52 protein-coding genes and 1 riboswitch (2 of these 53 cut by a window edge) are annotated in these 57,671 nt (G+C 44.3%); of the genes, 34 read left to right on the top strand and 18 right to left on the bottom strand.

Translation table 11 applies throughout. From position 1 onward, the window contains the following. A protein-coding gene (locus tag Q0230_RS07685; RefSeq protein WP_298609307.1) for a Crp/Fnr family transcriptional regulator crosses the window boundary here: on the bottom strand, positions 1 to 37 show its start. The gene continues 665 nt to the left of window position 1, outside the view; only the first 37 of its 702 coding nucleotides appear in the window; the start codon lies at positions 35 to 37; the stop codon falls past the left edge of the window. Between the two features lie 219 nt (positions 38 to 256). Here Q0230_RS07685 and Q0230_RS07680 point away from each other — a divergent pair, with 219 nt between their 5' ends. The 10 genes from Q0230_RS07680 to Q0230_RS07635 all read left to right on the top strand — a co-directional run bounded on the left by Q0230_RS07680 (position 257) and on the right by Q0230_RS07635 (position 10,351). Next, positions 257 to 568 carry a hypothetical protein gene (locus Q0230_RS07680; protein ID WP_298609306.1) on the top strand — a complete coding sequence of 104 codons (312 nt, stop codon included), beginning with the start codon at positions 257 to 259 and terminating at the stop codon, positions 566 to 568. Between the two features lie 357 nt (positions 569 to 925). After that, entirely contained in the window at positions 926 to 1,285 is a 360-nt protein-coding gene (locus Q0230_RS07675; protein WP_298609305.1) for a diacylglycerol kinase, read from the top strand. Positions 1,286 to 1,443: 158 nt separating this feature from the next. Then, positions 1,444 to 2,889 carry a cytochrome-c oxidase, cbb3-type subunit I gene (gene ccoN, locus Q0230_RS07670; protein ID WP_298609304.1) on the top strand — a complete coding sequence of 482 codons (1,446 nt, stop codon included), beginning with the start codon at positions 1,444 to 1,446 and terminating at the stop codon, positions 2,887 to 2,889. Between the two features lie 12 nt (positions 2,890 to 2,901). Then, the gene (gene ccoO, locus Q0230_RS07665) at positions 2,902 to 3,693 is read left to right on the top strand and encodes a cytochrome-c oxidase, cbb3-type subunit II (protein ID WP_298609303.1); all 792 of its coding nucleotides are present in this window, start codon (positions 2,902 to 2,904) and stop codon (positions 3,691 to 3,693) included. Between the two features lie 45 nt (positions 3,694 to 3,738). Continuing rightward, positions 3,739 to 3,954: a cbb3-type cytochrome c oxidase subunit 3 gene (locus Q0230_RS07660; protein WP_298609302.1), complete on the top strand. Its 216-nt coding sequence runs from the start codon at positions 3,739 to 3,741 to the stop codon at positions 3,952 to 3,954. A 3-nt stretch (positions 3,955 to 3,957) separates the two neighbouring features. After that, positions 3,958 to 4,890, top strand: coding sequence for a cytochrome-c oxidase, cbb3-type subunit III (gene ccoP, locus Q0230_RS07655; protein ID WP_298609301.1), 933 nt, complete (start codon positions 3,958 to 3,960; stop codon positions 4,888 to 4,890). Between the two features lie 117 nt (positions 4,891 to 5,007). Then, a riboswitch (TPP riboswitch) is annotated at positions 5,008 to 5,109 on the top strand. Positions 5,110 to 5,160: 51 nt separating this feature from the next. Further along, entirely contained in the window at positions 5,161 to 6,150 is a 990-nt protein-coding gene (gene thiB / locus Q0230_RS07650) for a thiamine ABC transporter substrate binding subunit (RefSeq protein ID WP_298609300.1), read from the top strand. Next, entirely contained in the window at positions 6,126 to 7,685 is a 1,560-nt protein-coding gene (locus Q0230_RS07645) for a thiamine/thiamine pyrophosphate ABC transporter permease ThiP (protein ID WP_298609299.1), read from the top strand. Before thiB ends, Q0230_RS07645 begins: the two co-directional genes overlap by 25 nt. 107 nt (positions 7,686 to 7,792) lie before the next feature. Further along, positions 7,793 to 9,739 carry a beta-propeller domain-containing protein gene (locus Q0230_RS07640; RefSeq protein ID WP_298609298.1) on the top strand — a complete coding sequence of 649 codons (1,947 nt, stop codon included), beginning with the start codon at positions 7,793 to 7,795 and terminating at the stop codon, positions 9,737 to 9,739. Between the two features lie 3 nt (positions 9,740 to 9,742). Further along, complete coding sequence (locus Q0230_RS07635; protein WP_298609297.1) at positions 9,743 to 10,351, top strand: ATP-binding cassette domain-containing protein; 609 nt, start codon at positions 9,743 to 9,745, stop codon at positions 10,349 to 10,351. Here Q0230_RS07635 and Q0230_RS07630 read toward each other — a convergent pair. Both Q0230_RS07630 and Q0230_RS07625 read right to left on the bottom strand, forming a co-directional pair. After that, the gene (locus tag Q0230_RS07630; RefSeq protein WP_298609296.1) at positions 10,338 to 11,582 is read right to left on the bottom strand and encodes a TIGR03862 family flavoprotein; all 1,245 of its coding nucleotides are present in this window, start codon (positions 11,580 to 11,582) and stop codon (positions 10,338 to 10,340) included. The two genes, Q0230_RS07635 and Q0230_RS07630, sit on opposite strands and share 14 nt — an antisense overlap. Continuing rightward, complete coding sequence (locus Q0230_RS07625; protein ID WP_298609295.1) at positions 11,579 to 12,550, bottom strand: hydrolase; 972 nt, start codon at positions 12,548 to 12,550, stop codon at positions 11,579 to 11,581. Before Q0230_RS07625 ends, Q0230_RS07630 begins: the two co-directional genes overlap by 4 nt. 82 nt (positions 12,551 to 12,632) lie before the next feature. Here Q0230_RS07625 and holA point away from each other — a divergent pair, with 82 nt between their 5' ends. Beyond that, on the top strand, positions 12,633 to 13,661 hold the full coding sequence (holA, locus tag Q0230_RS07620; RefSeq protein ID WP_298609294.1) for a DNA polymerase III subunit delta: 1,029 nt from the start codon (positions 12,633 to 12,635) through the stop codon (positions 13,659 to 13,661). Between the two features lie 54 nt (positions 13,662 to 13,715). Here holA and Q0230_RS07615 read toward each other — a convergent pair whose 3' ends face one another. Continuing rightward, positions 13,716 to 14,180: a GNAT family N-acetyltransferase gene (locus tag Q0230_RS07615; RefSeq protein ID WP_298609293.1), complete on the bottom strand. Its 465-nt coding sequence runs from the start codon at positions 14,178 to 14,180 to the stop codon at positions 13,716 to 13,718. A 209-nt stretch (positions 14,181 to 14,389) separates the two neighbouring features. Between Q0230_RS07615 and Q0230_RS07610 the strand changes: the two genes are divergently transcribed. The 5 genes from Q0230_RS07610 (at position 14,390) to Q0230_RS07590 (ending at position 19,003) form a co-directional block, all read left to right on the top strand. Then, positions 14,390 to 16,174, top strand: a complete 1,785-nt coding sequence (locus Q0230_RS07610) for a SulP family inorganic anion transporter (protein ID WP_298609292.1) — start codon at positions 14,390 to 14,392, stop codon at positions 16,172 to 16,174. Between the two features lie 77 nt (positions 16,175 to 16,251). Beyond that, entirely contained in the window at positions 16,252 to 16,740 is a 489-nt protein-coding gene (locus Q0230_RS07605) for an asparaginase (RefSeq protein WP_298609291.1), read from the top strand. Between the two features lie 59 nt (positions 16,741 to 16,799). Continuing rightward, positions 16,800 to 17,438 (top strand): CDP-alcohol phosphatidyltransferase family protein, encoded by a 639-nt coding sequence (locus tag Q0230_RS07600; protein ID WP_298609290.1) that lies wholly within the window; start codon positions 16,800 to 16,802, stop codon positions 17,436 to 17,438. Then, positions 17,439 to 18,371, top strand: coding sequence for a phosphatidate cytidylyltransferase (locus tag Q0230_RS07595; RefSeq protein ID WP_298609289.1), 933 nt, complete (start codon positions 17,439 to 17,441; stop codon positions 18,369 to 18,371). A gap of 5 nt (positions 18,372 to 18,376) precedes the next feature. After that, a complete protein-coding gene (locus Q0230_RS07590) occupies positions 18,377 to 19,003 on the top strand; it encodes a lysophospholipid acyltransferase family protein (protein WP_298609287.1) in 627 nt (208 codons plus the stop codon). Between the two features lie 7 nt (positions 19,004 to 19,010). On the opposite strand, the gene Q0230_RS07585 is transcribed toward Q0230_RS07590, so the two are convergent. Next, positions 19,011 to 21,485 (bottom strand): prolyl oligopeptidase family serine peptidase, encoded by a 2,475-nt coding sequence (locus tag Q0230_RS07585; RefSeq protein ID WP_298609285.1) that lies wholly within the window; start codon positions 21,483 to 21,485, stop codon positions 19,011 to 19,013. A 191-nt stretch (positions 21,486 to 21,676) separates the two neighbouring features. On the opposite strand from Q0230_RS07585, the gene Q0230_RS07580 reads away from it, so the two are divergent. Continuing rightward, on the top strand, positions 21,677 to 24,100 hold the full coding sequence (locus Q0230_RS07580; RefSeq protein WP_298609283.1) for a sugar-binding protein: 2,424 nt from the start codon (positions 21,677 to 21,679) through the stop codon (positions 24,098 to 24,100). Here the strand turns inward: Q0230_RS07580 and Q0230_RS07575 are convergent. Then, positions 24,083 to 25,108, bottom strand: a complete 1,026-nt coding sequence (locus Q0230_RS07575) for an aldo/keto reductase (protein WP_298609282.1) — start codon at positions 25,106 to 25,108, stop codon at positions 24,083 to 24,085. The two genes, Q0230_RS07580 and Q0230_RS07575, sit on opposite strands and share 18 nt — an antisense overlap. 111 nt (positions 25,109 to 25,219) lie before the next feature. Here Q0230_RS07575 and Q0230_RS07570 point away from each other — a divergent pair, with 111 nt between their 5' ends. Further along, positions 25,220 to 26,257, top strand: a complete 1,038-nt coding sequence (locus Q0230_RS07570) for a nitronate monooxygenase family protein (protein WP_298609280.1) — start codon at positions 25,220 to 25,222, stop codon at positions 26,255 to 26,257. 20 nt (positions 26,258 to 26,277) lie between these two features. Here Q0230_RS07570 and Q0230_RS07565 read toward each other — a convergent pair whose 3' ends face one another. From Q0230_RS07565 to Q0230_RS07545, 5 genes are read right to left on the bottom strand one after another with little or no spacing between them, the layout of a single operon-like run. Then, positions 26,278 to 27,243: a DUF523 and DUF1722 domain-containing protein gene (locus Q0230_RS07565; protein WP_298609279.1), complete on the bottom strand. Its 966-nt coding sequence runs from the start codon at positions 27,241 to 27,243 to the stop codon at positions 26,278 to 26,280. Positions 27,244 to 27,258: 15 nt separating this feature from the next. Then, the gene (gene rarD, locus Q0230_RS07560) at positions 27,259 to 28,164 is read right to left on the bottom strand and encodes an EamA family transporter RarD (RefSeq protein WP_298609278.1); all 906 of its coding nucleotides are present in this window, start codon (positions 28,162 to 28,164) and stop codon (positions 27,259 to 27,261) included. Between the two features lie 21 nt (positions 28,165 to 28,185). After that, complete coding sequence (moaB, locus tag Q0230_RS07555) at positions 28,186 to 28,704, bottom strand: molybdenum cofactor biosynthesis protein B (protein WP_298609277.1); 519 nt, start codon at positions 28,702 to 28,704, stop codon at positions 28,186 to 28,188. 56 nt (positions 28,705 to 28,760) lie between these two features. Further along, complete coding sequence (locus tag Q0230_RS07550) at positions 28,761 to 29,735, bottom strand: magnesium transporter CorA family protein (protein WP_298609276.1); 975 nt, start codon at positions 29,733 to 29,735, stop codon at positions 28,761 to 28,763. Positions 29,736 to 29,789: 54 nt separating this feature from the next. Beyond that, positions 29,790 to 31,583: an ABC transporter ATP-binding protein gene (locus tag Q0230_RS07545; protein WP_298609275.1), complete on the bottom strand. Its 1,794-nt coding sequence runs from the start codon at positions 31,581 to 31,583 to the stop codon at positions 29,790 to 29,792. Positions 31,584 to 31,772: 189 nt separating this feature from the next. Here Q0230_RS07545 and Q0230_RS07540 point away from each other — a divergent pair, with 189 nt between their 5' ends. The 11 genes from Q0230_RS07540 (at position 31,773) to Q0230_RS07490 (ending at position 46,231) form a co-directional block, all read left to right on the top strand. Further along, on the top strand, positions 31,773 to 33,488 hold the full coding sequence (locus tag Q0230_RS07540) for a fibronectin type III domain-containing protein (RefSeq protein ID WP_298609274.1): 1,716 nt from the start codon (positions 31,773 to 31,775) through the stop codon (positions 33,486 to 33,488). Between the two features lie 154 nt (positions 33,489 to 33,642). Then, positions 33,643 to 34,317 carry a leucine efflux protein LeuE gene (gene leuE, locus Q0230_RS07535; protein WP_298609273.1) on the top strand — a complete coding sequence of 225 codons (675 nt, stop codon included), beginning with the start codon at positions 33,643 to 33,645 and terminating at the stop codon, positions 34,315 to 34,317. Between the two features lie 329 nt (positions 34,318 to 34,646). Beyond that, positions 34,647 to 35,324 (top strand): GntR family transcriptional regulator, encoded by a 678-nt coding sequence (locus tag Q0230_RS07530; RefSeq protein ID WP_298609272.1) that lies wholly within the window; start codon positions 34,647 to 34,649, stop codon positions 35,322 to 35,324. Beyond that, positions 35,321 to 36,211, top strand: coding sequence for a methylisocitrate lyase (prpB, locus tag Q0230_RS07525; protein WP_298609271.1), 891 nt, complete (start codon positions 35,321 to 35,323; stop codon positions 36,209 to 36,211). Before Q0230_RS07530 ends, prpB begins: the two co-directional genes overlap by 4 nt. 13 nt (positions 36,212 to 36,224) lie before the next feature. After that, positions 36,225 to 37,373, top strand: a complete 1,149-nt coding sequence (gene prpC / locus Q0230_RS07520; protein WP_298609269.1) for a 2-methylcitrate synthase — start codon at positions 36,225 to 36,227, stop codon at positions 37,371 to 37,373. A gap of 131 nt (positions 37,374 to 37,504) precedes the next feature. Beyond that, entirely contained in the window at positions 37,505 to 40,111 is a 2,607-nt protein-coding gene (acnD, locus tag Q0230_RS07515) for a Fe/S-dependent 2-methylisocitrate dehydratase AcnD (protein ID WP_298609268.1), read from the top strand. A gap of 52 nt (positions 40,112 to 40,163) precedes the next feature. Beyond that, complete coding sequence (locus Q0230_RS07510) at positions 40,164 to 40,589, top strand: SRPBCC family protein (protein ID WP_298609267.1); 426 nt, start codon at positions 40,164 to 40,166, stop codon at positions 40,587 to 40,589. 3 nt (positions 40,590 to 40,592) lie between these two features. Further along, the gene (gene prpF, locus Q0230_RS07505; protein ID WP_298609266.1) at positions 40,593 to 41,780 is read left to right on the top strand and encodes a 2-methylaconitate cis-trans isomerase PrpF; all 1,188 of its coding nucleotides are present in this window, start codon (positions 40,593 to 40,595) and stop codon (positions 41,778 to 41,780) included. A gap of 24 nt (positions 41,781 to 41,804) precedes the next feature. After that, positions 41,805 to 43,697 (top strand): propionyl-CoA synthetase, encoded by a 1,893-nt coding sequence (locus Q0230_RS07500; protein ID WP_298609265.1) that lies wholly within the window; start codon positions 41,805 to 41,807, stop codon positions 43,695 to 43,697. Between the two features lie 206 nt (positions 43,698 to 43,903). Beyond that, complete coding sequence (locus Q0230_RS07495; RefSeq protein ID WP_298609264.1) at positions 43,904 to 45,484, top strand: S1C family serine protease; 1,581 nt, start codon at positions 43,904 to 43,906, stop codon at positions 45,482 to 45,484. Between the two features lie 111 nt (positions 45,485 to 45,595). Continuing rightward, the gene (locus Q0230_RS07490) at positions 45,596 to 46,231 is read left to right on the top strand and encodes a DUF4124 domain-containing protein (RefSeq protein WP_298609262.1); all 636 of its coding nucleotides are present in this window, start codon (positions 45,596 to 45,598) and stop codon (positions 46,229 to 46,231) included. Here Q0230_RS07490 and Q0230_RS07485 read toward each other — a convergent pair. Beyond that, the gene (locus Q0230_RS07485; protein WP_298609261.1) at positions 46,228 to 46,866 is read right to left on the bottom strand and encodes a DsbA family protein; all 639 of its coding nucleotides are present in this window, start codon (positions 46,864 to 46,866) and stop codon (positions 46,228 to 46,230) included. The genes Q0230_RS07490 and Q0230_RS07485 overlap by 4 nt on opposite strands. 57 nt (positions 46,867 to 46,923) lie before the next feature. Here Q0230_RS07485 and Q0230_RS07480 point away from each other — a divergent pair, with 57 nt between their 5' ends. Further along, positions 46,924 to 47,385 (top strand): isoprenylcysteine carboxylmethyltransferase family protein, encoded by a 462-nt coding sequence (locus tag Q0230_RS07480; RefSeq protein ID WP_298609260.1) that lies wholly within the window; start codon positions 46,924 to 46,926, stop codon positions 47,383 to 47,385. On the opposite strand, the gene Q0230_RS07475 is transcribed toward Q0230_RS07480, so the two are convergent. Further along, positions 47,374 to 48,795, bottom strand: a complete 1,422-nt coding sequence (locus tag Q0230_RS07475) for a PLP-dependent aminotransferase family protein (protein ID WP_298609259.1) — start codon at positions 48,793 to 48,795, stop codon at positions 47,374 to 47,376. The genes Q0230_RS07480 and Q0230_RS07475 overlap by 12 nt on opposite strands. A gap of 162 nt (positions 48,796 to 48,957) precedes the next feature. Between Q0230_RS07475 and Q0230_RS07470 the strand changes: the two genes are divergently transcribed. From Q0230_RS07470 to Q0230_RS07460, 3 genes are all read left to right on the top strand, one after another. Next, complete coding sequence (locus Q0230_RS07470; protein WP_298609258.1) at positions 48,958 to 49,578, top strand: LysE family translocator; 621 nt, start codon at positions 48,958 to 48,960, stop codon at positions 49,576 to 49,578. A 22-nt stretch (positions 49,579 to 49,600) separates the two neighbouring features. Beyond that, positions 49,601 to 50,470 (top strand): branched-chain-amino-acid transaminase, encoded by an 870-nt coding sequence (ilvE, locus tag Q0230_RS07465; RefSeq protein ID WP_298609257.1) that lies wholly within the window; start codon positions 49,601 to 49,603, stop codon positions 50,468 to 50,470. A gap of 171 nt (positions 50,471 to 50,641) precedes the next feature. Continuing rightward, positions 50,642 to 51,820 carry a helix-turn-helix domain-containing protein gene (locus Q0230_RS07460; RefSeq protein ID WP_298609256.1) on the top strand — a complete coding sequence of 393 codons (1,179 nt, stop codon included), beginning with the start codon at positions 50,642 to 50,644 and terminating at the stop codon, positions 51,818 to 51,820. Here Q0230_RS07460 and Q0230_RS07455 read toward each other — a convergent pair. The 5 genes from Q0230_RS07455 to Q0230_RS07435 all read right to left on the bottom strand — a co-directional run bounded on the left by Q0230_RS07455 (position 51,809) and on the right by Q0230_RS07435 (position 56,832). Continuing rightward, the gene (locus Q0230_RS07455; protein WP_298609255.1) at positions 51,809 to 52,816 is read right to left on the bottom strand and encodes a protein adenylyltransferase SelO family protein; all 1,008 of its coding nucleotides are present in this window, start codon (positions 52,814 to 52,816) and stop codon (positions 51,809 to 51,811) included. The genes Q0230_RS07460 and Q0230_RS07455 overlap by 12 nt on opposite strands. Before the next feature lie 49 nt (positions 52,817 to 52,865). Beyond that, a complete protein-coding gene (locus Q0230_RS07450; protein WP_298609254.1) occupies positions 52,866 to 54,386 on the bottom strand; it encodes an aldehyde dehydrogenase family protein in 1,521 nt (506 codons plus the stop codon). 115 nt (positions 54,387 to 54,501) lie between these two features. Next, positions 54,502 to 54,789 carry a hypothetical protein gene (locus Q0230_RS07445; protein WP_298609253.1) on the bottom strand — a complete coding sequence of 96 codons (288 nt, stop codon included), beginning with the start codon at positions 54,787 to 54,789 and terminating at the stop codon, positions 54,502 to 54,504. Between the two features lie 43 nt (positions 54,790 to 54,832). Then, complete coding sequence (locus Q0230_RS07440) at positions 54,833 to 55,663, bottom strand: methyltransferase domain-containing protein (RefSeq protein ID WP_298609252.1); 831 nt, start codon at positions 55,661 to 55,663, stop codon at positions 54,833 to 54,835. A 2-nt stretch (positions 55,664 to 55,665) separates the two neighbouring features. Continuing rightward, complete coding sequence (locus Q0230_RS07435; protein ID WP_298609251.1) at positions 55,666 to 56,832, bottom strand: MltA domain-containing protein; 1,167 nt, start codon at positions 56,830 to 56,832, stop codon at positions 55,666 to 55,668. A 236-nt stretch (positions 56,833 to 57,068) separates the two neighbouring features. On the opposite strand from Q0230_RS07435, the gene Q0230_RS07430 reads away from it, so the two are divergent. After that, positions 57,069 to 57,671 carry the 5' portion of a polysaccharide lyase gene (locus Q0230_RS07430; protein ID WP_298609250.1) on the top strand. The gene runs 528 nt beyond the window's last position, so the window shows 603 of its 1,131 coding nt (coding positions 1–603); it begins with the start codon at positions 57,069 to 57,071; its stop codon lies off the right edge, out of view.

The raw sequence follows: 57,671 nt of genomic DNA, 5'->3' as shown, positions 1-57,671 counted from the left end.
AAGTTGAACAATGGCCTTTACCTTTAATGCTAGACATAGTAGTTCCTAACGCTGTGTAGTGCTGTAAACGAACAATAAGCATAGATCTATAAGGAAAGTCTAACATACTAAAACAGATAGTTTAAAAAACTATAGCTTTTGCCAGTAGCTGCTGCGCCACTAGTCGCTTAAGTTGAAGGCTTACTACTAATGTTTAGCAAGTGAATAGCCTTGTTTATGACAGTATTCCAGTTCGGTTTGTTGTTGAGAGAAGTCTATGTTAAAGCTTATTGTGAGTATTAGTTGTGGGCTAGTGCTAAGTGCTCAGGTACAAGCAGAGATGCGTGTGTCTAGTGTGAAGGCTAATTCAGGGCAAGCAACTAGTGTATCGGCATCTATTGTGATTCGAGTGCATATTCCAGTACGTGCCACACTTAAACTGAGTAGTGATGCTCAGAAGGTTACTAGTGAAACTAATTTACAGCAGAATCAGGGCTTAATCCTTAGTTGCAATAATCAGCAAGGCTTGCCTTTAACTCATTGCTCTACTCGGCAAACAGGACAGGTTTATACCTTAACAACACTCTAGCTTGATTAGTTTTGAGAAAAAACCTACAAGTAGTTGTGGATTCGCAAATTGCTGAGTAGCTTGCCGAAGTCGTTTCACTCTTAAAAAATTAAATTGAAAGTAGAGTGAAAAGGACTGTTTTCAGCTAACTAGGTAGCTACCTCACCTCTCTTCAGAGCTTTCGCAATATAATACCTGGCTGCAGTGCTTCAGAGCTTGACAATTCCAGTAACTGCTGAATGGCTTTAGGCAAATGGAGAGTAAGGTCTAATACCATACTTAACTCTACGTGCATTGCACCAATTTACTGCTGTTTTGAATTGCTGGAACAGACAAAAAGAGGCACAATATCGCAAATTAACATAGGGATTGCAGGGAATGGCAGCCAGTGGCAACACAGGTTTAAAACGGATCATTAAGGCAGGACAATACTCATGGCAGGGCATCCGGGCTGCTTACCAACATGAAGAAGCCTTTCGCCAAGAAGTCTGGATTCTACTGATCGCTATCCCGCTTGCTTTATGGTTTGGAGCTGATGGTTTAGAGAGGGCATTACTGATTGGTAGTATTTTTTTGCTACTAATTGTTGAGCTGTTGAATTCAGCTGTTGAAGCAGTAGTTGATCGAATCGGTGTTGAGCGTCATGAATTGGCCGGTCGAGCTAAGGATATGGGTTCAGCAGCAGTCACAATTGCCATTATAAATGCAATTGTACTCTGGCTAGTTGTGCTTTTTTGATAAACATCATGTTGAGAGGTTTCCGAAAAGTGCATTCTGGCACACACTCCCAGCGGAATATTACAGTTTTCTTAAATAGACACTTGGTATATTCTTGCGCGCTTAGTAAGAGTTTTGTTGGTTTTGGTTTTTTTTAAATTTAGTGTTGAGGGCAAGTGATGGCTCATAGTGCAGTAGTCTCTTCGGAGCAATATAACTATGAAATCGTGAAGAAATTCGCGATTGCCGCTATTGTCTGGGGTATCGCTGGCATGACAGCCGGGGTGTATATCGCGTCAGAATTGGCTTGGCCATTTTTGAATTTCGATATCGCTCAGATCACCTTTGGACGGTTGCGGCCGGTGCATACAAGCGGTGTTATCTTCGGCTTCGGCGGTAATGCTTTGTTTGCAACGTCCTATTACATTGTACAGCGTACCTGTCAAACTCGTTTAGCAGGCGGAACCTTTTGGCCGAATTTCACCTTCTGGGGTTGGAATTTATGTATAGCTATTGCTGGTACAGGCTATTTATTTGGTATTTCACAAGGCCGTGAGTATGCTGAGCCAGAGTGGTATATTGATCTTGCTATCGCAGTAGTCTGGGTAGTTTACTTCCTGATTTATACTGTCACTTTAGTCCGTCGGAACCAGCCACATATTTATGTTGCTAACTGGTTCTTCATGTCCTTTATTTTAGCGACGGCTTTACTGCACATCTTCAATAACTTGGCGATGCCAGTTAGCTTATTGGGTGTTAAATCGTATAGCTTATTCTCAGGCGTACAAGACGCAATGACCCAGTGGTGGTATGGACATAATGCAGTTGGCTTCTTCTTAACAGCGGCCTTCTTAGGCATGATGTACTACTTCGTACCTAAGCAAGCAGGTCGTCCGGTTTATTCATATCGTTTATCGATCGTACACTTCTGGGCATTGAGTTTCATGTACATGTGGGTAGGTACTCACCATTTACACTGGACTGCAATCCCTGATTGGACTTCTTCTTTAGCAGCAGTGTTCTCTATTCTGTTATTGATGCCATCTTGGGGTGGGATGATCAATGGCATTATGACTCTGTCAGGTGCTTGGGACAAACTGCGTACTGACCCCATCATGATGTTCTTGATCACTTCATTATCTTTCTACGGTATGTCTACCTTTGAAGGTCCAATGATGTCACTGAAGAGTGTAAACGCACTTTCTCACTATACTGACTGGACTGTTGGTCATGTGCATTCAGGTGCTTTAGGTTGGGTTGCGATGGTATCGATTGGTTCGTTCTATCACATGATTCCACGTCTATGGAACACCACTATTTATAGTAGCAAGTTGATTTATACTCACTTCTTCTTAGCCACTATCGGTGTCATTCTCTATATCACTGCTTTGTGGGTATCCGGTATCGGTCAAGGTTTAATGTTACGTGCTTTCGATGAGTACGGTAACTTAGCTTATACCTTCGTAGAAACCGTAACCTTCATGCATGGCCCTCTGGTTGCACGTGCTATCGGTGGTATGTTCTTCGTGTCTGGTATGTTAGTCATGGCTTATAACGTCTATATGACTATTACACGTGCTAAACAAGAAGAGAAAACACCAGTCATTGCTGTTGCACAGGCCTAAGGAGAGGGAAGGATGTTAAAACACGAAAGTATTGAAACCAACTCGGGCTTGTTGATCGTTCTCACTTTAGTGGCGATTGGTATCGGTGGTTTGGTTGAAATCGTACCTTTGCATTACATTGATAGTACGATTGAAGATGTAAAAGACCCGCAAACTGGCGTGGAAATGGTTCGCCCCTACTCACCGTTAGAATTGCGTGGTCGGGACATTTATATTCGTGAGGGCTGCTACACTTGCCACTCACAAATGATTCGTCCTTTCCGTGATGAGGATTTACGCTATGGTCACTATTCTCTGGCAGCAGAGTCTAAATATGATCATCCCTTCCAATGGGGTTCTAAGCGGACAGGTCCAGACTTAGCGCGCGTTGGTGGCAAATACTCAAATGCATGGCATACCCAGCATTTAACAGCGCCACGTTCAGTAGTGCCTGAGTCAATCATGCCTAATTATCCTTGGTTAATGCAAACTGAGTTGGACTACTCGGATGTAGGCGCTCGGATGGCAGCGCTGAAAAAAGTAGGTGTACCTTATACTCTAACTAAAGATGAGTATGCAGGTTGGACAGATGAGAAAGGTCAAAAGCATCCAGGTACAGTAGAGCGTTTTGGTGAGAAAGTTGCCAATACCTTAGACATCAATCGTGCTGAAGATAACTTATTAGCCCAAGCTAAGGCTGGTAACTACGATGGCGATCCCTCTTCTATTAGTGAGATGGATGCTTTAGTCGCTTACTTACAAGTTTTAGGGACAATGGTTGATTTCAGTAAGTTTGACGAAGACTACTTTATCCAGTTCCGTTGATCTGGCCCATAGAGATTGTGTGATACTGACTGGTTAGGAGAACTAATGATGCTAGCAGATTTGTGGATGTGGATTACCGATTTAGGTAATAGCAAAATGGTGGCTTTAGTGATTTTCTTCACCACATTTGTTGGTATTGTGCTGTATGTCTATTCGAATAAAGCCCGTAGCGAGCGCCTTGAGTCGTATCGCTATGTGCCTTTCTTGGATGATGATGAGCATAAACCACAAGCAGGATCACCAAAGCAAGGTGAGAAATAAATTATGGCAACTCCTGTAAAAGATCCTTTGACTGGGGCCGAAACCACCGGACACGTGTGGGATGAAACCCTACAAGAATTTAATAACCCCTTACCTCGTTGGTGGTTATGGACTTTCTATGCAACGATAATATTTGCGTTGGTGTATTGGTTCACTTATCCATCTTGGCCGATTGGTAGCACTTATACCAAGGGTTTCAGCAGTATCACTTATAAAACGGATGCTGGCGAAACGAAAACTACGCATTGGAATATGCGTGCGCTTCTTGCACAAGATATGCAAACAGGCGAGCAAGCACTGAAGCAAAAGGCTTATTTAGAGAAAGTTTCAGCAGCTTCTTATGAGCAAATTGCCCAAGACCCTGACATGAGTGCCTTCGTGCGTTCTTATGGCAATGGTATTTTCGGTGATAAATGCGCTGCTTGTCACCAAGCAGGCGGCCAAGGCGTTGCAGGTTTATTCCCAACCCTAGTTGATGATGACTGGTTATGGGGTGGTAATGTTGAGCAAATCCACCAAACAATCGTAGGCGGTCGTAATGGTTATATGCCTGCTTTCAATACCACTTTAAATCCAGAGCAAGTTGATGAAGTGGCTAACTATGTTCTGAGTTTATCAGGTATTGAGCACAATGCTGATGCGGCTGCTAAAGGCCAGAAGATTTTCAACGGTTATGCAGGTGGTTGCTATCAATGCCACACTACTGCGGGTAAAGGTTTAACTTCACAAGGTTCTGCTAATTTAACCGATAAAATCTGGACAGTTGCTGATACCACTGCTGAGGAAACACCAGCTGAGCGTTTGAAGTTAGTGAAAAACGTAATCACTAATGGGATTCAACGTCAAATGCCAGTGTTTGGTGCGAAATTAAGCGAAACTGAAATTAAAGTTTTAGTTGCGTACTTAAAGCAAATGTCTACTACTCAACAGCAGTAAACTCTTGTTGTCCTCCTCTACTCAATGTAGAGGAGGATCTCTCTACAACCCTCATTCGTTTTTCCTAAGTATCTTCCAAGTTTATTGTCAAGCTCTTCAAAGCTTTGCTACACTCTTTCCGCGCTCTCGGGGTGTCCAGTTGGACTGAGATGCTGTTACAGCGAACCCGTAGAACCTGATCCGGCTCATACCGGCGTAGGGAAGAGAAGTGTCTTCTACCATATCCCCTGTGCCGTTGTGTTCCTTAGTAACTGACTAAAGGTACTCAACATGAAAAAGTCCTACTTTCTATCCCTGTTAACCCTGCTAAGTCTAGGCTCTGTTCAAGCAGCCGATAAACCTGTCCTAACCGTTTATACCTATGATTCGTTTGTAACTGAATGGGGGTCTGGCCCTAAACTTGAAGCTGCTTTTGAGAAAATTTGCAATTGTGATTTAAAACTCGTTGCAGTTGAGGATGGGGTGAGCATCCTTAATCGCTTGAAGGTAGAAGGTGATAAGGCTAAAGCTGATGTGATTTTGGGGATTGATGATGGTTTGATGGAGGAAGCACGGGCTACTAAGCTAATTGCTGAACATGGTCAAACCTTAGATAAATTATCAGCTAACCTGAAATGGGAAGACAAAGACTTTCTACCTTATGATTACGGCTATTTCGCTTTTATTTATGACAGCAGCAAAATTGCTAAACCGGTTAGCTCTTTAAAAGAGTTAGTTGAATCGGATGCAAAGATTATCTACCAAGACCCACGCACGAGCACACCTGGGCAAGGTTTGATGCTATGGATGAAAGCCGTTTATGGTGAGCAAACAACGCCCGCTTGGCAACAATTAGCTAAGCATACCGTGACAGTAACTAAAGGCTGGTGGGAAGCTTACAGCATGTTTTTAGAGGGTGGCGCAGATTATGTACTCAGCTATAACACTTCACCTGCTTATCATGTGATTTCTGATCAGAAAGAGCAGTATAAAGCTGCACTGTTTAGTGAGGGCCATGTCGCTCAAGTTGAATTAGCCGCTCTACTCAAAGCTAGCCAGCAACCTGAGCTAGGCAAACAGTTTTTAAGTTTCCTGATCTCTCCAGAGGCTCAAGGCATTATTCCTGTTACGAATTGGATGTTGCCAGTGGTGGATGGCGTTGAATTGCCACCGGTATTTAGTCAGTTGATCCAGCCGCAGCGGATCGGTTTTACACCAACTGAAATTGCCGAAAAACGCGCCGATTGGATCAAAGAGTGGCGCAGCGCAGCGTCCAAATAATTGGCTATCTAGCGCTGAGTTGCTTGATGCTAGTGACTGCTTGGGCTTTTTATGGCCTAGGCAGTCTTGCCGAAGGGCGTTTATCTTGGACGGTTTTCACTGATCCTTATATCCATCGTATTTTAGGATTTTCCCTCAAACAAGCGGCTTTAAGTGCAACTATCGCGGTTTTATTAGCCTTGCCAGTGGCGCGTGCCCTTTATTATTTACCTGAGTTAGTAGGTAAATCTACCTTCCTAGCTTTGTGTTTGCTCTGTTTTGTCCTGCCTACCTTGGTTCTTATTACAGGCTTAGTCGCCTTGCTGGGCAGCTCCGGTTGGTTGACACCCTATCTAGGTAAATCATGGAGTCTGTATGGAATGCAAGGTATTTTACTAGCGCATTTATTCTTAAATTCGCCTTTTGCGATTCGTGCCTTTTACCTACAGTTGCAAGCTTTGCCGGCGAGTTCATGGCTATTAGCGCGCCAATTAAAGCTAAGTAGTTGGCAACAATGGACTTTACTAGAATGGCCACAATTACGTGCACGCTTACTCACAGTCTGGGTCTTTATCTTTGTGCTGTGTTTTAATAGCTTTGCAGTGGTTTTATCTTTGGGGGGCGGGCCACAAGCTACAACGTTGGAAGTCGCCATTTATCAAGCGCTTAAATATGATTTTAATATTCCGGAAGCTTTGAGTTTAGCGTGGTTGCAACTGTTGATTGCAGGTAGTTTATATCTGCTAATGACTCGTTTTGGTTCTAGCGGGTGGTTGTCAGCTGATACGGCAAAACTACAGTTTTTACCTATTCCGCCGCGCTGGCAGGCGCGTTTACATCAGTTAAGCTATTACTTAGCTTGGGTCGTTTTATTATTGCCGTTACTGGCTTTGATCCCTAACTTATTGCAGATTAATGCTGAGCGCTTCAGTAAGCTTACTATCATGAAACCTTTATTGACGACGCTCAGCTTAGGGGTGACGGCTGCGGGTTTAGCAGTTTTACTTGCCCTTTTAATCCTCAGCCCCATTCGTAAAGCACGGCTTGAATATCAGACCCGTAAGCAATGGTTATTAGATGGGCTAGCGAATCATCATTTAGTAATGCCCGCAATGGTGCTATCAGTGGGTTTATATGTTTGGTGTTTAAAGCATCTAAATTTAGAAACTTGGGGTATGGCTTTCGTCGTTCTCGTAAATACTCTCGGGTTAGTACCTTTTGCGATTCAGCAACTAAAACCTCGGTTATTTCAATTTGATGATCAATACCAGCACTTAGCTCAGCAATTAAAACTTAATACCTTAATCTATTGGCACGTGTTATTACCTTGGCTAGCACGGGATTTACAAGCTGCTTTTTTATTATGCTTATTATTAGCTATGGGGGATGTGGCAATATTTTCGATCTTTGCGAATGATAGTTGGATCAGTCTACCTTGGTTAATCTATAGTTATGCGGGTAGTTATCGAATTGTAGAAGCTTCTGTTTTATCTTTTCTATTTTTATTGATTTGTGCTGTCTTAGTTTTTTGGTTAGAAAAAATAAAAAATCAATAAAAAACTATGAACTCTTTTTTAGACTCAGCGTCTATGCTGATAGCTAAGTCAATAACAAGGTTAAAATCATGCAACGTATTTGCTTACTAATAATTTGCTGTTTTCTCATGCCCAGTAGTTTATTTGCCCAAGCTTTAGATGATAAACAAGGGCTATTAAAGCCCATCTCCTTTGAACAACTCGAACAACAACTAAAAACAGAATTAAAGTCACGTATCATTGTGAATGATTATCGACCTATGCCCACGATTCAACCTCCCTCGGTGATGGCTCAGGCTAGCCCAGAGCCCAGAGCGGCTCAAGCTAGACCGAGTATGAGAGCGCGAGCTTCTGCAGGTCAGGTATCTAGTACCAATCTACAAGAACAAGGTGTAGATGAAGCCGATATGGTGAAAACGGATGGTCGTTACTTATATGGTGCTAATCAACAGGGTGGCGGAATTCGCGTGTTTGATACGCAAGCAATCTCAGGTTCGACGCTCAAACAAATTACCACCATTGGCATGCCAGCCAATTCACAATTGCACGGTTTGTATTTAATCCCTAGCAAAAAGCAGTTGGTTGCAGTTACCAGTTCCTATCAAAGCATGCGTCCAATGGGGATGCGATCTAGATATCATGCTTATATGGGTGTTGGGCAAATACAAGTCTTAATTTTTAATACGAGCAATGCAGTTAAGCCGCAATTAATTCGCCAACTCGACATCGAGGGTGGTTTTTTTCAAACTAGAAGAATCAACAATCGCCTGTATTTATTTTTGAATCATTATCTTTCAGGTATGCCTGGGACTTATAAAAGTATTGAAACCAAGCAGCCTTTAACTGAAGCGCAAAAAGAAGTTGAAAAACAGAAAATTAGTGCTGCTATTGATCAATGGAGCGTGAAGGAGTTTTTGCCAAATTATTTTGAAAAGGGCAATAAAGAGGCTAAGCCTTTATTTAAAAATAATTCACTTTATGCAGTTAATCAAAAAGCGGAAGCAGTTTATCAGTTAAGCTCACTGATTAGCTTAGATCTAGATAATCCTAGTCAAGCACCTGAGGCAATTGCATATTTCGGTAATGTTGGCAATTTCTATATGTCAGATAAAGCTGCGTATTTAGTTTCACCGTATGATGCTTTAGTAAAAGTACCGATCAGTTCTATGCAAGGCAATCTGGTGCATAAATTTGCAGTGAGTGGTAAAAGCTTTAATTATCGGGGTTCGGGTGCTTTCTTTGGCACACTCAATTGGAATGAGCTGAGTAGTTTTCAATTTGATGAAGACCAGCGCGGCAATTTACGGGTGGTGACTTACAATATGGCGCAGACTAATAAACATCCTGATCCTATTACGCGCTCTCCGGTGATTTTAACAGTATTAGCTGAAGCGCCTAAGGCTAAACAGCTAGTAACGGTCGGTCGCTTGCCGAATGCTAAATATCCACAAGCAATTGGCAAACCCGGTGAACGCTTGTATGGCGCACGTTTGTTTAACAATTATGCTTATTTTGTCACTTTCCGTAACACCGACCCACTTTATGTGGTGGATTTACGTGATCCACGGGATCCTAAAGTGACAGGTGAATTAGTCATACCCGGCTTTTCAGATTATTTGCATCCCGTCACTCCTAACCTACTTTTAGGTGTAGGCAAAGTGGCTGATGCTCAAGCTGGTGGTGCTCAACAAGGCTGGAAACTATCGTTGTTTGATATTAGTAATCCTAATCGCCCGCAAGAAGTCGATAAACTGGAGTTGGGTGGTTCTGGTTCCAATAGCCCCGCCAATCGTAATCATCATGCGATTACTTCCCTAGCGATCAATAACAATACGCTCACTCGTGTAGCCTTGCCAGTTATGGTTTCTGACCCAAATACTGCGACCATCAAAAATGGTTTACATCGTTTTGAAGTCACTCATGCGCAGCGCAAACTGAAGCATTTGGGTGGATTTTCAGTGAATCCGGCTAAAGATTGGTATTGGGATGAGAATGATCGCAGCATTCTGATTGATAATACCGTGTATTATTTCCACAATGGTAATTTCTATGCGAGTGCTTGGGCTGCAAAATAATTCATGTTAGTGATTCAAAATCTGTTATTGCGTCGCGGCTCTTGGCAGCGGCGTTATGACTTACAAGTAGAACCCAGTTCTATTGTCACCATTCAAGGCCGCAGCGGAGCAGGGAAGTCAGCCCTATTGGCTGCGATTGCTGGTTTTGAATCAGTCGTTGACGGTGACATTCAATGGCAAGGTCAATCTTTGTTACCCTTGGCGATTGAGCAGCGTCCAGTCAGTATGTTGTTTCAAGAGCATAATCTATTTGAGCATTTGAGCATCGCACAGAATTTAAAATTAGGTTTAAAGTTTAGCTCTGAGGCAGCCAGACAAACCGCCATTCAAGCTGCTGCAGAACGCCTAGAAATCTCAGCTTATTTACGCAAAAGACCCAGTGAGTTATCGGGTGGTCAACGCCAACGAGTCGCTTTACTCCGTACTCTATTACGTCCAGAACCCATTATTTTACTCGATGAGCCTTTTGCTGAATTAGATGCGTATACCCGTGAACTGGCGGCTTGGTGGGTGAGAGAGACGGCTAAAGCTGTGCAAAAAACCGTGCTGTTGGTGACTCATCAACATGAAGATGTCGAGCGTTTAGCCGATCAGAATCTTATTTTTGAGTAGCTCCTAAGTTTTGCAAATAGCGCACAGCACCTAAACCCGCTTGCTTACCCGTTGCCAAACAAGCGGTGAGTAAATAGCCACCTGTAGGGGCTTCCCAATCGAGCATTTCGCCTGCACAGAACACGCCCGCTAAGCCTTTAAGCATTAAATCGGGGGTAAGTGCTGCAAACTCGATCCCGCCAGCGGTACTAATCGCTTCATCTAAAGGTGTTATCCCACTGATGGAAATAGGTAGATTTTTTAAGAGCTGAGCGAGGTAATCTGCGGTTGGAGCTTGGGTTCTATCGAGTTTCTCAAAAACTAAAGCTGTTTTAATCGTATCGAGTTTCAGTTGGGTTTTTAAAAAACTGCCAAGGGTTTTTTTCGATGAGCGTTTTGCTAGGATGCCTGCTAATTGAACTTGGGTTTGATGCGGGCACAAATCTAAATAAAAACTAGCACTGCCGCGTTGTTCTAGGCAATCACGCAAACGAGCAGCGAAAGCATAAATTAAACTGCCCTCAACACCTTGCTCGGTAATAATGAATTCACCTTGACGGGTCTCAAGATTTCCTGCTAAATCCGTGAAACTTAAGCTGACTGGTTTAACAGGTGAACCAGCCAAAGATTTTAGATAATCACTCCAAGCACAGAGAAAACCATTATTGGCAGGGCGCAAGGGGTTAATAGGAATCTGTTGCTTACCTAACCAGTCTACCCAAGCACCATCACTCCCTAGTTTTTTCCAACTAGCGCCGCCTAAAGCAAGTACAGTCACTGGGTATTGTTTAGCGATAAGGCCAGTTGGCGTTTGAAACAGCCATTCCTGAGTAGGGCTTAAGCCTAAACAGCGATGACGTGGGTAGAGATTTAAACCCTGAGTTTTTAAACGACTCAGCCAAGCACGCAGCAGTGGGGCAGCTTTCATTTCTTTGGGGAAGATTCGGCCTGAGCTGCCAATAAAAGTTTCCACTCCCAAATCATTACACCATTGGCGTAAAGCTTCTGGGCTAAAGGCTTGTAAATAAGGTTCAAGCTCCGTAGCCCGCTCGGCATAACGAGCAATGAAGCTTGCGAAATCTTCAGAATGCGTGAGGTTTAAGCCACCAATGCCAGCCAGTAGAAATTTACGCCCAACTGAAGGCATAGCGTCATATAAATCAACTGCAAACCCTGCTTGAGTCAGTTGCTCCGCCGCCATTAAACCCGCAGGGCCACCACCGATCACAGCAGCCATCGGTTGATTATTCATACTGCGTCCACTCGTTGTGAGCGCAACCAAGCAGGTACACGCTCATCCAGCCAATAGCTTAATTTCCACGGTACACGCCCGCTAATAAAGCCGACATGCCCACCGTGTTCGGTGATTTCTAAACTGACATTAGGACTAGTTTGTTCTGCACTCGGGACGATACTTGGGCGCATAAACGGATCATCAAGGGCATGAATAATGAGAGTAGGCGTTTGAATCTTGCCTAAGAACCGCGCACTGCTAGAGCGCTGGTAATAATCGGCAGCATTCGCAAAACCATTTAAAGGTGCAGTTACTTGATCATCAAATTGATAGATAGTGCTGAGGGCAGTTAAATCAATTGGTGTTGGCTCGGGTAGGCTTTGAAATTTAGTGCGATAAGAATTTTTCAGTTGTTTTAAGAGATATTGCCCATACACGCGCGCAAAGCCATGTTCAAGTTTTTTAGCACAGACAGCGAGTTGAAAAGGCGTGGAAATAGCCACTGCTGCGTTTAAACCAGAATTGGCTCCGGTTTCACCTAAATATTTAAGCAGCAAGTTCGCACTTAAAGACACACCAATGGCTGCTGCTGGCATTTGTCCACGTGCTTTCAACTGTGCTAAGACTTCAGCTAAATCGGCTGAAGCGCCCGAATGATAACTTTTGGCTAAGCGATTCGGCTCAAGGCCGCGTCCACGTAGCAGCATAAAAACTACACTGAAACCCGCTTGGTGTAAGGCTTGTACCAAAGTAGAGGCATAATGTGAGTTTAAAGAGCCTTCTAAACCATGCATCATCAGCACTAAAGGCGCTTGTGGACGTGGATACCAAGCTAGATCAATAAAGTCGCCATCCTTAAGTTCTAGTCGTTCCCAAGTGAGGTCTAGTTGTGGGCGTTTACGTATTAAAGTCGGTAATATAGTTTGCAGATGCGGTGATTTTAACCACCACGGTGCACGATAACTGCTATTAATTCTTTGACCCATAAACGCCGAGGTTCTGCCGCAAAATAAGCACTGCATGATACCATGCGTGCTCTAGAAATCCTCCTCTAAGGTGTCGCCAGTCATGCAGGTTCGTGCTGAACAAATCACTGAACATCTACGCCTAGGTTTAAAACCTGTGTATTTAATTAGTGGCGATGAACCGCTGCAAGTCATGGAAGTCGCCGATGCAGTGCGCACCGCCGCTAAACAGCAAGGCTTTAGCGAGCGGGAAATTCTCAATGTGGATGCGCAATTTGATTGGAGTCTGCTGTTAGCCGCGAGCGAGGCTTTATCTTTATTCTCTGAACAAAAGCTCCTCGATTTACGCCTGACTTCTTGCAAGATTGGTGCTGCAGGTAGCAAGGCCATGCAGCACTATTTAGCGCATCCACCGAGTGATAAAGTCTTGTTGATTCAATGCGGGCGCTTGGATAAAGCGTGCCGCAGTGCAGCTTGGGTGAAAGCAATTGAACACCAAGGTGTACTCGTGCAAGTCTGGGACTTATCTCCACAACAAGCCTTGGCTTGGCTAGCTAAGCGTATGCGGGAGACGGGCTTGAACGCGAGTGAAGCTGCCGTGCGCTATTTAAGTGAGCATGTCGAGGGTAATTTATTGGCGGCAGTGCAGGAAATTAATAAATTAAAACTACTGTATGACCAAGAACTCATCAGTGTCGAGCAAATGGCTGCGGCGATTTCAGATAGTTCACGCTTTACAGTATTTGATTTGGCTGATGCTATTCTGGCGCAAGACCTCAAGCGCTTACAGCATATTCTGCAAGTTTTGAAAGAAGAAGATACCGCTTTGCCTTTATTGGTTTGGGCTTTGGGTGATTTACTGCGCCAATTGTACGAGGCTGGTGAAAACCAGCGCCAACAACGTTCTAATCAAGCACTCATTATGCGCTTACCTAAAAATCGACAAGTACCCTTTCAAGCTGCAATTAAACGCATGGAGCGGGCGAATTGGCCGAGTTTATTTAAGCGTCTAGCGGTGTTGGATCAGCATAGTAAAGGCGTGGGCTTAGATGTTTCACGCCATCCGGATCGCTTGTGGGATGGGGTATTTGATATGGCTTTGGCAATGATGGGGCAACGATTATACAGGTGAAAATACGAAAACCCCTAAGATTACACATCAATTGGCAGTAGTTCTTATCATGAGTCATGGATTTCTATTTGATTTTACTAAAAACAAAAGACTTACATTTTCAGATAGGTCTTTTGTGTGTGATTTAATATAGCCATTTTTTTCATAAAGCTGAATATTGCTAACACTTTTACTACCCGTAAATAACTCAAAGCTATTTATATCATCATGCATTTTCTCAATATGTTTTAATAATGCAGTGCCTATGCCTTGTTTTTGAAATGCGGGATCTACAATAAGACGGCCGATTTTACAAACGCCCTTGTCAACTTTAGCTCGAACAGAGCCAACGATTTGATTATTAACAATCGCCTTGAGAATAACTGAGTCTTCAAACTCTTGATGCAATGAATCAAGCGTTTGTGTTAACGCTGGTAAAGACCAGTCATTATAGAGTTTAGCTTCAGATTGATAGGCAAGGACTTGTAGTTTAAGTATTTCTTTTGCGTCTTTTGACTCTGCAGCAAGAATCTCTACCATCTTTTTTCTCTAAAAATGTATTAGGAGGTAATGTATATACCATCTTCGCTGTTATTCCGTCTAGTCTAGGCCGTTGCACTTGTATACCTCTGATACCACCCCCAAAGAGATACCCCACCTTAACTCTACAGAGATAGATAACTTCACTTTAAGTTCAAGCAAATAAGCGTAGACTAATGCAGTCTTGACAGGCTGTGATAGCAATAAGAATGCAGTTCATTACCCAATTTCTTTACCCGTTTTTGCTCTGGTTGCCGAAGGTTAATCGTGAAACCTTAAAAGCGGATTTAGTGGCTGGTTTAACCGGCGCGGTGATTGTGTTACCGCAAGGCGTAGCCTTCGCAACCATTGCGGGTTTGCCACCAGAATATGGCTTGTATACTGCAATGGTGACGCCAATCGTGGCTGCCTTGTTTGGCTCATCTTGGCATTTGATTTCGGGGCCCACCACGGCGATTTCGATTGTGGTGTTTTCAGCAGTGAGTGGACATGCCGAACCAGGCAGTGCCACTTTTATTCAATATACTCTGACTTTGACTTTTCTAGCCGGTGTCTACCAGCTGGCTTTTGCACTGGCGCGTTTGGGTGTCTTGGTTAATTTTGTCTCGCACACGGTAGTGATTGGCTTTACGGCAGGAGCTGCAATTCTGATTGCCACTAGCCAGATGAATCAAGTGTTTGGTGTGACCGTGCCACGTGGTGAATCATTCATGGTTACGTGGTTTGATATTTTCCAGCAGTTGCCCCAGATGAATGTCTATGTGTTTACGGTGGCGATTCTCACGCTGGTGATTGCCTTAGTCTTAAAAACTTGGGTGAAGCGCTTACCGAATCTATTACTGGCTTTAGTGGCAGGTAGTTTCATCGCCTATCTACTCGGTGGCAAAGAAGTCGGTATTAAATTAGTCACGGAAATTCCTGCACATTTACCACCGATCTCTGTGCCTGACTTTTCGCTAGCCACGATTAAACGCTTGGCTCCACAAGCTTTTGCGGTGGCTTTATTAGGTTTAATTGAAGCGGTATCAATCAGCCGAGCGATTGCGTCTAAGTCTCATCAACGGATTGATGGCAATCAGGAGTTTTTTGGGCAAGGTTTATCGAATATCGTGGGTAGTTTCTTCTCAAGTTATGCAGGTTCAGGTTCTTTCACGCGTTCAGGTTTGAATTATACTTCAGGCGCACAAACTCCCTTGTCCGCTATCTTTGCAGCTATTTTACTCGCATTGATTATTCTATTGGTTGCCCCCTTGACCGCTTATTTGCCAATTCCTGCAATGGCGGGTGTGATCATGATGGTAGCGTGGAATTTGGTCGATTTCGGGCATATTAAAAAAATCTTTGAAACCAGCCGTGCTGAAACCAGTATTCTCCTTACCACTTTCTTTGCGACTTTATTTTTAGAGTTGGAATTTGCGATTTATTTAGGCGTATTGCTCTCGCTAATTTTGTTCTTAGCACGTACCTCGATTCCTGATGTAGTCAGCTTAGTACCAACCACCGAAGCTGCGACGGGTAAAAGTATTCTGGTCAATAAATACCGTGATGAACGTTTGCCTGAATGCCCACAATTAAAAGTGGTGCGGATTGATATGTCGGTTTATTTTGGTTCAGCCAATCATATTCAAAATCGCCTGCATTATATGAGTGAGCAGCAAGGTTATAAGCGCATTCTGGTGATTGGTTCAGGAATTAACTTTATTGACCTAACCGGTGCGGAAATGCTTGAGCAGGAGTCAGCACGCCTTAAAGCAGCCGGTGGCGGCCTGTATTTTGCAGGTTTGAAGCGCAAGGTGAATACCTTTATCCATAAAGGGCATTTTGATGAACATATTGGTAGCGCTTTTTTCTTTGAAAATAAACGTGAAGCGATTGAGCAAATCACCCGTACTATTCTGAATCATGATTATTGCCACAACTGTGCTTTGCGCGTTTTCCAAGAATGCCATCAGCCGCCTTTGACACCACCGGAGCCAACTAAGCCTCAGGGTTGATGTACAGAAAATTTTCGACAGCTTTCTAAGCTCAGGCTATGCTTGGCACTGAGTTTAGATCAGCAATAGGAATAAAAATGCGCATTCACGTCATCTTAACCGGCGGCACCATTGATAAGCTTTACAACCCTTTAAAAGGTGAATTGGGTTTCACACAAACGCATATTCCCGCAGCCTTAGAGCAAGGTCGTTGCGGAGTCGATTTAGAAGTTCAACAGCTGGGTTTGAAAGATAGTCTCGACATGACCGAGGAAGATCGGGCACAAATTTTAGAGGCTTGTCGTAATAGCGCACATCAGCATATCGTTATCACGCATGGCACGGACACGATGGCAGAAACCGCACGCTATTTAATTGCGGCTAACCCTAATAAAACTATTGTCCTCACGGGGGCAATGATTCCCTTGAGTGTGCATGGTTCAGATGGCTTATTTAATCTAGGTTCAGCTTTAGTCGCGGCACAAATCATGCCTGTAGGTGTTTATATTGCTATGAATGGGCGCGTGTTTAATGGCGCGCAAGTGACCAAAAATCGCAGTTTAGGGGTATTTGAAGCTTTACATTAAGGGCGGACTCACCCCAAATCGCCTAAGCTTTAGGCTTAGGCATCCACTCATTAAGGCTTATGAATAACAACCAGCGCCGCCCTTTAAAAGTCCGCAGTTTAAGCATTTTCCAAACTTTAGCGCGCAAGCTCAGCCAAACCGCGCTGACACCCAATCAAATTTCGGTTTTTAGCATCGTCTTTGCTGCTTTAGCGGCAGCTTGTTTAGGTATGCTTGCGCAAGCTGGCTCGAATGCTTGGTTTTTGTTAGTTGCAGTCTTTATCCAATTACGTTTGCTCTGCAATCTTTTGGATGGAATGGTGGCCGTTGAAGGTGGTAAAAGCACCAAATCGGGGGAGCTTTTTAATGATATTCCCGACCGCATTGCTGACCCCCTTATTTTAGTCAGCGCCGGTTATGCGACTCAATTGCCGTGGGGTATGGAGTTGGGTTGGGCTGCTGGTTTATTAGCAGTACTCACTGCTTATATTCGTAGTTTAGCGGTCAGTATCGGTGCACCGGCCGATTTTCGTGGGCCGATGGCTAAACAGCAACGCATGGCCGTATTAACGCTAGCTTGTGTGCTGAGTCTATTTGAATCTTTGTTCTGGGCTGAACATTGGCTATTGTTTTATACCTTAGTCCTCATTGTGCTGGGCGCTATCTGGACAGCAGTGCGTCGCACTGTAGCTGCTTACCGTTATTTGGAGGCAGCTTAAATGCTAAATATTCCCAGTCATTCTCTCTATACCATGCTCTTAGTTTTAGGCTTAATGGGCTTAGCCTCTGGGATCCAATATGCCCTAAGGCTTAAACATCCTGAGCGTGATTATGAAGAGCTAAAAAAGCGTATTAACTCATGGTGGTGGATGATTGGCATTTTATTTATTTGCCTTACAGTCAGCACAACCACGGCTATTGTTTTATTTGCCTTTATTAGCTTTTTGGCATTAAAAGAATTCTTTTCAATTGTACCGTTGCGCTTAAATGATCGGCGGGTGGTGTTTTTGGCTTATCTTGCAATTCCACTGCAATACTATTGGGTAGGCGTTGGCTGGTATGGGATGTTTATTATTTTTATTCCAGTCTATGTATTTTTGCTATTACCAGCGCGTATGGTTTTGATTGGTGAAACTAAAGGCTTTATTCAGTCAGCAGGCATTATTCATTGGGCAACCATGCTCACAGTTTATTGTATTAGCCATGTTGCTTATTTACTGGTTTTGCCTGAAAAAAATCCTCAGGCTGGTGGTTTGGGGTTAGTGATTTTTATTTTGTTTATGACCGAGCTGAATGATATTAGTCAATATATTGCTGGTAAATTATTCGGTAAGCATAAGATTATTCCTAAAGTGAGTCCGAATAAAACTTGGGAAGGGTTTATTGGTGGCTTAGCATGTATTAGTTTATTAGCTACACTGATTGCACCTTGGCTCACACCTTTATCCGCTATACAGGGTTTGGGGGCAGGGTTATTGATTAGTTGCGCCGGCTTTATTGGTGATGTGGTAATTTCTTCAGTGAAGCGTGATTTAGCGATTAAAGATAGTGGAACTTTAATTCCTGGACATGGCGGGATTTTAGATCGTTTCGACAGCCTGACTTACACTGCACCCTTGTTTTTCCACTACTGCTATTACTTAGCTTATTAAGTGCTATGATTAAGATGCTATTTTTTGCGCTCTTCATTAAACCGATCGTGTTTATTGTGTTGGGCTTAAATCTACAAGGTTACAAGCAACTGCCTTTAAAAGGCCCTGCAGTGGTGGCAGCCAATCATAATAGTCATTTAGATGTGTTGGTACTGATGAGCCTTTATCCTTTGCGGCGCTTAAAATATATTCGCCCCGTTGCAGCTGCGGATTACTTTTTTCAGAATAAACTCTGGGCTTGGATTGCCACCCGCTGCATCGATATTATTCCAATTCAGCGTTCTGGACAGTCAGCGGAACAGGTTTTGGAGGCTTGCCATCAGGCTTTGGAGGCAGGACAGATCTTGATTCTGTTTCCTGAAGGCAGTCGTGGTCAGCCTGAGCAAATCGGGAAAATTAAAAAGGGGCTATTTTATCTAATGCAACAGCATCCTCAAGTTCCTATCACGCCGGTTTTTATGCGCGGTTTAGGTAAAGCCTTACCACGTGGTGAAGCTTTATTTGTGCCATTTAATTGCGATGTGATTATTAGTGAACCCTTGGGGCTAGCGATCAATTCGCGGGAGTTTGTCATCCACATACGAAAAGTATTTGATGAGTTGAGTCAGCGTTGTTTGGGACAAGGTTTTTAGATTTCAATTAATTAAGAGCATAATCAGCCAAAAACTTAAGCATTGTATCCCAAGCATGTTCTACATTCTGACGTGAACTAATAATATGTCCTTCGCCACCATAGGTGACTAATTTAACTGGCTTATTCTGCAACATAAGGGCAGTGTACATTTGTTGCGCTGGATAGCATCTGACAGTAAAGTCTTGTTCGCCGTGAAGCATGAGGATTGGGGTGTCTATCTTAGGTACTAAAAACAAAGGTGAAGATGCAATATAGTGCTGTGGATCTTCCCAAGGATGGAGAGAGCTTGAGACAGTAACTTGTGCAGTACCGCTGGAGTGTGACTCGCCTACTACCGCCTCGACTTCAACAGCTATATCAAACACGCCATACTCCCCCATCGGGTTATAAATTCCAGCTGAGGCGATACACGCTTTAAATATTTTTAAATAAGCTAGCACACCTGAAGCCGCATAGCCGCCCCAGCTATGTCCGTAAATAAATAATCGGTCTGGATTGATTAAACCTAAACTAGTTGCTTGCTCCAGAGCCATCTCGATGATGCGCGCCAACTCCACCAAAATTCCAGTATCCTGTATTTTGGCTGGATTTAAAGGTAAACCAAGATTCAACACACCATAACCATGAGCAGCAAAGATATGCGGATTGAATATAGGCTGCATATCGCAGTTGTGAGCATAAGTATTTTCATGTGGCCTATATTGTGCACTGGGATAAATGCAGACAACGGTAGCATACCCTGTTGTTGCGTCTGCATTGACTGGGAAAATCATCTCACAATAACTGCGATCATGTTCATTGCCCGCAGTAAAGAATTCGGTTTTGGCTTGTTGTCTATGTTTTAAATGCGTATTAAAGCGAGCTAAAGTTTGAGTGTTTTCAGTGGAAACAGCCAGAATATCATTGCCTGCAAGGTGCGTGTGCAAAGCTATTACTTTAGAGTCAAGCGCTTCATGGGTAACTATCAAAGGTCTGGCATGATCTGGCAGCGTGATAGGTGTAAATTGTTGGGCATCTGCAGTTAAAAAATATTCAAAGCCATCATCGGTAAACTTTTGAATCAAACAGGGGGCTGCTGGGGCAGCCGGTTCAAAGATATAGCGGGATTTATAATAGAGTCGTTTGAGTAAGGCTAAAGAATAAATAATCGTTGCTGCTTTAGGTTCTGTTGTGTCTTCACCTAGAAAGATTAGAGTTTGTTTTACTGTTTGCTTAGCGAATTCATAACGGGCTAGCTGCTTTTGCGGGCAGCCTAGAAAAACTCCTCCGCCACAGTGGAATAAAATTTCAGGTACGCTTGCAAACTCAGTTGAAAGGTTGAAATAGGCTTTACTGACGCTATCAAAGCGAAACCAATCAAACTCATGTGTATGGTTGCTGTCTAACAGACTGGCTGAGAAATAAATCTGGCCTTCAGCTTCGACTAAGATGCTTGCGTATTCGCGAACATCATAAGGAAATAGGGTATCCGTATACGCTTCCCATTCCCCTGATTCATAATCAATTTTCCCCAAACAAGCATAGTGCTCTTCAAGATGGACTAGCCATACCCAGATAGTCGTTGAATTCTTCGACCATAGGACATTCAATAGTTTTGTTTGATAAGGTGCAATCTCCACTCGATGTTTAACGCCTGCCTCACCAATTACGCCTAGACTGAGTGTATTAAAGTAGTCTTCATTTGCTCTTTTAAAGGGGTGAGTCGATTGGCTAGGTACTAGATAGGATGATTTTGAGGGAGAAACCAATACATCAAATTGATACTCATAAGCTGTGCTGTCGATTGACCACAAAACTTGATTAGGTTGGTGAATATCGAAAAGGCTAGTCTCAGTCAATGCATCGGCTAATTCTATGCAAGTTGATGCAGACTCTAGAACAGCTCGATTATCATAAACGCTTGTGGTTTGCTTAGTATTAAATCTCGCTGCATACAATTGTACTAAAGAGCGTTCAGTTGGATTAATAAGTAAATCAAAGCTTTTAGTGGTTTTATCTTTAGCCGATTTGATGAGGAGTTCAGATTCATTCAACCAACGAAAGACTTGTTTCCTATGATGTTGATTAACAGCAGCGACCTTGGCTATTTTAGTGATTTGCTGTGTTACCTTAGACCATATAGCCACAGAGTAGCTGAATTCATACAGTTTAAGGGTGTCAGTGGTTTTCTGATATTCAACTAAAATAAACGCTAAGTAACTTCCTTTAGGACTCCATGAGGGTGCATAAGACTGAACCTGAATAGCAGAGTCGGGTGTATTAGTAACCAGTAGTCTAGCGCTGTTTTCTTTAGTCAAGTCAGCGATATAAATATCGAATTCTTCATGCTGAGCACCATATTCGGTTGTTCCCAACACTGACTGAATAATAGGTCTGCCTATCTCAAAGGCTATTAAATTATTGTCTGCTGAGACCACACAAGCACAATTATCATTGAAAGAATTTAATTCAAGAAGATCAGAAAGAGTGAAGGCTTGCATATTTAATCTTTTTAACCTTAGTCTTATTTAAGGGATCTGCTTTATTAAACGATTAAGGTTTCATAAGCAAGGCTTTGTCAGGCAGCTAAGCATGCTGAAGCCGAGGAAGGTTTGCAAAATCACGATTCTTCGCTAAGCTTCATGTACCTCACCTCAACTATATATGCTTAATGAAAACAATAGGAAAGTGGGTGTTGCTGCTCTTGGTCGTCGTCACCCTAGCAGTCACCTTGGTTGCGTTTTACTACTCTAACTTTAAAAAAACTGAAGCTACCAGTGTAAAGACGCCAACTCCATCTGTAGTCACAGCGCCAAGTTCAACGCAGGCAACTGTGCACAAAGCACCTGAGCCACTGACCGCTGAAATCCCACTGATTCCCCCTGCGCAAGTGCGTCCGCTAATTGGAGTGAATGTGAATGAGCTGCATTATGAGGATGCCAGCTTTCCTTTTGTGGATTTATTTCGTCAGTCTGCGCCTTTCCACGACAATGTGTTAGAGCAAGCCGATGCGGATAAGGTTGAATATGATGCTCAGGGCTGGCCGCTGCGTTTACATGGAGCGACGATTGCTACCAAATTCATTGGCAAGATGCCACCGGCTGCGCTAGTTGAGGGTGATTATGTAGTGCTTTACGATGGAGCGGGGCAGTTAAGTTATGGGCAGGGGGTAGAAACCCTTAGCCAAAGTCCAAACCGCGATGTGATTCGTTTAAAGCCGGGCGAAGATGGCGAGATCAATGCGAGTTTATTGATTACTGCCTTGGATGAAACTGATCCGATTCGGAATATTCGGATTTTACCGCCTGGGGGGATTTGCCAAGATAATCCCTATCAGCGCGTGTTTGCGCAGTCTGAATGTAGTGCGGGGTCTAGTTATTTGCCCTTTGAGCAGTACTACACGAGTATTCGTTTTACGCCGGAGTATCTCAATTATCTCAAGGATTTCAGCACGATTCGCTTTATGGCGATGTCAGGGATTACGCGTAATCCTGAAAGTCATTGGTCAGAGCGCCCGAATCTGCAAGAAGCGACTTGGGGTGGTGGTTACGGTGCACGAGGTGCGCCTCTGGAGATTGAAGTCGATTTAGCCAATCGTATGCAAGCTGATGCTTGGTTTAATCTGCCGCATGCGGCGGATGATGAATACATTCGGAATTTTGCGACTTATGTGCGTGATCATCTCCAGCCACAAGCACAGATTTATGTCGAATACACCAATGAAGTTTGGAATACCTCATTTTCACATAGCGAATACACCCAAAAACAAGGCATTGCCGCTGGTTTTAGCATCAATTCAGTGGAAGCTGGCTATCAGTATTACATTAAGCGTGCCGGTGAGGTTTTCGCGATTTGGGAACAAGTGTTTGGTGGGCGTGAGCGGTTAACACGGGTGATTGGTTCTTGGGATACCCGTCCGGATATTTCCAAAAAGTTTTTAGGCGAATATGGTGGGGCACAAATTGCGGATGCAATGGCGATAGCGCCTTATTTTGGTGGGAATACCAAAGGCTATCGGGAATCGACCACTGTGGATCAAATCTTTGATTTGACTACCGCCAAAGACTCTTTCCGCTCTCTGCCGCAGATTTTAGAGCATGTGCGTGAACAGGCTGAAATCGCCCATCATTATGGCTTAAAACTGATTGCTTATGAGGGCGGGCAAGGTTTGGTCGACTGGGCGACGCGTGAACCGACTCAGCACCCAAATCCTTTATTTTTTGCCGCCAATCGTGATCCGCGGATGGGCGAACTTTATACCGAATTACTCAATGGCTGGAAGGAGGCGGGTGGTGAGCTATTTATGGCGTTTTCTTCACCGCGTACTTGCCAATGGTTTGGTTGTTGGGGTTTAAAAGAACATATTCGCCAGCCGCGTGAAACGGCCTATAAATACAATGCGGTGTTAAATTTTATTGATGCACATCGCGATTGGGTATTGAATTCCGCAACTGCTGAGCATCCAGCCACCCAGCAAACCGCTCTGCTCGAAGCGTTACCCGCTGAGAAAAAGCCGCATAAGCCGGGGGATCCATTAATTGTCTTCCGCCCCGCTAAAGATCCGGAGCGCTATTTTTTCCTCGAAAATCCCCGAACTTTAGATACTTTAATTGCAGGCGAGGATTGGGCGAAGCGTGATTTATTTGGTAAATGGGAAGGGAAGTGGGATGAAAATTATCTGTATTTAGCAGTGCGCGTCTATGATGAATCGATTAAAGCGGATTCTGAGAACCCCGAAGATGATGATTCAGTGGAGTTGTATATTGACGCGGATAATAGCCGGAAAGCGAGCTATGACGGGATTAACGATTATCGTATGACCTTTGCTTGGGGACGTAAGCAAGTGATTCTTGATCCTAAATCACCGCAAACCATTTCCCCTGATTTAAGTTATGACTTGAAAACCACCGCCGATGGCTATGTGCTTGAAGCGAAGATTCCGTGGAAGATGTTGGGCGTGAATATTGGCATTAAAAGCCGGGTCGGGATTGAAGTCGAGGTAAATGATGATGACGATGGTGGAGCGCGCGATAAGAAAATCTCTTGGCTCGCGCGCGAAGATAATGCAATGAATGATCCACGTTTATTTGGGGTGGTGTTAATTAGTGGGCGCTAAGCGGTCAGACTCAGAGTCCATGCTAGCCATGAGAGCGGACGTATAACGCTGGCCTTGTACGGTGGTTTCATTAATTAATTCGTTCAAAGCAGCTACCGTGCTAGAGCTTAATTGAATATCACCCGCACCAGCGTTTTCGAGCAGATAGTCAAGATGCTTAGTGCCCGGAATTGGAATCAAAGTGGCTGCACCTTGCGGGTTCTTTTGCGCTAATACCCAAGCCAAAGCTAGTTGGGCGAGCGTGCAGCCTTGTTGTTTGGCTAATTCAGCGAAGGGTTGGAGTAGCTTGCTGTTGGCTGCAAAGGCTTCTGGCTCAAAGCGTGGACGCGCATTAGTACAACGCACATCGTCTTTAGTTAAATACGTGACATCTTGCGCTTTGCCAGTTAAAAAACCACGACCTAACGGTGAGAAGGGCACAAAGGCCACGCCTAATTCTGCACAAGCGGCTAGTAAGCTGGTTTCTGGGGTGCGTGACCATAAAGAATATTCGGATTGTACTGCGGTGACCGGATGTTCGGCTTGAGCACGGCGTAAGGTCGTGGTGGATATTTCTGATAAGCCTAGACTTCGAATTTTACCGGCGCGAATTAAATCCGCTAAGCCACCAACGCTTTCTTCTACAGGCACCTTTGGATCAAGGCGATGTAAGTAGTACAAATCAATCACCTCAGTTTGTAAGCGCTTGAGGCTGTCTTCGCATTGCTTTTTTAGAACTTCTGGGCGGCCATTAACGACTGGTTTGCCAGTCTCATCTTTACTAAACCCACATTTGCTAGCCAGTACATATTCTTGGCGGCGCTGCTTTAAACTTGCTCCAATTAAGCTTTCATTATGTCCACCGCCATACATAGAGGCTGTGTCCAAAAAGCTATAGCCCGCATCTAAAGCAGCATGCAATAAACCTGCTGATTCCTCATCATCCGCAGGGCCATAACCCATTGAAAAGCTCATACAACCTAAGCCAATCGCTGATACTTGGAAGGGGCCGAGTGTGCGGGTATGCATAGAATCTCACTAAAATGGACGAAAATAGGCTTTAAAGCTTAAAGGTAAACTTAACAAATTGGTAGCAGGCCGCTTAGTATGTGCAGAAACCCAGTCTAAAGAGACAAAAGCATGCAGGCAAAAGCTTTATTAGGAATGGATTTACCGATTATTCAAGCGCCAATGGCAGGTGTGCAGGGCAGTGCATTAGCACTTGCCGTCTCAAATGCAGGCGGTTTAGGCTCTTTGCCGTGTGCTACGTTAAGCCCTAAGCAAATCAAAACTGAACTCAGTCAACTGCAGGCAAACACCGCCAAGCCTTATAATGTGAATTTCTTTTGCCACCAGCCACCGCTGATTGATGAAGCAAAACAGCAAGCTTGGCTACAAGTCTTAGCGCCTTATTATGCTGAATTCGGAGTCGATCTAGCCCAAGTACCTACGGGGGCAGGACGTGTGCCTTTTGATCAAACGGCTTTAGCAATTTTGCAGCAATGTCGCCCACCCGTAGTTAGCTTCCATTTTGGTTTACCTAGCCAAGCGCTTTTGCAGCCGATTCGGGCATGGGGCGCGAAAATTCTCTCCAGCGCAACTACTGTAGCTGAAGCGCGTTGGTTAGAAGCACAAGGTGTAGATGCGATTATCGCTCAAGGTTTGGAGGCGGGTGGGCATCGTGGGATGTTTTTGACAGAGGATTTAAGCACTCAAATTGGTAGTCTTGCCTTAATTCGACAGCTGGTAAAAACAGTCAAGATTCCAGTGATTGCAGCCGGTGGGATTGCCGATGCTCAGGGTGTGAAAGCGGTTTTGGAATTAGGCGCTATCGCAGCCCAAATCGGTACCGCTTATTTGCTGTGCCCAGAAGCAACCACCAGCGCTTTGCATCGGCAAGCACTAAGCTCTGAAGTTGCCCAACATACCGCTTTAACCAATTTATTTACTGGCCGACCTGCGCGCGGGATTGTGAATCGTTTTATGCGTGAATTAGGGGCTATTAATCCACAAGCCCCTGCGTTTCCGCTAGCAACGAATTCAGTGTTACCTTTACGGGCTAAAGCTGAGGCTCTAGGGCTGAATGATTTTTCAGCCTTGTGGGCAGGGCAGAATGTTCAGGGGTGTAAAGCGATTGGTGCTGCTGAATTGACTAAGGAGTTAGTCGCTTTTAATTAGGTTGCTATAAGTTTTTAGGGTTAAATACTATTCAATAACATCAATTCACTCGGATGGGGTTTTAAATAGTATTGCCGCCCAATATAGGGGTGTGGGTGTTTACGAAAATGATGCTTTAGCAAAGTAATCGGGACAATCAAAGGTAAATAGCCTTGTTGATATTGTTGGATCGTTTCTACTAGTTCAGCACGATCAGCGCGTTCTAAACTGTCTGGCAAATAACCCATTAAATGTGCTAGGACATTGCCTTGCTGTCCACGAGAGGCTCGTTTGGCTAAGATTTGCATCAGTTTTTGAATATATTCTTGCTGCAAAATAGCTAAGTCCGTTTTGCCTGCTAGTGCGACAAGTTGCCCTAACTCTTTTAGACCCGTTTGGTCATGCGCCATAATGAGATATTTATGGTCGGCGTGAAATTCTACTAAGGCATTAGCCGTTAAAGGCGTTTGTAGCAAGTGTTGCCAACGTTGATAAACAAATACACGCCCAATAAAGTTTTCACGCAAGATCGGATCACATAAGCGGCCTTCTTCTTCCAATGGTAATGGTGGAAATTGCTTTTGTAATTGAGCTGCAAACAAACCTACGCCATTGCGTTCAGGTGCTTGGCTAGTAGCTGGCTCTTCATAAACCTTGACGCGCTCCATGCCACAACTAGGTGAATCTTTTTTTAGAATAAACCCACTTAAGTTAAATAGATTAAGGTTTTTTAGTAATTGCTCGCTAGCTGCTTGCAGTGGTGCAGTGACATCAATAGCGTGGTTTTTAACTTGCAAAGCGCGCAGATCTTGGTCGCGTCTGACTAAATGAATAGCTGGGCGTGGAATACCTAAACCGGCAGTAACTTCGGGGCAAAAAGGTACAAACTCAAAATAATGCCCTAAAGTTTCGGTGATATAGGCGTTGTGCTTATGTCCGCTATCAAAGCGCACCGAGTTACCAAGTAAACAACTACTAATGCCTAGAAGCGGTTTATTCTTATCCATTTTCAATTCATACCCTTAGTCAGTAACAGTGAGTCTTTGATTTTTCGCATTTTGCTGGCGGACAGCACCAATGCTAAATACAACTAAAGCAATCCAAATAAACATAAAGGCAATCAGTTGTTGATGGTTAAATGGTTCTTTCAGTAAGTAAATAGCGGTCAAAAACTGCATGGTTGGGTTGATATACATCATAAAGCCCACTGCGGTCAGGCTTAAGCGATTGGCTGCTGAGGCAAATAATAATAAAGGTGCTGCTGTGAGTACTCCAGAAAAAATCAACAGAAAAGTCGTTTGGACGTTTTCTGAAAATAATTGGCTTTGCCCCTGCCATTCGAGCCATAAAAACCAAGTAAAGGCAAAGGGAAATAGCAACCCTGTTTCCACTAGCAAGCCAGTTAAAGAATCCACAGGAACTTTTTTCCGGACTAAACCATAAAAACCAAAAGTGACTGCTAAGGAAATAGATACCCACGGCACGACGCCTAATTGCAAGACTAACCAGCACACGCCCATCACCGCTAATAAACAAGCCGTTAAGCGATAACTATCCAGTGATTCTTTCAGAAAAAACCGAGCCAAGACTACACTTACCAAGGGCGTAATGAAGTAACCAAGGCTGGATTCCACTACACGACCTTGCCCCACCGCCCAAATAAATATTAGCCAATTGGCGGCAATCAAGAGTGAAGATAGTAATAAACCTAAGAGAATCTTACGCTGATTGATGGCTGCTTTAATCAGTGACCCATGGCGAATGAATAGAGCAATCACAGAAACGAGTAGAAATGACCAAATAATCCGCTGGGTGAGGACTTGCCACGGATTCACATGGGTTAAAAAATGAAAATACCAAGGAAATAAGCCCCAAATAGTATAAGCCGTCAGGCCATATACCAGACCGAGTTTTTGTTGTGAAAGCATGATGATCTTAGGCTAAGTGCCTTATACCTCGTTAAGTCTAGGCATGAGCATGACTAAATTGCAGGGTTGGGTACGGTAATCCAATTGTGCCTCAATCAGTTGATCCCAAGCTAAGCGACAGGCATCACCTGAACCGGGCAAACAAAAGATATAAGTGCTATTAGCAACCCCCGCAATGGCGCGCGATTGAAGCGTCGAGGTTTTGATTTCTTGATAAGAAAGCACCCGAAACATTTCCCCAAAGCCTTCTAATTCTTTATCTAACAAAGGCTTAATGGCTTCAGGCGTGCCATCGCGACCTGTGACCCCTGTACCGCCCGTGCTGAGAATCACATTAATCTTTTCATCTAAAATCCAACCTGATACCACCGCACGAATCGCATATTTACTATCAGGCACTAAGTCGCGCTCAATACACTGATGCCCACTGGCTGTGAGTTTATCGACCAACAATTGACCTGAACTATCGGTGGCGAGTGTGCGTGTGTCGGAAATGGTTAAAACAGCAATGGCTAAAGGTTTAAAAGCAACTGTGCTCATAAAAATTTGGGTGCTAACTGAAAAAACTTAGTATAAGCCAAACGCTGTTCTAAACGTTACAACCACTTTTTCCAGCGGAAAATACCGAGAATCGCTAGGACGATGGCTAACATGCCAACAATTACCAAGGTAAAGCCATAAGGGGCACTTAAACCCGGCATATGCTCAAAGTTCATTCCATAAATCCCTGCTAACAGATTCAGCGGTAAGAAAATCACCGAAGCAATCGTAAGCACGCGCATAATGTCGTTCATACGTTGATTGGTCGCAGAAAAATAAATTTGTACTAGATTTTCTAAATCATTTTGGCAGATTTCTGCATCACGATTCACCCGACTAAAATGCTCTTGTACATCGGCTAAACGCGTTGTAATCCGTGAATCCATCTCCATGCGCTCGTCACGCCATTCATCCAAGGCGGTTTCTTGTGGCTCAATAATGGCTAAGCGATATTGGCGTAAATGGCTACTGGCTTTCAATAAACTGAGCCAATCATTGAACCGTTTTGAAGGGTGTAGGAGTTGAGTTTGCCAATGTTCAATTTGCTCGACAAATGCTACACGGAGACTTAAATATTGATCCGTCAGCCAACTCAGAAGTAAACAGGTAATCCCATCGGGTGTCAGTGGAGCGCGAATCCGTGAACCACGTAACCAACGGCTACGGATCTCATCGAAATTAGTTTTTGCAGTGGGGTGGATGCTGATCAGCAGATTTTTATAAGTAATGAAAACAATCGGTGCAGAGTCGACTTCAAAGCTACCCAACTTTCCATTAGGAATGCTTAAAGCCCGAAAAATCAGCATTTCATAGCCATCTGTATCATCATGAAAAGGCGGGTGATGTGGATTGCGTGTATCTAGCATATGCTGTTCTTCTAGCACCAAACCAAATTCTTTTTCCACGAAACTTTGCCAGTTGGTATCTGTGCTTAAAACATCTAACCAAATCATGCCTTGGCAGTTTTTTAGCTGTTCGGGTTGAATCAGCTGCGCTTGTTGAGTTTGCGCGTCAAAATAAGTGATATGCACGAAGCTGGCCTATAGCTAAAAGTTGCCTAGTTTAAGCGCTAACTGACTTAGAAGTTAAACACTCGCAGCACCATAAAGTTTGCGATATAAACCATCCTGCTTGATTAACTCTTGATGGCTGCCTTGTTCAATAATAGTACCGCCTTCAAATACTAAAATCCGATCCGCCTGCCTCACTGCACTTAAGCGGTGTGCAATGATTAAAGTAGTCCGCCCCTGTAAAAAAGCTTGTAAAGCAGTATGCAGTTTGTATTCGGTTTCCATATCTAAAGCTGAGGTGGCTTCATCCAAAATCACTACTTTAGGATCGGATAAAATCATGCGGGCAATCGCTAAGCGTTGGCGCTGACCGCCAGATAGACGCATGCCTTGCCGACCGACAATGGTATCTAAGCCATTGGCCTGTTCGCGCACGGTAGCTTCCAGTTGAGCAATGCCTAAAGCTTCCCACAATTTTTCATCAGGTAAGTGTTGTCCTAAAGTCAAATTAGCGCGCAAGGTGTCATTGAATAACGCAGGCTGTTGTAACACTGTCGCGACATGCTCACGCACTCTATCTAAACCGATTTCAGTGATCGGTACTTCATCGAAATACAGCTGGCCTTGTTGCGGCTGATAAAGCCCGAGTAAAACTTGTACGAAGGTTGATTTGCCACCCCCACTCGCTCCAACTAACGCCACTTTTTCGCCCGCTGCAATTTTTAGGTTTACATCGACCAGTACTGGCGGTTTGTCTCCATAAGCAAAAGTAATATGATCAGCACGTAAGCTGACGGTATGCTTATTTTTAAAGGGATCTTGTATAGGTGGATAAACGGGTTCGGCTTGCAAAGCAATTAAATCATTAATTCGATTTAAAGCGGCTTTTGCACCAAACCAGCCATATTGAATATTTAGAATTTCTTGGACTGGGCCCATCATAAACCAGAGATAACTAAACACCGCGAGCATTTCACCAATGGTAAGATCGGAAAATACGACCATTAACATGGCGACTGCGCGGAAAATGTCAAAACCAGAGATAAAGATACTAAACGATAATTTATTCGCGGCATCGCTACGCCAAGCATATTGAGCTGCGTTTTCTTTCACCTCAGCGGCTAAGTTGACAATCCGCCCAAAAAAACTCTGAGCACGATTACTCGCTCGAATCTGTTGAATCGTTTCTAAGGTTTCTGTCAGGGCTTGCTGGAAGAGTTCAAAAGCACTGTTTTCCTTTTTTTTCAGTTCTTTTACATAGCTGCCCATTTTGGTAGTCAGCAGAATTACCACAGGATTGAGAATCAGAATGAAGAGTGCCAATTGCCAGTGGAGCCACAGCATGACTGCAGTAACACCGATTAAGGTTAAGACTGAGACAATGAAGCGGCTAATCGTAATCCCAAGGAAGTTATCAATCGTTTCAACATCAACGACTAGGCGGGAACTAACGGTACCGCTACCAAGGGTTTCATATTCAGCCATGGCGATGGTTTCAATATGTTGCAGGAGGCGCTTACGAATGTTGTAAGTGATGTCTTTGCCGATTAAGGTAAATTCCCGAGTTTGCCAGACTGAAAATAACAACCAAGCAAGCCTTAAAACAATAGTCACCAGTGTCACAATCAGGACGTAGAGAATCGGGCCGTGCCAGCTAGTAGGAAAAATCTGGTCAATGGCATGAGTAAGTGGGCCCGCTTGCTTGAGTAAGACCTCATCTACTAATAAGGGAATTAACAGCGGAATGGGTACGCTTAAAAATGCCGTCAGAATTGCAATTAGATTAGCGCGTACCAATAAGCCACGATGGCGCATGGTTTGGCGAAATAGATCATTCCAGGTATAAGCAGGAGCTTGGCTAGTTGGCATAAGCGCTCAGCAAGTTTGAAGAAAGGGACTATTGTACGGGGAAACTAGAGGGCTTGCTAAAGGCTAAGTATTCAATACGTTTAATCTAGAAATACTCCTGTATGAATTTAAAAGACCAAAGGTTGGTTTTTGGTAATTTTTTGGTTTAAGGTTCTATACTTGAGGAGTGTGTATTGAAGGAGTAAACCAATGTCTCAGTTGTCACATCTAGTTAGACGCATAAATCGTCCACAAAGGTGGTTATTGGCTAGTCTATTGATATTGAGTACTGCACTTTATGCTCTTGATGAAGTAAGCCCTAGTGCAACTACTGTTATGCCGAGTCCATTCGCAAGCCCAGATGCAGAACGTGCCCCCATTAAGCGGACTTTAACCATGCTCATACGTGGTACTGGGAGCGGTAGAGTCACTTCAACACCCGCTGGAGTGAATTGTACAACTGATTGTACTGCACAATTTAATAATGGGCGGGTAGTCACTTTAAAAGCTACGCCTGTATCAGGTTCGGTTTTAAAAAAATGGGGTGGTGCTTGCTTGGGTGTTGCGGGTGATACTTGCCGAGTGACCATGAACGCCGTCAAAACAGCACGTGCTGTTTTTGCTTTAGCCATTCCTAGTCAACCTACTAATGTGCAAGCAACAGCAGGGGATAAAAAAGTCACCTTAAGTTGGTCACCTTCCTCTAGTGCTACTGCTTACGATATTTGTATGGCAACTGAAGCTATCAATGATTTTAACAATTGCAATAGCCTTGCTGATGGTGAATTACTGCTTGATCAAGTAAGCCCTGCCGTAATTGATGCACTAGATAATGGGGTTGAGTATCACTTTAGAGTAGTAGCTCGTAACTCAGGTGGAACTAGCCCAAGCAGTAATGAGGTTACTGCAACTCCTCAAGCAAGTATCATTCTTGGTGCGGGTGGTTATCATAGCTGCGCGATAGTAGAAGGTGATAGCTACTGTTGGGGGTTAAATTCCACAGGTCAGCTGGGTGATGGGTCTACAACTGATAGTACGAGTCCAGAACCGGTTGCAATGAATCTTCAAGCTTTACAAATCGATGGCGGTGAGGGTTATACCTGTGCAGTGGTGTCAGGTGGGGTGAAGTGTTGGGGTCTCAACAATCAAGGGCAGCTGGGTGACGGGACTACGACTAATCGGACTTCGCCAGTTACTGCGGTTGATCCTAATAGTGGGGCTACTGAGGTCAGCGCTAATTATGAGCATAGCTGTGCGATTGTACAAGGGGCTGTGGATTGCTGGGGCGATAATACTTATGGGCAACTAGGTAGCTTGTTGCCTAGTACTGGCGTCACGCACATTGCGACGGGTTGGTATCATACTTGTGTTGTACTAAATGGAGGCGTCAAGTGTTGGGGGCGTAATAATTCAGGACAGCTAGGTGATGGTACTAATAGTAATAGCACCACTCCAGTCGAGGCCATCCCCTCTAATAGTGGTGTAGTTGGGATTAGTGCGGGCTATCAACACACTTGTGCCTTGTTAAATGGTGGGGTTCAATGCTGGGGCTTGAATGCGCAGGGTCAATTAGGTAATGGCAATAACGCTAATAGTAATGTACCTGTACGTGCCATTAGCGCAAATCGTGGGGCAACTGATTTGTCAGCAGGTGGCTTACATACTTGTGCAGTCCTCAATAGTGGTGTCCAATGTTGGGGGTACAATGGGTTTGGTCAACTGGGTGATCGCTCTAATGTGGATAAAACCTCTCCAGTGAATGCAGTAACTGCGAATGCAGGCGCTACCAGCGTCGTTACTGGCTTTTATCACACTTGTGCTTTAGTCCGTGATGATGTGAAGTGCTGGGGTCTAAATGGTCAAGGTCAATTTGGCAATGGTACTACTACTAATAGCAATCGGCCTATTGATGGCGCTACTTTCTAACTAATCTTCAATTTAGTTTCTACAACTGCGGCACATCCTTAAGTGCCGCAGTGTTTTAGTTCCTAGAGACTACTCTCATCCAAGTTATTCAAGCATTTATTGACTACAGTTAGCTAATTTTGAATAGTAAGGTTTTTTTTTCTAAAGAATAAACATGGAACAATTCGGTGTTCACAGTTATTTAACTTATATGCTGGGTGTGATTATGATTGTGCTTTTACCCGGCCCTAACTCAGTATTTGTCTTGGCTTTATCCGCTCAGCAAGGGGTGCGTGCCGGTTGGAAAGCTGCCACAGGGATTTTTGTGGGCGATGCGATATTGATGTTAGCTAGTGCTGCGGGGGCAGTGACCTTACTCAAAACTTATCCTTTACTCTTCCATATTGTGCAGTATGCGGGTGCAGCCTATTTAATCTATTTAGGCTTGCGCCTGATTATCGCCGCCATCAAAACTTGGCCGAAAGACACGTCTTTGCAAGAGGCTATTGAGCAACCACTGGCTGAACCAAAATTGGCGAAACAATCTTCACCTTTTATAAAAGCTTTAATTATTAGCTTACTCAATCCTAAAGCTATTCTATTTTTCTTATCTTTCTTTGTGCAGTTTGTAGACCCACAGTATCCACAGCCAGCTGTATCATTCTTGATTCTAGCCGTCACTTTGCAATTTTTTAGTGCCTTGTATTTGGCAGCCTTAATTTATGGTGGAAGTTATTTAGCAGACGCTTTTCGTCAACGTAAACGTTTAAGTGCAGTATCTACGGGTGGTACAGGTATGGCTTTTCTAGGCTTTGCTGCTAAGTTAGCAACTGCATCAGCGCTGACTTGAATCAACCATCTGAACACAGCTTTGTGGCATATTTACCTCAGGCTTAAAGGGTAGTCGCAGTCACTACTGAGTAGTTGCGCTTTATGTATTTTATCTAGCTGTTTTCTTTCAACTTCCTGTGCAATCTCATTCTGTCTAAGTGCTTTTTAGTCTGTTGTAGATTTGCACTTAACTTTGCTTGTAGAAATTTACTTTGTAATTAATCTAGGAAAATTTTAAAAAAATATTGCAGTGCACAGGAATTTTGTTAACAATCTAGGAAGTTATCTTCCATTTGCTGAGATAAATGGTATATTTGCTGCACTGATTGTCAACAATCCGGAGCAATCATGTCAGCCCAGTTAGATTTAGACGAAGAAAGAACTTTATCCGATAAAGCCTCCAGCCGATTAACCCAAGCGATTGTCACCGGGGAGTTGGCTCAAGGGCAAAAGTTAAGCGAAGCCGATTTGGCGACCCGCTTCGGTATTAGCCGTGGCCCCTTACGTGAAGCGATTCGCCAACTAGAAGGGATGCGCTTAGTCACCCGAGTGCCGCATGCTGGTGCAAGGGTGGTAATGCTTGATAAGCCCATGCTGGCAGATTTATATCGAGTACGCGAAGCCTTAGAAGGTATGGCTTGCCGGATGGCGGCTCAAGCAATGAGCCAAGAAGAGATTGATACCTTGTTTGTGCTGTTGAATCGGCATGAAGAGGCAATCAATGCAGCAGATGGTTTAGCGTATTTTCAGAGCGAAGGGGATTTTGATTTTCACTTTCATATTGCTCTGGGTAGCCGTAATCAAATGCTTATAGATTTGTTAGTAGGTGAGTTATATCAGTTGCTGAGAATGTGTCGCTATCGCACTAGTCACTTAGCTAAACGAACTCGACCTGCCTTGCAACAACACCGTCAGATCGCCGAAGCCATTGCTGAACGCGACGGGGATCTCGCCGAATTGCTCATGCGTCGCCATATCAGTGGTGCATGGAAAAGTATTAGCCAAATAATGGAGACTAACCCATGACTGACCAATTGACCCCCGGCCAAAAATTTCGCCGTGCCGTAGAGGAAAATCATCCTCTGCAAGTAGTCGGGGCCGTAACCGCCAATAGCGCCATTATCGCCGAAAAAGTCGGTCATAAAGCTTTGTACTTATCGGGTGGTGGGGTTGCCGCGTCATCTTTGGGAATTCCCGACTTAGGCATCACCACGCTGCATGATGTAGTGGAAGACATTAAACGCATTACTGGCGTTACTTCTGCCCCTTTATTAGTCGATATCGACACGGGCTGGGGTGGTGCATTCAATATTGCGCGCGCGACTCGCGAAGTGGCAATGGCAGGGGCGGCAGGTTTCCATATTGAAGACCAAGTGATGCAAAAGCGCTGTGGTCATCGCCCGAATAAAGCCATTGTAAGCCTTGAAGAAATGGTGGATCGCGTGAAAGCCGCCGTTGATGCACGTACTGATCAAAGCTTTGTGATTATGGCGCGTACTGATGCTTTGGCGGTGGAGGGGATGCAATCGGCGATTGACCGTGCAATGGCTTGTGTGGAAGCAGGCGCGGACATGATCTTCCCTGAAGCGATGAATAAGCTGGAGCAATATGCCGAATTCACTAAAGCAGTGAAAGTTCCAGTTTTAGCTAATATTACCGAGTTCGGTGCTACCCCCCTTTACACCACCACCGAATTATCTAGCGTTGGTGTGAAATTAGTGTTGTACCCGTTGTCTGCGTTCCGCGCCATGTGCAAAGCAGCGGAAAATGTTTATACCCATTTATTACAAGAGGGCACGCAAAAGAATGTGCTCGACACGATGCAAACCCGCATGGAGCTTTACGACACCATTGGCTACCACGCATACGAGCAAAAACTCGATGCATTATTCGCCAAGCAGGGCGCAGAATAAGGAGTAAAGTTAAATGTTTGAACAAGTTCTGCCAAAGACTAAAAAGTCCGTTGCACTTTCTGGTATTGCCGCAGGCAACACGGCGATTTGTACGGTAGGGCGTACCGGCAATGACTTACATTATCGCGGCTATGACATTCTCGATTTTGCGGAAAAAGCCGAGTTTGAAGAAATTGCGCATTTATTGATTCATGGGGTATTGCCCAATCCAGCGCAATTAAAAGCTTATAAAGCTAAATTACGTTCCATGCGCGGTTTACCCTTAGCGGTAAAACAAGCGATGGAAGCGTTGCCACCGTCTGCACATCCGATGGATGTTATGCGTACTGGCTGTTCTGTACTGGGTACTTGCTTACCAGAGAAAGAAGATCATCCGGTTGCTGAAACGCGCTTAATGCTGGATCGTTTGGTGGCAAGCTTCGGTTCTATGCTGCTGTACTGGTATCACTTTGCAGTAAACGGCAAACGTATTGATGTCGAAAGCGATGAAGACTCGGTAGGCGGTCACTTCCTGCACTTATTGCACGGCAAAAAACCGAGAGAATCTTGGGTGCGCGCGATGCATACCTCCTTGATTCTGTATGCTGAGCATGAATTTAATGCTTCAACCTTCACCTCTCGCGTCATTGCGGGCACCAATTCGGATATTTATTCCTGCATTACCGGTTCGATTGGTGCATTACGTGGTTCCAAACACGGTGGCGCGAATGAAGTAGCGTTCCGCATTCAAAGCCGCTATTTCACGCCAGATCAAGCGGAAGCTGATATTCGTAAGCGTGTTGAAAACAAAGAGGTGATCATTGGTTTTGGTCATCCGGTTTACACCATTGCTGACCCACGCAATGAAGTGATCAAGCGGGTAGCGAAGCAGCTTTCGGACGAAAATGGCGATATGACCATGTACAACGTGGCTGAGCGCTTAGAAAGTGTGATGAAAGAAGCCAAGAACATGTTCCCGAACCTTGATTGGTTCTCGGCGGTGTCTTACAACCAAATGGGCGTACCAACCGATATGTTCACTCCGTTATTCGTGATTGCGCGTACCACTGGTTGGGGTGCGCATGTGATCGAACAACGTGAAGACGGCAAGATTATTCGTCCAAGTGCTCATTATACCGGCCCAGAAGATTTGAAATGGGTTCCCTTGAGCGAGCGTAAGTAATTAAGAGAACCCCTCCCTAACCCTCCCCTTATCAAGGGAGGGATAAGCCGCTTCGAGCTAGTTGGGAAGCTCCTCCCCTAATAAGGGGAGGTTGGGAGGGGTTTAATAACCCTGATACCAGTTGAATACACATGAATTCTCAATACCGTAAAAAACTACCTAACTCGACTGTCGACTATTTCGACACTCGTGCGGCTGTCGAAGCGATTCAAGCAGGCAGCTATGACACTTTACCTTACACCTCGCGCGTTTTAGCTGAGCAATTAGTCCGTCGTTGCGAGCCAGAAGCTTTAACCGATTCGTTAAAGCAATTAATCAAGCGCAAGCAAGATTTAGATTTCCCTTGGTATCCCGCTCGCGTCGTATGCCATGACATTTTAGGTCAAACGGCATTAGTGGACTTAGCAGGCTTGCGTGACGCGATTGCCGATCAAGGTGGCGATCCTTCTAAAGTTAATCCAGTCGTTCCAACGCAATTAATCGTTGACCACTCTTTAGCTGTCGAGTGTGGCGGTTTTGATCCAGACGCATTTGCGAAAAACCGTGCGATTGAAGATCGTCGTAACGAAGACCGTTTCCACTTTATCGATTGGACTAAAACCGCATTCAAAAACGTCGATGTGATTCCAGCAGGCAACGGTATCATGCACCAAATCAACTTGGAGAAAATGTCTCCAGTGATTCAAGTGCGCGATGGTGTGGCTTTCCCTGATACTTGTGTTGGTACAGATTCTCACACACCACACGTCGATGCCTTAGGCGTTATTGCGATTGGTGTGGGTGGTTTGGAAGCAGAAACCGTAATGCTTGGTCATCCGTCTATGATGCGTCTGCCTGACATCGTCGGGGTGAAGTTAACAGGCAAGCGTCAACCTGGCATTACTGCAACGGATATCGTCTTAGCTTTAACTGAATTCTTACGTAAAGAGCGCGTAGTCGGTGCTTATGTAGAATTCTTTGGTGATGGTGCAGACAGTCTTTCTATCGGTGACCGCGCGACCATTTCTAATATGTGCCCTGAATATGGCGCAACCGCTGCGATGTTCTACATCGATGGTCAAACCATTGATTATTTGAAGCTTACAGGTCGTGAGCCAGAGCAAGTTGCCTTAGTAGAAAACTATGCCAAAACCACTGGTTTGTGGTCAGACTCGCTGAAAACCGCACAGTACCCACGCGTATTGTCGTTTGATCTGTCGACTGTTGTGCGCAATATGGCGGGGCCTTCTAATCCGCACAAACGTTTACCAACTTCAGCTTTACAAGAACGTGGTATTGCGGACGAAGCTAAATTAGTCGCCGCCAAAGCCGAAGAAGCTAAAGGTTTATTGCCCGATGGCGCGGTTATCATTGCTGCCATTACTTCTTGTACTAATACTTCTAATCCGCGCAACGTGGTTGCGGCTGCCTTATTAGCACGCAAAGCTAATGAATTAGGTTTAGTGCGTAAACCTTGGGTGAAATCGTCTTTTGCTCCTGGTTCAAAAGTGGCTGAGCTGTATTTGAAAGAAGCGGGTTTATTGCCTGAGTTGGAAAAATTAGGCTTTGGTATCGTGGCATTTGCTTGTACGACCTGTAATGGTATGTCGGGTGCGCTTGATCCAAAAATTCAGCAAGAAATTATTGACCGCGATTTGTATACAACCGCAGTATTATCCGGCAATCGTAACTTCGATGGTCGTATTCACCCTTATGCGAAACAAGCCTTCTTAGCGTCTCCACCCTTAGTCGTGGCTTATGCAATTGCAGGTACAGTACGTTTAGACATCGAGCAAGATGCATTAGGTACGGACAAAAACGGTAAAGCGATTACCTTAAAAGACATTTGGCCTTCTGACGAAGAAATCGATGCTATCGTGGCGAAGTCAGTAAAACCTGAGCAGTTCAAACAGGTTTACATCCCGATGTTCGATTTAGGCAAGGTGGAAGAAGCGGCAAGTCCTTTATACGACTGGCGCCCGATGTCTACCTATATCCGTCGTCCACCCTATTGGGAAGGTGCATTGGCAGGTGAGCGTACTTTAAAAGGTATGCGTCCGCTCGCAGTATTGCCAGACAATATTACCACTGACCACTTATCACCGTCGAATGCGATTCTATTGAATAGTGCGGCCGGTGAGTACTTGGCGAAAATGGGCTTGCCTGAGGAAGACTTTAACTCTTATGCAACCCATCGTGGCGACCACTTAACCGCACAACGTGCGACTTTCGCTAATCCACAATTAGTCAATGAAATGGCAGTGGTCAATGGCGAAGTGAAAAAAGGTTCGCTGGCTCGTGTTGAGCCAGAAGGCAAAGTAATGCGCATGTGGGAAGCGATTGAAACCTACATGAACCGCAAGCAAAACCTGATCATTATCGCCGGTGCGGATTACGGTCAAGGTTCCAGCCGTGACTGGGCTGCTAAAGGTGTACGTTTAGCAGGTGTGGAAGCGATTGTAGCCGAAGGTTTTGAGCGTATTCACCGTACCAACTTAGTGGGTATGGGCGTATTGCCGCTGGAATTCAAAGCTGGCGAAACGCGCAAAACTTACAACATCGATGGGACTGAAACCTTTGATGTGGAAGGTGAAATTGCACCTCGCACAAGTTTGACGGTGGTTATGCATCGCAAAAATGGCGAAGTCGTACGCATTCCAGTGACCTGCCGTTTAGACACGGCGGCAGAAGTACGCGTGTATAAAGCGGGCGGTGTATTACAACGCTTTGCACAAGACTTCTTGGAAGGTTCTGTCTAATAGCTCAAAAAGGTGGATACAATTCCACCTTTTTAAACCTTAGTACAAAACCATGATAATTGAACACTCTATTATTACCACAGCTAAACCCGAAACTGTTTTTGCTATTTATGCGCAAGTGGATGAATGGAAGAACTGGGATCCTGATACCAAAGCCTCTTATTTGAGCAATGGCTTAACCTTAGGTTCTCAAGGCAAGTTGACACCTACCAAAGGCAATACCGTGCCTATGGAAGTCACCGCCGTAGTACCCCATCAATCCTTTACCGTAACTAGTAAAATTCCCTTGTTTAAGATGGTATTCGACCATGAATTAACCACTACTCAACAAGGTACACGCATTACCCATCGCGTACAGTTTTCAGGATTGCTGTCCTTTGTACTAGGAAAAATGCTAGGTAAACAAGTCGATCAAGGCTTGCCCATTACCTTACAGCGTTTAAAAGAGTTAGCAGAATCGCTTGAAACTAAAGGATAAATTATGGCTAATGTTCCTCAAGTAAAAGTCCCTGCCACCTATCTGCGGGGTGGTACGAGTAAAGGCGTATTTTTCCGTCTTGAAGACCTACCTGTATCCGCCCAAGTACCCGGTAAGGCACGCGACAAATTATTTCAACGGGTGATTGGTAGTCCAGACCCTTATGCTGCACATATTGACGGCATGGGTGGTGCAACTTCCAGTACCAGCAAATGCGTTATTTTATCAAAAAGCAGCAAACCCGATCACGATGTTGATTATCTGTACGGACAGATTTCCATTGATAAGGATTTCGTCGATTGGAGCGGTAACTGCGGTAACTTATCTACGGGTGCGGGCGCATTCGCGATTCATGCAGGCTATGTGGACAAGTCACGTATTCCTGACAATGGCGTGTGTACTGTGCGGATTTGGCAGGCGAATATTAGCAAAACTATCATTGCTCATGTCCCTGTCACTAATGGGCAAGTACAAGAAACGGGTGATTTTGAACTGGATGGTGTGACCTTCCCTGCGGCGGAGATCGTACTAGAATTCCTTGATCCGTCTGATGAAGGTGAAGATGGCGGTAGTCTATTCCCAACGGGTAATCTGGTTGATCAATTAGAAGTACCTGATGTTGGCACGTTCCCCGCCACGATGATCACTGCGGGTATTCCTACTGTGTTCGTGAATGCCGAAGATATTGGTTACACCGGTACAGAGTTACGTGAAGCGATTAATACTGATCCAAAAGCCTTAGCGCGTTTGGAAAAAATCCGTGTCGCGGGTGCGTTACGTATGGGCTTGATTAAGACCCCAGAAGAAGCCGCTACGCGTCAACATACCCCGAAAGTCGCGTTTGTTTCTAAACCGAAAGATTATAAGTCTTCCAGCGGCAAGCAAATTAATGCTTCTGACGTAGACTTATTAGTACGTGCCTTATCAATGGGTAAACTACACCATGCCATGATGGGTACGGCGGCGGTCGCGATTGGTACAGCGGCTGCGATTCCAGGTACTTTAGTGAATTTAGCTGCGGGTGGTGGCGAGCGTACTTCCGTTAATTTCGGACATCCTTCTGGCACATTGCGCGTGGGTGCAGAAGCGAAGTTAGACAATGGCGAATGGAAAGTGACCAAAGCCATTATGAGCCGTAGCGCACGTATTTTAATGGAAGGCTGGGTACGCGTACCAGACGATGCGTTTTAAGTTTTATAAAAGGAGGAGATTAACGTGAGTTATAAAGCAGAATACGAACGTTCTATGAATGATCCTGAAGGTTTCTGGAAGGAAAAAGCAGAAGCCCTGAAGTGGTACAAATTCCCTGAAACTATTTTATCTCAAGATGAACACGGTATTTATCGCTGGTTTAAAGATGGCGAGATGAATACCTCCTACATGGCGCTCGATTATCATGTTGAGCAAGGCCGTGGTGATCAAGTTGCCATTATCTATGATTCACCTGTTAGCAATACTAAAACTAAAGTCACTTATGCTGAACTCTTAGATCAGGTCGCACGCACCGCGGGCATGCTCAAAGGTTTAGGAGTAGGTAAGGGTGATCGTGTCATTATCTATATGCCCATGATGGTTGAAGCCGTGGTTGGGATGTTAGCAGTTGCGCGTTTAGGTGCGATTCACTCGGTAGTCTTTGGTGGGTTTGCGCCACCTGAGCTTGCAGTACGTTTAGAAGATGCTCAGCCTAAAGTCATTTTGTCTTCTTCTTGCGGTATTGAAATCAGTCGTGTGATTGAATACAAACCTTTGTTAGATAAAGCGATTGAGCTATCTTCTCACAAACCACAAGCATGCGTCATTTTCCAACGCCCACAAGCAACTTCCACCTTAATTGCTGGTCGTGATCACGATTGGGCACAAATGATGGCTAATGCAGAGCCTGCTGCTTGTGTACCTGTAAAAGGTACTGATCCACTGTATATTCTTTATACTTCGGGTACTACGGGCAAGCCTAAAGGTGTAGTTCGTGAGAATGGTGGCCATGCAGTAGCACTGAATTACAGTATGCAGGCCATTTATAATGTGGGTGTGGGTGATGTATTCTGGGCGGCGTCTGATGTCGGTTGGGTCGTGGGTCACTCTTATATTGTCTATGCGCCTTTGATTCGTGGTTGTACCACCATTGTATACGAAGGCAAACCGATCATGACCCCCGATGCTGGTGCATTCTGGCGGGTGTGTGAAGAATATGGCGTAAAAGCCTTATTTACTGCACCAACGGCTTTCCGTGCTATCAAGAAAGAGGATTCTGAAGGCGAGTTCTTAAAGAAATACGATTTAAGTCAATTAAAAACTATTTTTTCAGCGGGTGAGCGCTTAGACCCACCAAGCCAAGAATGGCTGATGGAAAAAAGTGGCAAACCGGTGATTGATCACTGGTGGCAAACTGAAACCGGTTGGGGTATCACTGCTAACTTACAAGGTATCGAACCGATGCCAATTAAGTTAGGTTCATCTACTATGCCTACCCCTGGTTTTAATGTGCAGATTTTGGATGAGTCTGGCCAGCAGCTGAAAAATAGTGAGCAAGGTTATATTGCGATTAAATTGCCTTTACCACCTGCTTGCTTAGCAACCGTTTGGGGTAATGTCGATAAATTCAAAGAAAGCTATTTGTCTACCTTCGAAGGCTATTATGCTTCAGGTGATGGTGGCTATATCGACCAAGATGGCTATGTTTTCGTCATGGGTCGGGTTGATGACGTGATCAACGTAGCAGGCCATCGCTTGTCAACGGGTGAAATGGAAGAAATCATTGGCGGGCATGCAGCAGTAGCAGAGTGTGCAGTCGTTGGGCGGGATGATGATCTGAAAGGCCAAATTCCTATTGGCTTAGTTGTGTTGAAGTCTGGTGTAACTATTGATGAAGCTACTTTATCGAAAGAGTTAATCAATATGATCCGTGGCAGTATTGGTGCGATTGCTTGCTACAAAGACACTTATATTGTTAAACGCTTACCCAAAACACGTTCCGGCAAAATCTTACGTAAGAATATGCGTCAGATGATTAATGGTGAGAAATATATAGTGCCTTCCACCATTGATGATCCAGGCATTATGCCAGAGATCGAAGCACAATTAAGAGAGTGTGGTGTAATTCGGTCTTAATTGGTATCTGCTAACAAGGGAGCTTGATGCTCCCTTGTGTTACGATTGACTATATTTTATGCAATATAAAATCTTTTATTAGTCAATAACACTGTACTTAGTTTTATTAAATCTTAGTTAAGATCTTGCAGTTTTTGTCAATTTCATACAGCTAGCAAAATTTTTCGTGCATAATTGCTGCTATTGCGGTTTTTGGTGCGATTTGAATGAAAGTGTTTTCTCAGTGTGGCGTTCCGGCCGTCGGCTTATCCTTTCTTGTTAGTCTTTTATTGGGTCTAGCAATGCCGAGCTTAGCGGCTGAAGATAAAAAAGTTACCGAAGCAATTCCCGTTGAAGCTACTCCAGCTAAAGATGAGGTAGATGAGGCCGGCTCGCCCGTTGCTGACCCTCCCATTGATCTGACCAATACTGAGGCCGATGAGATGGCGCAGTCGATTGTGAAGATTTATACCACTGCCGAAAAAAATTCAACCTTAGCACCGTGGAATTCTGATAGTGAGTCCATGATTGGTACTGGCTTTGTGATTAAAGGCAATCGTATCTTGACCAATGCACATGTGGTAGAAAGTAATACTTTCATTGAGTTACAGCGGGATGGTAAACCTGATCGTTATGAGGCAGAGGTTCTTGCTATTTCACATGAGGCAGATTTAGCACTGCTGAAAGTAAAAGATGAAAGCTTCTTTAAGAAAGGCAAATTTTTAGAGATTGGTGAGTTGCCACGCGTGCATCAAGAAATCAGCGTCTATGGTTTCCCTACAGGTGGTGATACTTTAAGTGTCACTAAAGGCATTGTGTCGCGCATTGAATATTTAGAATATGCACATAGTGGTTTGGCTTCTCAAGCGATTCAAATTGATGCAGCAATTAATCCGGGGAATAGTGGTGGCCCTGCTTTAGCAGGCAATAAAGTCGTGGGTGTAGCCATGCAAGTTGCTGCGAATGGGGAGGAAAATATTGGTTATATGATCCCTCCCTCAATCATTAATCACTTTTTAAAAGATTTAGAAGATGGTCGTTATGACGGCTTCCCTGAGTTTGCGATAGTCACTGAACAATTGGTGAACCCAGCTTTACGCAGTAAGCACAATCTGTCTAAAGAACAGACCGGAGTGTTGATTACCAAAGTCTGCGCAGGGGCTACACCTGAGCAATATTTGAAAGTTGGCGATATTATTACCAAGATTGATAATGAACCTGTTGAGAATAACGGCACGGTGTTATTTCAGCCTAGCAAATATATCGATTTTAATTATCGGGTGGATCAACATCAGTTAAATGATACTTTGCATCTGGATATTATCCGTGATGGTAAGGCATTAACAGTGCAGTTACCCTTAGATAGAGCGGTGACTTCGGTATATAGCCACGATACCAAGCCACGCTACTTTATTTATGGTGGTTATGTCTTCACCCCAACTGAATTATCTGACGCTTGCCAGCACCGTAAAGACTATGACAAAAATGAATTTAAGAATAAAACCGAAAATGTCAGTATTGTCAAAGTCTTAGCATCGAGTAGTAATGTTGGTTATCATGATTTGGCAATGCGGGTGCAAATGATTAATGGGCAAACTTTCAATGATTTCCGCGAGTTTTATAAGCTAATGAAGCAGGTCAAAACGCCTTACATTACTTTAGAAGACTTAGATGGTTATCAAGTCGTTATTGATCGTCAAGCAGCTGAAGCTGAGCATGTGGAGTTATTGAAGCGTTATAACATGGAAAGCAGTCAGTCGCCTGATCTGGATGATTTAGAGTCTGAATTAGCTAAAGCTAAACCTTAGCCGCTTATCGTTTTGTGTCTAAAGGCCATCTTAGTTCTATTATAATTTTTAGTTATTGAATATAAAATTAATATTATTCTTAATTAAAAACTAAATTTGTTGGACTATGTCATGACAAAGACGAACAGCTTTCTACTCCTCAGCCTAGTGCTGTCGCTAGGCTGTTTATTAGGCCAAGCTCAAGCGGGCAATCTATATCGGTGGGTCGATAGCAGTGGCACGGTACATTATGCTGATAGTGTGCCGCCTAACTATTCACAGACTGGTCATGCCGAGCTAAATGCCTTGGGGATGACACTAAAAAATGTTCCTGCTGCTAAAACCACTGAGCAAGCGCAGGAGGATGACTGGATCAAAGATTTAGAAGGTAAGCGCCAGAAATTTAAAGATCGCCAACAGCAAGAAGATAGAGAGCTACTTACAACTTTCACGGATGTTAAACAGCTCGATGAGTCGCATCAAAGCCGCATCAAAATGTTGCAAGATAGCCGTAAGCAAATGGAGCTACTGCGCGATAAACTCAAATTAGAAATTGCTGATTTACAAGCTGCTTTAACTAAATCTAAAGATGCTGAGCAAAAGCGGGTACAAGGTTTTATTGATACTAAGCAAAAAAGCATGAGTGATTATGAAATGGCTATTCAGCAAAGTTTGGCAGAAGAAAAAAGTGCTGAGCTAGCTTTTCAAAAGCAGCGTAGCCGTTTCATAGAGCTACTGGATAAACAGAAAGCGCGTGAGGCCAGCTAAGCTTGGTTAAGCTGCTGTAAAATAGCAGATGCATCCGTATAAGAGTGTTGAATTCTGAATAGCTGATCCTTAGTTTGTAAAATCAAACTAGGAAAGCTATGCACACCTAATTGATCAGCTAAAGCTAGATTTTCCTTAAGTTGTTCTTGTATGGTACTTGAGTTTAAGTCACTGACAAAACGTGTAGTGTCCAAACCTATTTCAGTTGTAAGTTCAATCAAAGTAGTTGTATCAGCAGGGTTGCGCGCCTGCAGATAGTAGGCATTTTGAATTGCTGTCAGCATTGCTTGCCCTGTCTGAGCTTGCTGCAGTTCCGTTGCTAAAACGGCTCGACAAGCAGGATAAGTTGAGCGGCGTGGTTGGCATGTCGTCCAAAAACTAAAATTAAATTCCGTACCCGGTACAGTTTGCATAATCTTATACCAATTTGCCTGCACCATACTTTGTGTAGCAAGTGGCATCGGCTCAGCGGTGTCAGGTGCTAAGCCACCTAATACAGTTTTTACGCGAATTCTATCAGACAATAGTTGTTGGACTTGCTGCCAAATGGGGCGAAATGCATAACACCAGCTACACATAGGATCATAAATATAATAAAGCGTTGACTGGTTCGGAGTTTCGGCTGCAGTTGGCATAGACTAACTATATCAAGGGTTTAGGTTGAGTCTAAAGCTTAGCACAAGGACTGAAGAATGTTACAAACTCGTATTCCACCACCAGTTTATGCTTTATTAGCTGCTGTAACGATGGGGCTGTTAGATAGTTATTGGCCTATCGTTAATATTTTCACTGCTCCTTGGCATCGTTTAGGTTTGGGGTTAATTATTTTAGCTTTACTGGCAGATGTATGGTCTCTGTGGTTATTTTTCCAAGCACGGACTACACCTAATCCTCTGAAGCCACAAAATACTAGCCAATTAGTTACTACAGGTTTGTACCGTTACACACGTAATCCTATGTATGTAGGGATGCTAGTCATGCTACTAGGTTGGGCAATTTATTTAGGTAGTTTAAGCCCTTGGCTGCTGTTGCCAGTCTTTATTTGGGTGATTAATGAGCAGCAGATTCTGCCTGAAGAGGTGCTTTTAGGGCAGAAGTTTGGTGCCAGTTATCAAGCCTATAAACAGTCAGTACCTCGTTGGCTATGGCGCTAAGCGTAGGCATTCGTGGCCTAAACTAATTAAGGCTTTTTCTACAACAGGTGACCAGGGTTGGGCGCAATTAATGCGAATACAGTTGGTATATTTAGCACTTGCAGTAAACAAGCGTCCAGGGGCTATGCTAACTTTATGTTCAATCATCTGGTGGGCAAGAGCGAGTGTGTCTAGGTTGTTCGGTAATTCCACCCAAAGCACGAAACCGCCTTTCGGTTGTGAAATCCGTGTGCCTTCTGGTAGATATTTATTCAAAGTGCGCGCAAACAAGCTGACTTGTTGTTGATATTGCAACTGCACTTGGCGTAAATAACGTTCATGTCCACCATGCTCTAGATAATCTGCAATCGCAAGCTGTGACAAAGTAGGGGCTGCGAGATTAGTGACATATTTGAAATACGTAGCGCGCTCTAAATCCTTTGGGGGGAGGAGCATCCAACCCAAACGTAAACCTTGAGCCACTGTTTTTGAGAAAGATGAGCAATAAATCACACATTGATGGATATCAAAGCTATGTAAAGAGCGTGGACGTTCACCGTTGTAGGCTAAATCGGCATAAATATCATCTTCAATCAAGGGCACTTGGTATTTATGTGCGAGTTTTACCAAAGCTTGCTTGTGGGAATCACTCAGTAGACAGCCTAACGGGTTATGAAAATTAGGAATCAAGACACAAGCTTTAATTGGCCATTGCTCTAAAGCTAATTCTAGGGCAGGTAAGCTGATACCACTTTGGGGATCAGTAGGGATTTCTAAAGCTTTCATACCCAAAGAATCAATGACTTGCAATAAGCCATAAAAGGTCGGGGATTCGATAGCAATAATATCGCCTGCTTGTGCAACGGTACGTAAAGCTAAAGTGAGGGCTTCGTGCCCGCCATTCGTGATAAGAATATCTTCAGGATGAACTCGATCACCACTAGCTAACATGCGTCGCGCAATTTGCTGCTGTAAACTTGGCAAGCCAGGGGGGAAGGCATAATTAGCCGCACGATTATCATAATTGCGCACTACTTTGTTTAAACTGCGCTGTAAAGCCCGCATAGGTAGAAAGCTTGCATGCGGAACGGCCGCACCTAGTTGAATAAAATCCTCTTGATTGACTACCCGCGCTAAATGTAAAGATAGCTCTTGCCCCGTCACTGGCATCGGGCGCTGTGGTGGACTAGAGGGTGAGGGCAGTTCCGGCTTAATCCACGGGCGTTCACAAATGTAATATCCTGAGCGTGGGCGTGCTTCTAAAGTTCCCTCATTTTCCAGTTGGCGTTGGGCTTGCACGATAGTGGACACACTCACGCCAAATTGCTGGCTTAATAACCGCACGCCTGGTAAACGCTCACCTATCTTATATAAACCAGCTTCAATATGTTGGTGCAGTCGATTGGCAATATCTTGATATAAAAGTGTCATAAAGGTTCACACGCACCAAAACAGCACAGCTAGTTAGGAGTGAGGCAGTACAGTTATTAAAAAAACATAACTGTGCTGGCTAAATAGATTTTTTCTAAATCTGTACTGCTAATTTAACACGTTTTATCCTGAACTCACTATAAAAACCTGAGTTAGAACATTATGGAGCTTCAGTTAATCGCAGCAATGTTTAGTTTCGCTTTTGTGACCTCGGTAACTCCGGGGCCAAATAATTTAATGCTGTTAGCGTCTGGAGCCAACTTTGGCTTTAAGCGCACAATTCCGCACATGCTTGGGATTGCTTGCGGTATGATTTTGCTCTTACTCGTGACTTTGCTAGGTTTAGGCGAAATTTTTAATCGTTTGCCCAGTGCGCAATTGGCTTTAAAGGTAATCGGTGTGTTGTACTTATTGTGGTTAGCGTGGAAAATTGCCAGTGCACCGATAGCAGAAACAGGTGACAATCCTAAATCCGAAGCCTTGAGTACTGCTCAACCGATGCGTTGTTGGCAAGCCGCTGCTTTCCAGTTTGTAAACCCTAAAGCTTGGATGATGGCTTTGGGAGCCGTGAGTAGTTTCACGCTAACTGGTGAACAGTATTGGCTATCAGGCTTAGCTTTAATCATCGTATTCTTTTTAGTGAACCTGCCTTCTATCTCCCTGTGGGCAGGCTTTGGTGTAGTCATTCAACAGTTTTTGTCCAGTGCGCGGCGTAAGCGTCAATTTAATATAATCATGGGCTTGTTAACTGCAGCAACCGTTTGGATGATTGTTGGTGTATAAAAATTTTGGAGCAAAAGAAATCATGTTTGAACATGCACGTTGTTGGGTAAATGGCAAATTAGTCCCTGCAGAGCAGGCGAGCGTTTCAGTCTTTGATCACGGCTTTTTATATGGGGATGGTATTTTTGAAGGGGTGCGCTTTTATAATAAACGTGCGTTTCGTTTGCCCTTACATTTAAAACGTTTACGCCGTTCAGCGGCTGCTTTGCAACTTAAGATTCCTAGCGAAGAGGTGTTTACCCAAGCCGTATATGCAGTAATTGAAGCTTCTGATTTAAACGACGGCTATTTACGGATTATTGCGACGCGTGGAGTAGGGGTGCTTGGGATTAACCCAGCAACTTGTAAAGAACCGGGGGTGATTGTAATCGCTGACCAATTACAAATGGTGAGTGACGCTGAGCGTGCTAAGGGCATTCGTGCAATTATCACGTCTACTCGCCGTTCACAGCCTGATCGCTTAGATCCGCGCATCAAAAGCCTAAACTATTTAACTTCTATCTTTGCGCGCATGGAAGCGAACTTTGCAGGGGTAGAAGAGGGCATTTTATTAAATGATCGTGGTTGTGTAGCTGAAGGCACAGCAGAGAATATCTTTATTACTCGTGATGGTGAGTTGCTTACTCCAGCCCCAACCGAAGGTGCTTTAGCAGGCATTACCCGTGGTACGGTTTTAGAGTTAGCTGCACAATTGGGTATCAAAACTTGTGAAACTGTATTGACGCCGTATGATTTGTATTCAGCTGATGAATGCTTCTTCACTGGAACAGGCGCACGATTAATTCCAGTACGAGAAATTGATGGGCGCGTGATTCAAACTTGCCCAGGACCTGCTTATCAGCAATTAGCTGCGGCCTTTGCTGAGTTAGTTCAGCGAGAAACTACTGATTAATTAAGCACTTAATCTAGGTAGATATAATGGCGTATCTACCTGGCTCTTCCTCTGAATAAACTTACAGTCTCTAAGGCAGTGCGATATACTTTTAAGTTAACAGGTAAAATTAATTAAGTGTTGTTAAAGTGATGGCACTAGCTGGAGAGGCTAGTTAAAAGGAGGAGGTGTATGCAGCAGTTTTCAAGCACAGGCTTAGCCAAACGACGCAAGCTCATCGAATCCGAATGGAGTCAATTTGTTGCAGGGAGTGTACCCTTAGGCAGTGAAGCGATTCGGCGCGATATTATTGGCTCATGGCAACGCAGTGCACAGATTGCTTCCATCCAGCAAGGGCAAGCACCTGCGGATGATGCCTATACCACTTCAACCCTCTGGAAAGAATCCATCCTCCGCCAAGCCGCTGAGCGTGAACAAGAGCAAATTATTCAATTAGCCCGCGAAGGCGAATTAGTTGCGGCGATTGCTGATGCTTCTGGACGTTTACTTTGGACTTATGCCAGTCGCCATATGCAACCCAAGGCTGAAGCAGTGAATTTTACCGCCGGTGGGCATTGGGATGAGCGCTCCGTGGGGACCAATGCAGTGGGTTTATCCTTAAATCTTAAGTCAGCAGTAACCGTATTTTCCTCTGAGCATTATCAACCTTTTGTACATGATTGGGTCTGCTATGCTGCACCGATTATTCATCCGCAATCAGGCGAGTGTGTAGGTATTTTAGATTTATCCACCACTTGGAAACGGCACACACCTTTAGGCCAAGCGGCAGTAACGGAGTTAGCCCGTTCGATTGCGCGCTGTTTGCCCAATCATTTGCCACGTGCTGAGTTAGAAATTCACGCGCTTGGGCAGCCCCAAGTAATTTATCGAGGTAAGCCTATCGCTTTGCCGCAGCGTTATTTAGAAATGCTCTGTTTGTTGGTACTGAATCCACAGGGTTTGAGTTTAGAAGCTTTCCATGCTGCTTTATATGGCGATGCACTGGCCTCAACGGCAACTTTAAAAGCTGAAATCTCGCATTTACGCCGCCTTCTGGATGGGCAAATTGGTTCACGTCCATATCGTTTATTAATTCCTGCTTGGGCGGACTTTATTCAAGTTTGGCAGGCTTTGCGTGAGCAAAAAACCAATGAAGCCTTGGCTTTGTATCGTGGGCCTTTAATGCCACAATCGAATGCTCCGGAGCTGAGCGAATGGCGCTATTGTATTGATGCAGTGATGGATCAGGTGCTAGATACTTGTGCTGAACCCAGTTTATTGGTGGATAAAATCTGCCAAAACCCAGCAGGTAGCGATTTAGTGCGCGCACGTTTAGCAGAGTTAATCGCAAGGCCGCGCTTACGTTGGTGATTCAAAAGTCGCTAGATAACTTGCTTCATAAGTTTCTAAGGCTGCTTTTAAGTCTGAGGTTTCAATCAGTGGCGATAAAGTGCGTGCTAAAATATTGCAATTCCACAATCCGACTACGGGCTGCTGAGCAAAAGCATAACGGCCTTTTTCATCGGCAGGACTACTGACAAAATCCGCTGTATATTCAGGATTGAATGAGCTCTCTCCTAAATCCAAACTAAGGCCAAGAATTGATTGATTGTCAGTATTCATCATCCCATGTACAAAACCAACCCTTTGCCAGTGTGCAATAAGCCTAGCAGTGCGTTCAATGACTGCTTGGAAAAAGGCAGCATAGGGTTTTGGCGTGTTTAAACAGTCTGGATAATAATGCTGGATGACAAAATCCGTTAATTGCTGAAGTTCTGGGTATTTGCGTTCGAAGTAATATAGCTCAAAATGCCCAAAGCGAATAAAGCTAGCTGCTAGGCGCGTTAACATCGCTGCTGCTTGAAAACCTTGGCGATAAACTAAATTCTTTCCAACAGTTAAGGCCAAACACTTAACCGCAGGCACGCCTAAAGCAGTTAATTGTTCACTCATGTGGTATTCGTGCAAGGCTTCCTTTAAGCCTGCCAAACCGTCAGCATGGCGCGCATAATGGGTTTTGCCAGCCCCTTTGAGCTGCCATTCTACATAGCCCTGATTAGTTTCAATACCACCCAAAAGCACACTACGGCCGTCACCTAAAAAGGGATTAAACTTGCCTAATTGATGCCCTGCATAGGCTTGTGCAAGTGGTTGCATGCCTTTAAGTAGTAGATGACCGCTACAAACTTGCAAGGCCTCAGTGCTGGAAAAGAAGTTTGAACCCAAGCCAAGTTGTTCAGCTAGCGTGGCATTAGTTCGAACGAAATAAGGCTCGCTTAAACCTTGCGGCGTAGTTAAAGCAAAAAAGCCCGCTCCTAAAGTATAGAAGCGGTTGGAAAACACGAGCTCAGAACAAGACTTGTGCATAAAATCGAGAATTACAGTTTGGTGCAATTCTCGAACACGAGGAGGAAACTTAGAAGAAACCCAATGGATTGATGTCGTAGCTCACCAACAGGTTTTTAGTTTGTTGATAATGATCGAGCATCATCTTGTGGGTTTCACGGCCTACACCAGATTTTTTGTAACCACCGAAGGCAGCATGGGCTGGATAGAGGTGGTAGCAGTTAGTCCATACGCGACCTGCTTGGATGCCACGACCCATGCGATAAGACAGGTTCATATCCCGTGTCCACACGCCAGCACCTAAACCAAATTCAGTGTCGTTGGCGATGGCTAACGCTTCAGCTTCATCTTTGAAGGTGGCTACAGACACAACTGGACCAAAAATTTCTTCTTGGAAGACACGCATATTATTGGTGCCTTTTAACAAGGTTGGCTTAACATAGAAACCATCTTTGTAGTCACCTTCTAATTGCTCAACTCCGCCACCCATCAGCACTTCAGCACCTTCTTCTTTACCAATGCTGATATAACTGAGGATTTTCTCAAATTGCTCTTGAGAAGCCTGAGCGCCAACCATGACCTCGGTATCTAATGGATTGCCACGTTTAATCTTCGCTGCACGTTCAGCAACCAGGCCAATGAACTTTTCATAGATAGATTCTTGAATCAGTAAACGTGAAGGGCAAGTACAAACTTCACCTTGGTTGAAGAAGGCTAATACGGCACCCTCAACAGCTTTGCTCACGAATGCGTCTTCTTGATCTAAAACATCAGCGAAGTAGATATTCGGTGACTTACCACCTAATTCAACAGTGGAGGGAATAATATTTTCTGCGGCATAGCCCATGATTAGTGAGCCAACTGGAGTAGAGCCAGTGAAGGCGATCTTAGCGATCCGCTTATTAGTGGCTAAAGCTTTACCTGCTTCTGCACCGAAACCATTGACGATGTTTAAAACCCCAGCAGGTAATAAATCGCTGATCAGTTCAGCAAAGAGCAGAATCGAGGCTGGAGTTTGCTCAGCAGGCTTCAGAACCACGCAGTTACCAGCGGCTAGAGCAGGAGCTAATTTCCAAGCTGCCATTAGCAAGGGGAAGTTCCAAGGAATAATTTGACCAACAACACCTAATGGCTCATGGAATTGATAGGAAACGGTATTGTGATCGATTTCGCCCATTGTGCCTTCTTGGGCACGGATGCAACCTGCGAAATAACGGAAATGGTCAACGAATAACGGAATATCCGCATTCAACGTTTCACGAACTGCTTTACCATTATCCCAAGTTTCGGCAACGGCTAATTTTTCCAGATTGGCTTCAACGCGATCCGCGATTTTCAGCAGGATATTAGAACGTGCCGTAATAGAGGTTTTGCCCCAAGCATCTTTGGCAGCATGGGCTGCATCTAAAGCTAATTCAATGTCTTCAGCGCTAGAGCGTGGAATTTTAGTGAAGGCTTTGCCATTGACTGGAGAAATATTATCGAAGTATTCGCCTTTAACCGGAGCAACCCATTTGCCACCGATAAAGTTTTCGTATTGTGATTTGAAATTAACGACTGCGCCTTCAGTATTTGGATTGGCGTATTGCATACTCCTAGCACTCCTCTTTGCAATTTGAATATGAACATCATTAGGCAGGTCTAGCCTGTTATGATCAGCTTAGAGCAAGGAGGGTAGGGAAACGGTAGGTTTCAAAACCTACCAATTACCAACGTGTTTCCACTTCTTCTGGTGGATAATAATGAAAGGGTGGTTCTTCCTGTACTTGCGGACGCATGGTTTTTATTGGAGTGCGCTGTGGCTTAGGCGCTAACTCAGGTATCGGGATAGGCATCTCTAAATCTAATCGAATCGGCTCTGGCTCGGCCTGAATAGGCTCATCAGTTTTCAAAGCTTGAGTAAATAGCTGAACTTCTTCAGCTGTCGGTGGTAAATAAGTGTCACGTAATCGATACAAGGCATCTCGCAAGCCTTGTGTATGAGAAAAGCTCATGATAGTTCCCCCCGCAGAACCCAACAGTACGGTTAGTTTATACCTAAGGTTTGCGCGCAATAAAGGCGGAAACTGGCCGCCCATCTTCTAATATTTCAATCTCATCTAATAGATAGTCAAAGCCCTGAAATTGCTCAGCTAATTCCTTGGGGGCTAATAAAAACTTTGGGTTGCGGGGGCGACCCATCGCAGTCTGTTCACAGCCTTGCATAAAGGTTTGATAGATAATAATCCCACCGGGTTTTAATAAAGCCTCTAGCAGTGGAAATAAAGGGCGATGCAAATAGCGTGCAACACAAATGAGATCAAAACTGCCTAAGTCAAACTCAGGTAAAGGCATGGCTTCTGTTTCTAAATCACGCAAGAGTGTAGTGATCTGTAAATTCTGGCTCACTGCTAATTGCTGAACTCTTTGTAAGGAATCTGCAGACCAATCCACACCGGTCATTTGCCAACCGTGCTGCGCTAAGTAAATTAAATCTCGCCCCGCACCACAAGCTAAATCCAAACCTCGTCCAGTAGGAATTTGATAGTGTGGCATGAGCTCCTGCACAAACCGTTGGAGTAGCAGTGCGGCTTGCCAGCATTGTTTAGATTGAGAACCAGTTTCCCATTGCCCTGTGGTTTGTAGGTGCTGAACGAAATGTTCATTCCATATGAGATCGTCTTGTAGTTGATAACCCCGTTCAAGTAAAAACGCCCTTGCTAATTTTAAATCCTCAAGCTTGCCACAGAGTTGTAAAGTTTGAGTACGTTTAGGTAATTCATGTAAACGCGCAAACAGTTCTTGAGCAGGGACTGAACAAGCCCCTGTAGCATGGCCTAGTTGGTATTCAGCTTGGGGGCGGCAATCGATTAAAACAGCAGTTGACATAATTAATGAGCGGGTGTGGTAGTTTTGGGTTTCAGGATATAAAAGCGGGTTTTTTGTTTCATATGTCCTGCCCAAGTTTCGGCTTGTTGACCCGTACCAAAGAAAAAGTCACCACGTAAATCACCTTTAATCGCACCACCCGTATCTTGGGCAAACATCAAACGCTGCAAAGGCTGATTGGTGTCAGGATAGGTCGTATCAATCCACATCAAGCTACCTAGATCAATCACTTTACGATCTACTGCTAAACTACGTCCCGCAGTTAACGGTACACCTAAAGATCCTACTGGCCCTTGCTCGATATTTTCCCGCAGACTAAAAAACACATAGCTTGGATTTTCATTCAGCAGCTTATCGGCTTCAGTGGGATTATCGCGAATCCATTGTTTAATTGAGAACATATTAATCGTGCCCGGCTTTAATTTGCCCCATTCTTGCAAGCGTTTACCAATCGCGACATAAGGCAAGCCATTTTGATTCGCATAAGCGACCCCGATTACTTTGCCGTCTGGTAATTGCACTCGTCCTGAACCTTGAATATGCAGGAAAAACAGGTCTTCTTTATTATCTACCCAAACGATTTCTTGACCTGCTAAGGGTTTATTTACGCCATCAATAGTGGCGCGGTCGTAATAGGGGACGACCCGATTCCCTTCTACCAAGCGTCCGCGCACACGTTTATCTTTCAATTCTGGATAAAGCTCAGCTAGTTCAATAGTCAGCATGTCTTTAGGTGGGCTATAAATTGGATATTGAAAGCGTTCGCTTGGGGTAAAACTGCCTTGTAGCAAAGGTTCATAATAGCCAGTCAACAAACCTTCAGCTTTTAGGTTTTCCCCGAATAATTGATAAGGGGTGAAATATTGCTCAAAGAATAAGCGCGCACTCGCTGCATCATTAGCCGGATTCATTTGAGCTGCTTGGCAAACCGTTTCCCAAAAAGCTTCTTTTTTTGCCATTGCTAAGCAGTTACTGAGCAAGGCTGGCCAAGCCTCTTGTGCTTGATCTTGACTCCAGCCTGGGAGTTTATCCCAACTCAGTGCTTCACTCGTGATTGGGCCAGTAGGCTTGGCAGGTGGTTGGCTGGGTTTCTGATCGTCGCAAGCACTTAAGAATAAAGCAGTAGTTAAAGTCAGAACGAGTTTCCAGCGAGAGCAAGCATTAAGCATCACAGCATCCTTGATGAGCAAGCTGGGCATTATCGGGAAAAATACTATTAACTACAATTTAAGCAACTGTATTGTAGCATTTAACTTGGCTGTTAATTTCTATCTTTATGCCAATTGCAGCAGGGCACGCTTATGTATAAAGTAAGTCGCCAAGTTTAGGGGTATTTTCCAGCTTAAATTTGTAGTTTTTTACTACAGATGATTTATTCAGGGATCGAGATTCGGGCTTAACATTGATGAAAAAATTCCTTAAAACCGCGCTATTTATGGCTTTAGCGTGTAGCTTGTCGTTGGTTCAAGCAGAAACCCAACCAACTACTCAAACCACCGCCACCATTGTACAGACGGCTGCAACTCCAAGCGATGTGCGTTTAATTCCGATGGAAAATAAAGCACAACCTTATGAGCTAGCCGCTAAATTGCAATGGAATCCACATGATAAACGCTGGGATAAAGTCTTAGTTTTATACAATGGAGCGAGTAAGCCGCCCGCGGATCATCCCGTTTGGGCTTATTTCAAAGCTTTAGGTTTACCGGATCGCGCACCGAGCAAACCGGGTGAAAATCTTGCTTATCGACCTTTTCATACGAATGCTTATTGTGATGGCACTACACCCTTGACGAGTGGTAAAGCCATGCGAATTAGCTTTGATAATGATGAACTGGGTAGTTATGGGCAAAAAGATTATTTTCGTGATTGGAACTGTCCACAATGGGGGATGGGTTTAAAAAATCTGGCGATTGTGAATGGTAAAGAGTCACGCACCGGCAAAGATCACACCTTGCGTATCAAACTCTTAAAAGGTCTATCAGGTTGCGATAATGAAGTGAGTTGTATT

Source organism: uncultured Thiothrix sp. (assembly GCF_937876535.1).
Classification (GTDB): Bacteria; Pseudomonadota; Gammaproteobacteria; order Thiotrichales; family Thiotrichaceae; genus Thiolinea.
Note: the sequence above shows the minus strand (reverse complement) of the source record. Positions and strands in the feature narration are given on the sequence as shown.

Bases quoted from the DNA above. Each gene is read 5' to 3' on its own strand.
- Q0230_RS07680 (WP_298609306.1), top strand. From the start codon at position 257: ATGTTAAAGCTTATTGTGAGTATTAGTTGTGGGCTAGTGCTAAGTGCT.
- Q0230_RS07675 (WP_298609305.1), top strand. From the start codon at position 926: ATGGCAGCCAGTGGCAACACAGGTTTAAAACGGATCATTAAGGCAGGA.
- ccoN (WP_298609304.1), top strand. From the start codon at position 1,444: ATGGCTCATAGTGCAGTAGTCTCTTCGGAGCAATATAACTATGAAATC.
- ccoO (WP_298609303.1), top strand. From the start codon at position 2,902: ATGTTAAAACACGAAAGTATTGAAACCAACTCGGGCTTGTTGATCGTT.
- Q0230_RS07660 (WP_298609302.1), top strand. From the start codon at position 3,739: ATGATGCTAGCAGATTTGTGGATGTGGATTACCGATTTAGGTAATAGC.
- ccoP (WP_298609301.1), top strand. From the start codon at position 3,958: ATGGCAACTCCTGTAAAAGATCCTTTGACTGGGGCCGAAACCACCGGA.
- thiB (WP_298609300.1), top strand. From the start codon at position 5,161: ATGAAAAAGTCCTACTTTCTATCCCTGTTAACCCTGCTAAGTCTAGGC.
- Q0230_RS07640 (WP_298609298.1), top strand. From the start codon at position 7,793: ATGCCCAGTAGTTTATTTGCCCAAGCTTTAGATGATAAACAAGGGCTA.
- Q0230_RS07635 (WP_298609297.1), top strand. From the start codon at position 9,743: ATGTTAGTGATTCAAAATCTGTTATTGCGTCGCGGCTCTTGGCAGCGG.
- Q0230_RS07630 (WP_298609296.1), bottom strand. From the start codon at position 11,582: ATGAATAATCAACCGATGGCTGCTGTGATCGGTGGTGGCCCTGCGGGT.
- Q0230_RS07625 (WP_298609295.1), bottom strand. From the start codon at position 12,550: ATGGGTCAAAGAATTAATAGCAGTTATCGTGCACCGTGGTGGTTAAAA.
- holA (WP_298609294.1), top strand. From the start codon at position 12,633: ATGCAGGTTCGTGCTGAACAAATCACTGAACATCTACGCCTAGGTTTA.
- Q0230_RS07615 (WP_298609293.1), bottom strand. From the start codon at position 14,180: ATGGTAGAGATTCTTGCTGCAGAGTCAAAAGACGCAAAAGAAATACTT.
- Q0230_RS07610 (WP_298609292.1), top strand. From the start codon at position 14,390: ATGCAGTTCATTACCCAATTTCTTTACCCGTTTTTGCTCTGGTTGCCG.
- Q0230_RS07605 (WP_298609291.1), top strand. From the start codon at position 16,252: ATGCGCATTCACGTCATCTTAACCGGCGGCACCATTGATAAGCTTTAC.
- Q0230_RS07600 (WP_298609290.1), top strand. From the start codon at position 16,800: ATGAATAACAACCAGCGCCGCCCTTTAAAAGTCCGCAGTTTAAGCATT.
- Q0230_RS07595 (WP_298609289.1), top strand. From the start codon at position 17,439: ATGCTAAATATTCCCAGTCATTCTCTCTATACCATGCTCTTAGTTTTA.
- Q0230_RS07590 (WP_298609287.1), top strand. From the start codon at position 18,377: ATGATTAAGATGCTATTTTTTGCGCTCTTCATTAAACCGATCGTGTTT.
- Q0230_RS07585 (WP_298609285.1), bottom strand. From the start codon at position 21,485: ATGCAAGCCTTCACTCTTTCTGATCTTCTTGAATTAAATTCTTTCAAT.
- Q0230_RS07575 (WP_298609282.1), bottom strand. From the start codon at position 25,108: ATGCATACCCGCACACTCGGCCCCTTCCAAGTATCAGCGATTGGCTTA.
- Q0230_RS07570 (WP_298609280.1), top strand. From the start codon at position 25,220: ATGCAGGCAAAAGCTTTATTAGGAATGGATTTACCGATTATTCAAGCG.
- Q0230_RS07565 (WP_298609279.1), bottom strand. From the start codon at position 27,243: ATGGATAAGAATAAACCGCTTCTAGGCATTAGTAGTTGTTTACTTGGT.
- rarD (WP_298609278.1), bottom strand. From the start codon at position 28,164: ATGCTTTCACAACAAAAACTCGGTCTGGTATATGGCCTGACGGCTTAT.
- moaB (WP_298609277.1), bottom strand. From the start codon at position 28,704: ATGAGCACAGTTGCTTTTAAACCTTTAGCCATTGCTGTTTTAACCATT.
- Q0230_RS07545 (WP_298609275.1), bottom strand. From the start codon at position 31,583: ATGCCAACTAGCCAAGCTCCTGCTTATACCTGGAATGATCTATTTCGC.
- Q0230_RS07540 (WP_298609274.1), top strand. From the start codon at position 31,773: ATGTCTCAGTTGTCACATCTAGTTAGACGCATAAATCGTCCACAAAGG.
- leuE (WP_298609273.1), top strand. From the start codon at position 33,643: ATGGAACAATTCGGTGTTCACAGTTATTTAACTTATATGCTGGGTGTG.
- Q0230_RS07530 (WP_298609272.1), top strand. From the start codon at position 34,647: ATGTCAGCCCAGTTAGATTTAGACGAAGAAAGAACTTTATCCGATAAA.
- prpB (WP_298609271.1), top strand. From the start codon at position 35,321: ATGACTGACCAATTGACCCCCGGCCAAAAATTTCGCCGTGCCGTAGAG.
- prpC (WP_298609269.1), top strand. From the start codon at position 36,225: ATGTTTGAACAAGTTCTGCCAAAGACTAAAAAGTCCGTTGCACTTTCT.
- acnD (WP_298609268.1), top strand. From the start codon at position 37,505: ATGAATTCTCAATACCGTAAAAAACTACCTAACTCGACTGTCGACTAT.
- Q0230_RS07510 (WP_298609267.1), top strand. From the start codon at position 40,164: ATGATAATTGAACACTCTATTATTACCACAGCTAAACCCGAAACTGTT.
- prpF (WP_298609266.1), top strand. From the start codon at position 40,593: ATGGCTAATGTTCCTCAAGTAAAAGTCCCTGCCACCTATCTGCGGGGT.
- Q0230_RS07495 (WP_298609264.1), top strand. From the start codon at position 43,904: ATGAAAGTGTTTTCTCAGTGTGGCGTTCCGGCCGTCGGCTTATCCTTT.
- Q0230_RS07490 (WP_298609262.1), top strand. From the start codon at position 45,596: ATGACAAAGACGAACAGCTTTCTACTCCTCAGCCTAGTGCTGTCGCTA.
- Q0230_RS07485 (WP_298609261.1), bottom strand. From the start codon at position 46,866: ATGCCAACTGCAGCCGAAACTCCGAACCAGTCAACGCTTTATTATATT.
- Q0230_RS07480 (WP_298609260.1), top strand. From the start codon at position 46,924: ATGTTACAAACTCGTATTCCACCACCAGTTTATGCTTTATTAGCTGCT.
- Q0230_RS07475 (WP_298609259.1), bottom strand. From the start codon at position 48,795: ATGACACTTTTATATCAAGATATTGCCAATCGACTGCACCAACATATT.
- Q0230_RS07470 (WP_298609258.1), top strand. From the start codon at position 48,958: ATGGAGCTTCAGTTAATCGCAGCAATGTTTAGTTTCGCTTTTGTGACC.
- ilvE (WP_298609257.1), top strand. From the start codon at position 49,601: ATGTTTGAACATGCACGTTGTTGGGTAAATGGCAAATTAGTCCCTGCA.
- Q0230_RS07460 (WP_298609256.1), top strand. From the start codon at position 50,642: ATGCAGCAGTTTTCAAGCACAGGCTTAGCCAAACGACGCAAGCTCATC.
- Q0230_RS07455 (WP_298609255.1), bottom strand. From the start codon at position 52,816: ATGCACAAGTCTTGTTCTGAGCTCGTGTTTTCCAACCGCTTCTATACT.
- Q0230_RS07450 (WP_298609254.1), bottom strand. From the start codon at position 54,386: ATGCAATACGCCAATCCAAATACTGAAGGCGCAGTCGTTAATTTCAAA.
- Q0230_RS07445 (WP_298609253.1), bottom strand. From the start codon at position 54,789: ATGAGCTTTTCTCATACACAAGGCTTGCGAGATGCCTTGTATCGATTA.
- Q0230_RS07440 (WP_298609252.1), bottom strand. From the start codon at position 55,663: ATGTCAACTGCTGTTTTAATCGATTGCCGCCCCCAAGCTGAATACCAA.
- Q0230_RS07435 (WP_298609251.1), bottom strand. From the start codon at position 56,832: ATGCTTAATGCTTGCTCTCGCTGGAAACTCGTTCTGACTTTAACTACT.